Here is a 57,671-nt window from a genome sequence, read left to right as displayed (position 1 = left end):
TCTTGCCCTGGATCAGCTGGAACTCGCCGATGCTCTGGCCGAACTGCTTGCGATCGTGGATGTAGGGCACCACGAGGTCCATGCAGCTCTGCATGATGCCGGTCGGTCCGCCCGAGAGCACCACGCGCTCGTAGTCCAGGCCGCTCATCAGCACGCGCACACCGCCGTTGAGCTGGCCGAGGATGTTTTCTTCCGGCACTTCGACGCCATCGAAGAACAGCTCGCAGGTGTTGGAGCCACGCATGCCCAGCTTGTCGAACTTGTTGCTGCGCGAGAAGCCCTTCCAGTCACGTTCGACGATGAATGCGCTGATGCCGTGCGGGCCCTTGTCCAGGTCGGTCTTGGCGTAGATCACGTAGGTGTTGGCGTCGGGGCCGTTGGTGATCCAGGTCTTGCTGCCGTTGAGTACATAGCGGTCGCCGCGTTTCTCGGCGCGCAGTTTCATCGACACCACGTCGGAGCCGGCATTGGGCTCGCTCATGGCCAGGGCACCGATGTGCTCGCCGCTGATCAGCTTGGGCAGGTACTTGAGCTTCTGCTCATGGGTGCCGTTGCGGTTGATCTGATTGACGCAGAGGTTGGAATGGGCGCCGTAGGACAGTGCCACCGAGGCCGAGGCACGGCTGATCTCTTCCATCGACACCACATGGGCCAGGTAGCCCAGGCCCGCGCCGCCGTACTCCTCGGAAACAGTAATGCCCAGCAGGCCCATGTCGCCGAACTTGCGCCACATGTCGGCGGGGAACAGGTTGTCGTGGTCGATCTGCGCCGCGCGCGGGGCGAGTTCGGCGGCAGCGAAGGTGCGCACCTGGTCGCGGAGCATGTCGATGGTCTCGCCCAGGGCGAAGTTCAGGGTCGGGTAATGCATGCGTGGGCACCTTGTTGTTCTTGAAATTCGAGGTACTGCACCGACCCTGTGGGAGCGGGCTTGCCCGCGATGCCCGTCAGAACGGCCAGCGATGTTGTCTGGTCCGGCCTCATCGCGGGCAAGCCCGCTCCCACAGGATCGGTGCTTGTGGTTGACGTAAACGTAAACCTGCCTTTTCGGGCTGTCAATTGGATCATCACCTTTACGTAAACGTAAATGTGCGCCAGAGTACCCTTCGCTTGCTTCAGTCATGCCCAGAACAACCACAAGAAGGGACACTCATGAGTCAACCAAGCTACACCCGCGGCCGCCAGGACCGGCCCCTGCTGACCCAGACCATCGGTCAGGCGTTCGATGCCACCGCCACCCGCTGGCCCGAGCGCGAGGCCCTGGTGGTGCGCCACCAAGGCCTGCGCTACAGCTGGCGCGCGCTGGCCGAGCAGGTCGAGGTGCATGCCCGGGCGCTGATTGCCCTGGGCGTGGCCGGTGGAGATCGAGTCGGTATCTGGGCGCCGAACTGCGCGCAGTGGTGCATCCTGCAGATCGCCACGGCGAAGGTCGGTGCGATCCTGGTCAACATCAACCCGGCGTACCGGGTGGGCGAGCTGGAGTATGTGCTGCGCCAGTCCGGCTGCAGCTGGCTGGTGTGCGCCGATGCCTTCAAGTCGTCCGACTATCACGCGATGGTCCAGGAACTGGTGCCCGAGCTGGGTGCGCAGCCACTGGCGAGTGAACGCCTGCCGGACCTGCGTGGCGTCATCAGCCTGTCGTCCACTCCGCCCAGCGGTTTCCTGCCCTGGGATGCGCTGGCCGAACGGGCAGGGCAGGTCGATGCCCAGACGCTGCAGGCGAGGCAGCAGGGCTTGCAGTTCGACCAGGCGGTGAACATCCAGTACACCTCTGGCACCACTGGCGCGCCGAAAGGCGCCACGCTCAGCCACTACAACATCCTCAACAACGGCTTCATGGTCGGCGCAAGCCTGGGTTTGAGCGAACGGGACCGCATGGTGATCCCGGTGCCGCTGTACCACTGCTTTGGCATGGTCATGGCCAACCTGGGCTGCATCACCCACGGCAGCACCATGATCTACCCCAACGATGCCTTCGACCCCGCGTTGACGCTCCAGGCTGTGGCCGAAGAGCGCGCCAGCATCCTCTATGGCGTGCCGACCATGTTCATCGCCATGCTCGACCACCCGTCGCGCAGCACCCTGGACCTCTCGAGCCTGCGCAGCGGCATCATGGCCGGCGCTACCTGCCCGATCGAGGTGATGCGCCGGGTGATCGAGCAGATGCACATGGGTGAGGTGCAGATCGCCTACGGCATGACCGAGACCAGCCCGGTGTCGCTGCAGACCGGCCCTGGCGACGAGCTGGAGCTGCGCGTGACGACGGTCGGACGCACGCAGCCGCAGTTGGAGACCAAGCTGGTGGATGCGCACGGCGTGATCGTCCCGCGTGGCGAGATCGGCGAGTTGTGCACCCGCGGCTACAGCGTGATGCTCGGCTACTGGAATAACCCTGAAGCCACTCACCAGGCGATCGATCCGGCGCGCTGGATGCGCACGGGCGACTTGGCGGTGATGGACGAGCAGGGCTATGTGCGCATCGTCGGGCGCAACAAGGACATGATCATTCGCGGGGGCGAAAACATCTATCCGCGCGAGCTCGAGGAGTTCTTCTACACCCACCCGGCGGTAGCCGATGCTCAGGTGATCGGTATTCCGTGCAGCCGCTACGGCGAGGAAATCGTCGCCTGGATCAAGCTGCACCCCGGGCACAGCGCCACGGTCGAGGACTTGCAGGCCTGGTGCAAGGCGCGCATTGCGCATTTCAAGGTGCCGCGGCATTTCCGCTTCGTCGACGAGTTTCCGATGACGGTGACCGGGAAGGTGCAGAAGTTTCGGATGCGCGAGATCAGCGTCGAAGAACTGCAGCTGTAAGGGATAAGTGGCGGGTGCAGCTTGGCGCTTGCAACTCGCCACATGCAGCTATCCTCAAGCTTTCACCGGCGGCTCCTGGCTCGGCGGATCACCTACCGTCGGTGGCACGGTCGGCTTGATCGGCAGTTCGTCCGGATCTTCCTCGGGCACCGGCGGCGGCAGCGCCGGGTCGTCGATGTTCGGATCGGGCGTCTCCGGTGGAATGGGAATGTTCATGGCCTGACCTCGCGCGGTGGATGAAGAGGTTCTGCAGGCTTCGACCTGCCGTGCCAGCCATTCGCTCAATTTTTTTGAACCCGCCGCGCACCCACGGCTCTGAACCCTTACCGCCACCAGCTTAGGGGAGCAAGGTTCGATGTCTGGTAATGAGCCCGTCGCAAAAGCGCCTTTCGAGCAAGTGCCCAAGGCCAACGATCATCCCGACCAGGCCATCAGCCTGTCCCAGGCCTTGCTGGCGCCACGCATCGTGATCGAGGACACCACGCCCGTGCTCGACGGCGGCACCTTCGCGGTCAAGGCGGTAAGCGGGCAGGCGGTTCAGATCACCAGCAAGGTCTACAGCGACGGCCATGACCGCCTGGCGGTGGTCTTGCACTGGCGCCAGGCCCACAGCCGCCACTGGCATGGCGTGCCGATGACTTCGGCAGGCAACGACCTGTGGGTTGCCGAGTTCACCCCAGTGGAGCTGGGCTTGCACCTGTTCGGCATCGAAGCCTGGATCGATCCCTACGCCACGTACTGTCACGACCTCGAGAAGAAGTATCACGCCGGTGTCGAGGTCAAGCTGGAGCTGGAGGAGGGCAGGCTGCTGCTGGGTAAGGGCATCGAGCGCAGCGAAGGGCCGTTGCGCGAGCAGCTCGAGCAGTTGCAACAGCGCTTGCCGACGCTGGCACCGGACGATCAGGTGGCGTTGCTGCTGAGCCCCGAAAGCGCCAGCCTGATGAGCCAGGCCGAACACCGCAGTTACCTGACCCGCAGTCCCGAGCTGCCGCTGGACGTGGACCGCGAGCGCGCCCTGTTCGCCAGCTGGTACGAACTGTTCCCACGCTCTGTCACCGACGATCCGGCGCGCCACGGCACGTTCGACGATGTGCACCAGCGCCTGCCGATGATCCGCGACATGGGCTTCGACGTGTTGTACTTCCCGCCCATCCATCCCATCGGCAAGCAGCACCGCAAGGGGCGCAACAATGCCCTGCAGGCGGGCCCCGACGATCCGGGCAGCCCCTACGCCATCGGCAGCCCAGACGGCGGCCACGACGCCATCCACCCGCAACTGGGCACCCGCGAAGACTTCCGTCGGCTGGTCGCCGCTGCCGCCGAGCACGGCCTGGAAATTGCCCTCGACTTCGCCATCCAGTGTTCCCAGGACCATCCCTGGCTTACCGAACACCCGGGCTGGTTCAGCTGGCGCCCGGACGGCACCATTCGCTACGCCGAGAACCCGCCGAAAAAATACCAGGACATCGTCAACGTCGATTTCTATGCGCCCGAGGCCGTGCCCTCGTTGTGGTTGGCACTGCGCGATGTGGTGGTCGGCTGGGTCGAGGAGGGCGTGCGCACCTTCCGTGTCGACAACCCGCACACCAAGCCGCTGCCGTTCTGGCAATGGCTGATCGCCAATGTGCGCAGCCAGTACCCTGATGTGATCTTCCTGGCCGAGGCCTTTACCCGGCCGGCGATGATGGCGCGCCTGGGCAAGGTCGGGTACGCGCAGAGCTACACCTATTTCACCTGGCGCAATACCAAGCAGGAGTTGCGCGAGTACTTCGAGCAGCTCAACCAGCCGCCGTGGAGCTTGTGCTACCGGCCGAACTTTTTCGTCAATACCCCCGACATCAACCCCTTTTTCCTGCAGACCAGCGGCCGCGCCGGTTTTCTCATTCGCGCGGCGCTGGCGACCATGGGCTCGGGGCTGTGGGGCATGTACTCGGGGTTCGAGCTGTGCGAGGGCACGCCCTTGCCGGGCAAGGAGGAGTACCTGGATTCGGAGAAGTACGAGATCCGCCCGCGCGACTTCACCGCGCCTGGCAATATCGTCGCCGAGATCGCCCAGCTCAACCGCATCCGCCGACAGAACCGCGCCTTGCAGACGCACCTGGGCGTGGCCTTCTTCAACTGCTGGAACGACCAGATCCTGTATTTCGCCAAGCGCACGCCCGAGCGCGACAACTTCATCCTGATCGCCATCAGCCTCGACCCGTACAACGCCCAGGAAGCGCATTTCGAACTGCCGCTGTGGGAGCTGGGGCTCGATGACAGCGCCGATACGCAAGGTGAAGACCTGATGACCGGGCACCGCTGGACCTGGCATGGCAAGACCCAGTGGATGCGCATCGAGCCTTGGCACCAGCCGTTCGGCATCTGGCGAATCAGCAAGCTCGGCTGATCCCTGTGCCGGGGTGGGCTTTTGCGGGCGTGACCCGACAAGCCCGCCGCCACTCACAAGGCCGCTCCTGCACAGGGGCGTGCCGAACCCAGAATTGAAAGGAGTCGCACATGGCCAAGCGTTCTCGCCCGGCAGCCTTCATCGACGACCCGCTGTGGTACAAGGATGCGGTGATCTACCAGTTGCACATCAAGTCGTTCTTCGATTCCAACAACGACGGTATCGGGGATTTCGCCGGCCTGATCAGCAAGCTCGACTATATCGCCGAGCTGGGTGTCAACACGCTCTGGCTGCTGCCGTTCTACCCCTCGCCGCGCCGTGACGACGGCTATGACATCGGCGAATACAAAGCTGTGCACCCTGACTATGGCAGCATGGCCGACGCCCGGCGCTTCATCGCCGAGGCGCACAAGCGCGGGCTGCGGGTGATCACCGAGCTGGTCATCAACCACACCTCCGACCAGCACCCCTGGTTCCAGCGTGCCCGCCACGCCAAGCGCGGCAGCAAGGCCCGGGACTTCTACGTGTGGTCGGACGACGACCAGAAGTACGACGGCACGCGGATCATCTTCCTCGACACCGAGAAGTCCAACTGGACCTGGGACCCGGTCGCCGGCCAGTACTTCTGGCATCGCTTCTACTCGCACCAGCCGGACTTGAACTTCGACAACCCGCAGGTGATGAAGGCGGTGATCGGGGTCATGCGCTTCTGGCTCGACATGGGTGTCGACGGTCTGCGTCTGGACGCGATTCCGTACCTGATCGAACGCGACGGCACCAATAACGAGAACCTGCCCGAGACCCATGACGTGCTCAAGGCGATCCGCGCCGAGATCGACGCCAACTACCCTGATCGCATGCTCCTGGCCGAGGCCAATCAGTGGCCGGAAGACACCCGCCCGTACTTCGGCGAAGGCGATGGCGACGAATGCCACATGGCCTTCCATTTCCCGTTGATGCCGCGCATGTACATGGCCCTGGCCATGGAGGACCGCTTTCCGATCACCGACATCCTGCGCCAGACCCCGGAGATTCCCGCCAACTGCCAGTGGGCGATCTTCCTGCGCAACCACGATGAGCTCACCCTGGAGATGGTCACCGATCGCGAGCGCGACTATCTGTGGAACTACTACGCCGAGGACCGCCGCGCACGCATCAACCTCGGTATCCGCCGGCGCCTGGCGCCACTGTTACAACGCGACCGCAGGCGCATCGAACTGCTGACCAGCCTCCTGCTGTCGATGCCCGGTACTCCGACGCTGTACTACGGCGACGAGCTGGGCATGGGCGACAACATCTATCTCGGTGACCGTGATGGGGTGCGCACACCCATGCAGTGGTCGCCAGACCGCAACGGTGGCTTCTCCAAGGCCGACCCGCAGCGCTTGGTGCTGCCGCCGATCATGGACCCGTTGTATGGCTACCAGACGGTCAATGTCGAAGCCCAGAGCCACGACCCCCATTCGCTACTCAACTGGAACCGGCGCCTGCTCGCGGTGCGCAAGCAGCAGAAGGCCTTCGGTCGCGGCACCTTGAAGATGCTGACCCCGAGCAACCGGCGCATCCTCGCCTACGTGCGCGAGTACACCGATGCCGACGGCAACAGCGAGACCATCCTGTGCGTGGCCAACGTCTCGCGCGCGGCGCAGGCCGCCGAACTGGACCTCTCGCAATATGCCGAGCGGGTGCCGGTGGAAATGCTCGGAGGCAGCGCATTCCCGCCCATCGGCCAGTTGCCGTTCCTGCTGACCCTGCCACCGTATGCCTTCTACTGGTTCCTGCTGGCCTCCCACGACCGCATGCCCAGCTGGCACATCCAGCCTGCCGAAGGCTTGCCGGAACTGACCACGTTGGTGCTGCGCAAGCGTCTGGAGGAGTTGCTCGAAACGCCGTCGGCAGACACCTTGCAGGCGTCGATCCTGCCGCAGTACCTGCCCAAGCGGCGCTGGTTCGCCGGCAAGGAAGGGCCGATAGACGCGGTGCGCATTCGCTATGGCGTGCGTTTCGGCACGCCGTCCACCCCGGTGTTGCTCAGCGAGCTGGAGGTGCTCAGTGACGGTGTGACCAGCCATTACCAACTGCCGTTCGGGCTGCTGCCTGAAGAGCAGATCCACAGCGCCTTGCCCCAGCAGCTGGCGTTGTCGCGGGTGCGCCGAGGTCGACAGGTCGGGCTGATCACCGATGCCTTCGTGCAGGAGTCGTTCGTGCGGGCCGTGTTACGCGCCTGCCAGGATGACACCCGCCTGCCCTCGAGTGCCGGCGAGCTGCGCTTCGAGTGTACCGAGCAGCTTGCTGGCCTGGCGCTGGGTGAGGACAGTGAGGTGCGCTACCTCAGTGCCGAGCAGTCCAACAGTTCGGTGGTGATCGGTGAGCGCGTGGTGCTCAAACTGATCCGACGGGTCAATCCCGGCATTCACCCGGAACTGGAAATGAGCGCGTACCTCACCGCGGCCGGCTTTGCCAATATCTCGCCGCTGCTGGCCTGGGTCAGTCGGGTGGATGAGCAGGCGCAATCCCACCTGCTGATGATTGCCCAGGGTTACTTGAGTAACCAGGGCGATGCCTGGTCATGGACCCAGAACACCCTGGAGCGAGCGATCCGCGACGAGATGGAGCCCACGCAGGGCAGTGCCGAGGCGCACACTGATGCCTTGTCGGAACTTTCGGGTTTCGCCACCTTGTTGGGGCAGCGACTCGGTGAGATGCACCTTTTGCTGGCCGCGCCCACCGCCGACCAAGCCTTTGCACCGCGCCCCAGCGACACCCAGGACAGTGAGCGCTGGGGCCGGCAGATCAATGCCGAGCTCAGCCGCGCCCTCGAGCTGCTGGCCCAGCATCGTGAGCAACTGGACAGCGAAAGCCAGGCGTTGGTCGATGACCTGCAACAGCAACGCGAAGGCCTTGCCCAGCACATCGAGATGCTCGCACGCCAGGCCCAGGGCGGCCTGCTGATGCGCGTGCATGGCGACCTGCATCTGGGTCAGGTACTGGTGGTGCAAGGCGATGCCTACCTGATCGATTTCGAAGGCGAGCCAGCACGGCCGTTGGACGAGCGCCGGGCCAAGCACAGCCCGTACAAGGATGTCAGCGGCGTGCTGCGCTCGTTCGACTATGCTGCAGCGATGATCCTGCGCAGCGCCTCGGCGGTAGACCTCTCCGATGCTGCGCGCCAGGCTCGTCAACGGGTTGCCCGGCAGTACCTGCATCAGTCGCGTCATGCCTTCGTCGAAGCCTACGGCCTGGCCACCGCCGCCATTGCCCATGCCTGGCAGCACGCCGAGGGCGAGCGCGCGGCGCTGGAGCTGTTCTGCCTGGAGAAGGCGGCCTACGAAATCACTTATGAAGCCGACAACCGACCCGGCTGGCTGGCCGTGCCTTTGCATGGTCTGCATGGGTTGATCAGTACTTGGGGCGAAGCATGAACCCTGTAGGGAAGGCAGTGTTGCCTGGCACCGGCTGCGCCGGTGATCGCGGGACGAGCCCGCTCCCACAGGTTCTGTGGTGCAGTTGGGGGGGCGCTGACAATCCTGTGGGAGCGGGCTCGTCCCGCGATCATGGGCGCAGCCCGTGCCAGGCACTGCGTTACTTTGAAAAATATATGGAATATGGAAAGGGGCAGTGAGATGAATGCATCAACGCGTAGCAACGGCGGCCTTCGCCAACGCGATCTCGACGCCCTGGCGAGCGCCGCGCACGCAGATCCGTTCGCGGTGCTCGGCCCGCACGTCGACGAGGCGGGCGACGAAGTCATCCGCGCCTTCCTGCCCGGTGCCTTGAACGCCCGGGTGCTGGCGCGTCACGACGGGCGCATCCTCGCCGAGATGGAGCAGGGCAGCCTGCCGGGCCTGTTCAGCGCGTACCTGGACGAGCGCCAGCCCTACCTGCTGCAGATCGGCTGGGCCGGAGGCGAGCAGGTCACCGAGGATCCCTACAGCTTCGGTCCGCAGCTTGGCGACATGGACCTGTACCTGTTCGCCGAGGGCAATCATCGTGACCTGTCCGGGCGCTTCGGTGCCCAGCCGATCCAGGTCGACGGCATCGACGGCGTGTGCTTCTCGGTCTGGGCGCCCAACGCCCGGCGCGTCTCGGTAGTGGGCGACTTCAACAACTGGGACGGCCGTCGCCATCCCATGCGCCTGCGCCACGATGCCGGGGTGTGGGAGCTGTTCATCCCGCGCCTGGCCGTGGGCGAAACCTACAAGTTCGAAGTGCTGGGGGCGCACGGCGTACTGCCGCTGAAGGCCGACCCGCTGGCCCGCGCCACCGAACTGCCGCCCAGCACGGCCTCGAAGGTCGCAGGTGCGCTCAGCCACGACTGGCGCGACCAGCAGTGGATGGAGCAACGTGCCCAACGCCATGCCTATAGCGCACCGTTGTCCATCTACGAACTGCACGCTGGCTCCTGGCGCTGCGAGCTGGACGAAGCCGGTGAGGTCGCGCGTTTCTACAACTGGCGCGAGCTGGCCGAGCGTCTGGTGCCCTATGTGCAGGAACTGGGTTTCACCCATATCGAGCTGCTGCCGATCATGGAGCATCCCTTCGGTGGCTCCTGGGGCTACCAGCCGCTGTCGCTGTTCGCACCCACCTCCCGCTACGGCAGTGCGGAAGATTTTGCTGCTTTCATCGATGCCTGCCACCAGGGCGGCATTGGCGTGATCCTCGACTGGGTGCCAGCGCATTTTCCCACCGACGAACATGGCCTGGCGCGCTTCGACGGCACCGCACTTTACGAGTACGACAACCCGCTGGAAGGGTTTCACCAGGACTGGAACACGCTGATCTACAACCTCGGGCGCAACGAGGTGCGAGGCTTCATGCTCGCCTCGGCGTTGCACTGGCTCAAGCACTTCCACATCGACGGCCTGCGCGTCGATGCCGTGGCCTCCATGCTGTACCGCGACTATTCGCGCAAGGCCGGCGAGTGGGTGCCCAATCGCCATGGCGGCCGTGAGAACCTCGAGGCGATCGACTTCATTCGTCAGCTCAACGACATCGCGCTGCACGAGGCGCCCGGTGCGCTGATCATCGCCGAAGAGTCCACTGCCTGGCCGGGTGTCAGCCAACCCACGCAGCAGGGCGGCCTGGGCTTCGCCTACAAGTGGAACATGGGCTGGATGCACGACACCTTGCACTACATCCAGAACGATCCCGTGCACCGCGCCCATCACCACAACGAGATGAGCTTCGGCCTGATCTACGCCTACTCCGAGCATTTCATCCTGCCCATCTCCCACGATGAAGTGGTGCACGGCAAGCACTCGCTGATCGACAAGATGCCCGGCGATCGCTGGCAGAAATTCGCCAACCTGCGCGCCTACCTGACGTTCATGTGGATGCACCCGGGCAAGAAGCTGCTGTTCATGGGCTGCGAGTTCGGCCAGTGGCGCGAGTGGAACCACGACCAGCAACTGGATTGGTACCTGTTGCAGTATTCCGAGCACCAGGGCGTGCAGAAGCTGGTGGGCGATCTGAACCGGCTCTACCGCGAGCTGCCGGCCCTGCACGAGCAGGATTGCCAGCCCCAGGGCTTCCAGTGGCTGATCGGCGACGACGCTGCCAACAGCGTATATGCCTGGCTGCGCTGGAGCAGTGCCGGCGAGCCGCTGCTGGTGGTGGCCAACTTCACCCCGGTGCCGCGTGAGGGCTATCGCATCGGTGTGCCGTTCGGCGAGCGCTGGGTCGAGTTGCTCAACAGCGACGCAGAGCTGTATGCCGGGAGCAATGTCGGCAATCTCGGGGCGGTGGCCGGCGAGGCGGTGGCAAGCCATGGGCAGCCGCTGTCGCTGGCTTTGAACCTGCCGCCTTTAGGGGTTCTGGTCATGAAGCCCGCCTGATGTCGCGGCGCATCCTCCTGGAGGAGGATGCGCCGTACTCGTTGATCACCAGCGCATCCGCACCCCCAGACTGCCAATCAATCCGTTCAGGTCATTGTCATCCACATCACTGCTGTAGTCGGCACTGACGAACAGCGCCACCGTCGGCGTGACCCGCGCCACCAAACCCAGGCCCAGTTCCACGGTCGCTGCACTGCGCGAGCTGGAGATCTTGTCGACCTGATCCAGTTTCACCGCATCGCTGTCGTTGAAGTCGTACCAGACGTTGGTCCGCACGTAGGGTTCGATCGGCATGCCGCGCACTTCGTAGCGCCCCGACAGTTTCGCGCCCACCCGGCCACTCCAGCTCGGCTGGCTGTCGAATGCCTGCAGGGTCTCGGCCTGTGCCTGGTTACCGGGGAAGAACTGCTGGTTGATCAACTGCGCCTGCGGCTCGATCACCCAGTGGTTGCCCAGGCCGATGGGGAAACCACCCTCGACCGAGAAGGTCATCGCATGGCCGCTGTCGTCCAGGCGCTGGCCGCTCTGGCTGCGGCCGTTGACGTCGATGCGCGTGCCCATGGCCACCGCATCCACATGCCAGCCCTGGTCGTGGGTCATGCTCCAGTAAACGCCCAGGCTCTCGCCGCTGAGGTTGACCGCGTTGCGCTGCTTGTCACCGAGCAGCGGACGCATGCCGTTGAAGCTGCTCTGCAGAGTGTTGTGGCCGACGAACACCCCGGCGCGGTGCACGTTACCGCTGGCGGTCTCGCGTACGAACAGGTCCGGGCCGATCATCAGTTGCTGGCTGGGCGCCTCCAGTCGGGCCGGTGGCGCGGAGGCCGGTTGCGCAGCGCCGGGGAAGAATTGCGCCCATTGGCTGGCGACCAGGTCGATCGGCACGTTCCCGTGGCGCGCGCTCATGCGCTCGGAGAACGCCTGCAGGGTGCCCATCCCCAGACCACTGGCGCTCACCGGATTGAGCGACAGCAGCGGTACCGCCGGTGGCTGCATCAGGTTGGCAAAAGGGGTGTCTTCGTCAAGACCAAGCGCAAAGGTTTCCACCGGGGTTGCCAGAAGCAGCGACGTGGAAACCGCGCAGAACAGCCGGTCGAAGCGCAAAGGGTTCGATGCTCGTTTCATGGCGGATCTCCTGTTTCTTGTGGGTAACAGCCAAGGCCTGGCCTGTTGTCACGAGCTGTACGACACGAAACAGGGGGCGACACAAACCAGCACGCGGAAGTCTGCTGGCGCGCGTAAAGACGCGGGCCAGAGAGCTCGGCGCGAAGTTTTCGCAGTGGGCGTTATGTTCAGCTAAGGAGAGCGGAGGCATTGCGTCAAGAAAATGTTGGCGGGATGAGAAAATTGTGTTGTGACAGATAACTTGCTGAATGAAAACGTGATTATTGTTCGTTTAGCAATGGGGGTTCTTTGCCTAGGTTTGGTTATGCCGAAACATTGCTAGCCGAGGTTTTTGCTGTATCGGCGGTTCTTTTCCCGGCTGGCTACCTGTTATTTCTGTCAGTTTCGTGCGGGCGTATTTGTATCTAGCATCCAGTGACATCAACGAAAGGGCCAACGTATACACAGGCCTGCTTCGTTCGCTCACGCTAAGCACCGCCCGGGGGACGCCATGGCTAAACGCCAGAGCCGCAAACAAGTTGGTCTGCTTGAGAGACTGCTGGACACCGAGCCGGGAATCAAAGTCAAAATCGCCCCAGCGACCCTGGAACAAGACTCGATCATCGACCTGCAGTGCAAGACGACCGATGCGCTGATGGCGCATTATCCGGGCATGCACAGCGAGGAAGCCCGGCGACTCAAGGGGCGTCTGAATGTTGCAGCAGCGGCGGTGATGCGTGCTTTCCGGGAAAAGCGCCTGAGTGCCTCGGCGCGCCGCCCCTCGGATGAGCTAAGGGGCCCTCTGGACTTGTCCAGAGGCCCCACCTTCGAAAATCAGTTCTTGCCCAGTTGGGGCAATAACGCACATCCGCAAGCCGTGGATGCCACCACCTCGCCAGTGGCCTACCTCATCGATCTACTGACGTTCGTTCAGGAGCACGTCGAGGCCCAGGGCGATGCCGATATGATCCTGACGCTGAAAACTCGGCGCCCTGATCTGTTCGAGCGCCTGATCGATGAGGCGTTCATGAACCGTGAACTGCCGCAGGTCGAGGTGATCATCCATGTCCTGGAACAGCTGATCGAAGAGCATCGCCAGCAAGCGGACAGTGACCGCACAGCGACTGAAGACAAGCTGCTCAAGGTTCGCTATCCCATCAAACAGTTCCCCTATGAAGCGTATTGGGAGCAGATCCACACGGTGCTGTCGCATAACTCGCTGCTGATGGGCGATGTGGCACGCCTGTCGGATATCGACAGTCCTTACTTCATCCAGGCCGGCGCGCATTCACCCTGGTCCGATGCCGCGCTGCAGCAGGAAGCTACGCTTGGCCCGGTGCTGCGTGCCCTGCTGATCGAGGTTCCCTACTTCGGCACCGCGGCGTCGCAGGGCGGAAATGCGCAGAGTCCGGGGCCGAAGGCACAGGCCGATGAGCCCGGGGAGCGGTACAAGGCGTTCTACGAGGACAATTTCGGAGTACCGAATGCCATGCACCTGCATAAGGTGGTGAGCTTCTGTCAGGTGCTGCAGATCAGTCAGGACGAGATGGAGTCGTTGTTCGGCCTGGCGGCCTATGCGCCCACGCGTTCGGACAACGTGACCCGCAATGTGCTGGCCGAGGAGGTTTCGCCGGCCCTGTTCGTCGCGCGCTTCATCAACAGCGGCGGGGCCGCGCCGGTTGGGGTTGTCAGCGATGCGCAGGACCCACAGCGGCACACCTTCGAAAACCTGTCCGACATGCGTTTTGACCGCATCCAACGCCTGGTGCGCGTGGCCACCGCGTTGAAACTGACCTATGCCCAGGCCGACCAGGTGGTGTGTGCGGCAATCGATGCGGAAAAGCGCGCGGTCGCCGAAGTCAGGCGCATCAAGTCCGATGACTCGCCGCTATGGATGACGGTCAATACCCATCGGGCCTTGGGTGTGTTCCAGTTCTTGCGAGAGCGCTTTGCCTGCAGCGCTGAAGACTTTTCCGTTCTGCTCTCGGATATGGCCGTTCACGGCATCGGCGCGACTGCGAGCCATTTCGACCGGGTATTCAACAGCGACCCTACTTCGCGTCTGGTGCTCGACGGCAGTGACTTCAGCCTCTCGGGAGACGATGTCGCGAGCAAACGTACCGTCGACCAGTTATGCCGCGGGCTGGGCATCAACGTGCAGACGTTCCGTTACCTGTCGCGTCTGGTGATGCAGGGGCAAGGGGGCGACAAATTGCAGCGCTCTGTGCGCGTGGTCAGTGCCTTCTACCGCGTGACGATGCTGGCCCGTCTGCTTTCGATCACCACCATCGAGCTGCTGGCACTGTTGGAAACCCTGAGCCCCGAGGGGCTTTATGCCTTGCAGCTGGGGGGAGCACCGCAGAATGCCATGTACCGCAGTTTTGCCCAGACCGACACCCTTAGCGTCATCCATGCCATCAGCCACTGCGTGCTCTGGTGTCAGGAGCAGGACCTGCCGATCAGCTGGCTCGTGCAGCAGTTGCTGCCGGTCGAGACGCCCGATGTGGTGCCCCAGGAAATCTCTGCACTGTTCGGCGAACTCAAGACTCAGTTGCTACCTTTCCAGGCCTTCGAGCAGGCCTTGCTGGATGCCGGTGTTGTGGCCCTGCCCGCGGGTGAGTGGTTGAAAGCCTTGGAGCAGGTCGTCGATGAGAACGGCCTGCTGGCGGACACTGGCGACCCTGAACAGGACTTCGACCCTGAGCAGTACGAGCAATTTGCCGAGCGGGAAATCAAGACCGCGGTCGATCAGTTGGCCGGCGCCGACCATGGCCAGTTGGCGGATATGGACAGCGCTGAAAAGGAGCGCCTGACCGGCATTATTCTCGGCGTGGTCCTGCGCATTCGTTCGCAGCAATGGGGCGTCGTTCAGCAGAGTCTTTCACAGCTTCTGAGGGTCAATGCCGACATGGCGATCCCGATGGTCTACTGGGCCGAGGGCACAGTGCACCAACTGCTGGAGAGCGCGGTGGCCTTCGACCCGCAGCAATCCCAGTCCGATACCATGAAGGCCATGCTGGGGCTGGTGCAGCGGATGCAGCGCTGCGCACAAATCGCGACACGTTTCGAGTTGACGCCCACCTTGTTCTCCAGCCTGCTGATACGCGCGCATCGCGCCCGGTTCGGCATCGACGCCTTCGAATTATCCTTGCACACGCTCTACCATCTGGAACGCTACGCCCGTGGCCTGCGCCTGGCCAAGCAATCGGAAGCACAGCTGCTGGGCTATTTCTCGGCAATCGAGGAATTGAAGGATCTGAGCGCAAATGAACAGCGCCTGCTCAGGGACGCGGCGGCCCAGCGTATTGCGGCCTGGTTGGGCTGGGGGATCCGTGAGGTGCTGGACGTGGCTGCCCGGGTCTCGCCGGATGGCATCATTCGCGATCTGACTCAGTTGCGCATCGTGGTCGACACCAAGCTGCTGAGCGACACCACGGGGCTGAGTGCTGAATCACTGATGAAACTCAGCAGGCTGACCGCCTATTCGGGCACGCAGGACTATCGCGATGCCGCACAAGAGATGCTCAGCAGCCTTGAGAGCGACAGCGCGGAGCGCGGCAACGAGGCAGAGCTGCGTCAGAGCCTGGCCTCGCGCTGCACCGTGAGTGAAACACGCCTGATCGCACGCGCGCCTGATCAGGAAACCACGGTGGCCTTGAAACTGCTCGATATGAACAACGAGCCTGTTTCAGATATTCGCATCACCTGGTCCACCGATCTCGGGATTTTGCAGTCCCATTCCAGCTACACCGACGAGGAGGGGGTGGCCACGGTGCGACTGCAGGCAGGTATGAAGATGGGCAGCGCCCATGTGCAGGCCAGCTACCTGCTCGATGGCAAGGCGTTCGCGCCGCCGGTGGTGATCGACTGTGACGAAGAGACGGTGCGCGTGCGCAGTATCGAAGGGCGACCGGGTAACACGACGCCCCTGGAGCTCGCAGGCGGACAAGGCATTTATCGCCTGGCCGCCTTGCTTGTAGACCGTTATGACAATAATGGGGTGGATCGTCTGGTCAATTGGTCTACCACCATCGGCTACTTTGTGGACAACACCGGTGAAACCCTGACGGATCACACCGGCTACAGCCGGATTGCGCTAAGAAGCCGGGAGCCAGGCTCGGGCGTGATCCGTGCGTGGTACGCAGGCAAGCCCGATGACGTCACAGTGGTGCAGGTTGGCTTCGCCGACAGGCCCTACATCAATTCGCTCGTACTGCAATCTGCATTGGTCGTGGACGAGCCGATCACGGTTCAGGCCAAAGTCCTGGGGCTCGATGGTGAGCCGGTCGTTGGTCAGGCGATGTCCTGGTCGTGTGAAGGAGGCGAACTGGTCAGTGCCGACCCAACCTCTGATGCAGCCGGGCTGGGTAGAGCCGTACTGCAGGTGGGTACGGCTCGTCGGGTGAAGGTGACCGTGACCCTCAGTACTGCCGACGAAACCGCAGAGGCCTATCACAGCAAGGATCTGGAGTTCGACGTGCTTGCCGATGCGACGTTACGGCAGCACAGGAAGATCGGGAGCTGGCCGTTGGCCGATGGCATCAGCACGGTGGAGTACGAAATCCATATCGCCACGACCGATGGGATCCCCGTGGCGCGTTACCCCATCACCTGGAGCGTCAGTGAAGGTGGCACTCGTGCGGCCGAGCCCGCTGTCAGCTTGACAGGCAGCGATGGTATTGCCCGCTTCGATCTCAAAGGCACCACGACTGGCCAGCGCAGGGTAACCGCGAGCTGGGGCAAGGAGCAGTCCCATTCCTTCGAACAGGTGACTTTCATCGAGCCTCTCGGGTTGATGATCGAATTCGACGGCAAACCTTTGGAGGGGGAGATCGTCATTACGCCGCCTTCCGAAGGGGAAACGACGCACACCTTGACCTATCGCCTAGCTGCCGGCCATTCGCTGATCGGCCAGCAGATGTCTCTTCACGTCAGTGGTCGCAACTCGGCAGCTTCGTTGGGCTTGGTGATCTCGCCTGCGCCGGGTGCCGACAACGAACTGGGCAACGACGGCGTGACCTGGACCATCACCAGTCGCCCCGTGGCCCTGAAGACGGATGTAGAGCTGAAGTTCGGATTCTCCTATGACGCCGCTTATCCGTCGAACCTGACCGATGTCGTCATCAAGGGAGTACGGAAATGACTGCCGCGCCTTCGACTTTCGAGCTTTTGCAGCGAGGCCCACATGAAGACTGAATTGAGCCACCGACTCGCGGAACAATGGCGCGACGCACTGAGTGCGTATGCCATTCACCACGTACTGCCGGACAAGCTGCAAGCCGGTAGCCTGGGCATGATGACGGCCGATCACCTGGACCGCTACCTGATGACCGACACCCAGGTCAGCGCCGAGGTCACCACGTCTGCGTTGGCCGAGGCAATCGCGTGCGTCCAGACCTACGTCAATGCGATCCTCAACAATATCGAACAGGGCTACGGCAAGGATTTCGCTCCCGAGTTGACCCTTTTCTGGCAGCAGGCCATGTCGACCTACTCGTTATGGGCGGCCTACCAGATGATGGAAGACTACCCGGAAAACTATATCCGGGCCGACTTGCGCCTGGACAAGACGGAGCTGTTCAAAACCCTGGAGAACGACCTGGCGCAGGGCCGGATCGATGATGCGGGTGTTCAGAAGGCGCTGCTGAACTATCTGAAACGTTATGAGTTCCTGAACAACATCCGAGTCCAGGCCGGTTACATCGACTATCGCGAAGGGCACCGCGATGAGGGTCGGTTCCCGGGGTATGGCTACGCCAACGCGGATTACTACTTGCTGGGCAAGGACAATGCGACGCCTTGCGCCTATTACTGGCGCAAGGTCCAGGTCCGTCTGGACGAGGCCTCCACGTATATCCAGCCCGATGCGTGGACGGAATGGAAACCGGTGAGCATTCCGCCGGGCACGACAGTGTTGCAGATGTGTCCGGTGTTGTTCGGTGGTCGGTTGCATGTGATCTGGTGGTACTTCACCGCACCGACAAAGGTCCTCGGTGAGAACGGTGAAACAACCGACAAGCGTTCGTATGCACTGACCCTGGATATCATTCATCTTGGACTCGATAACCAGTGGACTACCCCGGAGCCACTGTGGAAGTACGACGTCGAAGTTACCGGCCCTGACACCCCGTCGCAGATACCGCCTGAGGTGGAGAGTTTCAGAGTGATGGCGGTTGCGGCGGGGCGAGTGAACGGCGATGACGATCAACTGTTCGTTTCTGTTCACGAGACCTCGAACGATGAAGCCTGGGCGGAGAAGTTCGTCCTTCAACGGGATGTCTTGAAACGTGGTACTGAGCGGGCTATCGACTCTGCTGCCAGCGAAGCCCTTTCTCGGCGATTCACCGGGAGTGCGGGCCGCTTGCCCTTTTCGCAGCGTATTGCAGCGGTTGATGCCGAGGTGAAAAGCATCAAGGGAAGTGGCAATCCTTACATTGCACTCGATGCTGAGTTCGAGCAGGGCTTGTCGGGGCGTTCACTACGAGTACGTGCGCGCTCCAGCGAGTTGCGCACGGTTGCTAAGGTTGTGGTCTTGTCGATTGACCGAATGATTCTTTATTACAACGGCATTCTCTTTGATTTCCAACTCCAAGCCTTTGAATCACAAGGTGTAACTTATCTTGCTTTTACTGCCGTTACGTTTGGGGCTCCGAACTTTGAGTCCGTCACACTCCAGCATGATCGAAAAGACGTGGCTGTATTGAAACGGTCCGACTTTTCTAGCCATTCTTTCGCCAGCCTTTTCAAGGCTGAGGCAAAGATCGATGTGCCGGAGTTTTCGCGTCCATTTACCAAGGAGTACATCCGTGAAGGCATGGGTTTCACGGTCATTGTCGACGAAACGGCGGGCGTGGCGCTGGTGGGGGCGGGAAACCGAAGCGTTCTTCTTAACGAGAATGTCTGTTTGCCGGAAGTGAAACTCGTACATAAGCAAGGCGAGAAATCGACAACCTGTTGGTCGGGGCTCTGGGTTCTCAATAGGCATGCCGTCAGCACCTGGAGCCGTCTGGAGAACGTTGCTGCGACTGGCTCGGCAACCTTCGAAGTTACCGCCGCTGGTGAAGCAACCGCCACCTTTACGGTTAACTGGGGGGCCATCTCGAGTCTGGCCGATACAACGATTCCGTATATTCACCAACAGTCCGACGGTAGCGACTTCCTCGTCTTCGATGCCATTGGTGGTGCCGACGCGCCCTTGGCCGTGCGGCTGAACTCCCAGCATGTTTCCGATTTGATCAATCGCGCCGAAGCCTCGCCCCAGGCCGTATTCGCCTGGGATGCGCAGAACCGACAGGAGCCGGCATACCGCAAGGAACTGGCCGGCGCGTTGTATCAAGGTTGGCATCCCAGTGCGGCGGACCCGTTGCTGCACATGTTCGCTGCCTATGGCAGCTACTTGCGTGAGCTGTTCTTCCATGTCCCTCACCTGATCGCATCACGTCTGCAGGAGGAGGAGCGCTTCGCCGATGCTCGGCGCTGGCTGGGGCTGATCTTCAACCCGTACCAGAAGCAGCCGCCCAGGGCGACCCCGGGCCCTGACTACTGGAACTGCGCCTGGTTGCTTCAGGACGACACCGAGGCGGCAGGGCTCGAACACGAATTGATCGAGCCTCATGTCATCGCGCTGCGCGCGCCGTCCCATTATCGCAAGGCGGTGTTCGTGCAGTACGTGAACATGCTGATCGGCGAAGCCGACCAGCACTATCGCTACCAGACCCGTGACGGCCTGGCCCACGCCTGGCTGTTGTACCGCATGGCCGCGGACCTCATGGGAGAGGTGCCGGATGCGCGGGCGATCAATACCTGGCAACCAAAAACGGTCCGCGACGTGCTCGCTGTCGGGCCGGCCGACATGCCGTTGGCCGCTAGTGGCCAGGACATCGTCCCGGCCAATCTGCCCAAGCAGCTGTCCACCTTCTTCTGGGCTGGGGTGGCGGCACATCCGGCTTTCCGCTTGCCGGTCAATCAGCAGTTGCTGGACATCTGGCAATTGCTGGCGGAGCGCTTCTACAACCTGCGGCACTTCCTGACCCTCGATGGACGCCCCATGGTGCTGCCACTGTATGCACCACCTGCGAACCCCTTCGATTTGCTGATGGCACGCATGGGGGGCGGTACCAACCTGTCGCATCTGATGGGCCAGCGCACGGTGGTGCCGCCGTATCGTTTCCGTACTCTGATCGCCAAGGCTCATGAGGTGGTGGCGACCCTGACCCAGTTCTCCGAGCAATTGCGTGTCCTCATGGAGCAGGAGGAGCGCACCGGGCTTGAAGCGTTGCAATACCAACATGCCGCCGAGATCGCCGGATACACCATTGCCATCCAGGAACAGTTGCTCGAGCAGCAGCAACAGCAGGAAGGGGTATTGCTCAAGCAGGCGCTCTGTGCCGAGGCTCGGCAAGCCCACTACACCAAGCTGGTCGAAGAGGACATCTCTGCTCTGGAAATCGCGACGATGGTTGTCCATAACTCAGGTGGGTTAATAAATGCCCAAGGTACCAGCACGACGAGCTCCTACTACGCGACACAGATGGTGCCCAGAATCTTTGGGACGGCGCAGGACACAGGGGACAAGACCTCCCCGATGATGAGTGTTGCTCAGCTTGCGTTCATGGCAGGGGGGCTGTTGCAGATCTCCGGTGACATCATGCGCGAGACGTCAGTCTACAAGCGTCGCCGGCAGGATTGGGAGCTGCAGGCAACCTTGGCCCGCAAGGACATCGATGTGATCGCCGAGCAGAGCAAGGCACAAGCCTGCGCAACCCAGGCCGCGAGGAGCTCGCTCGATCACAGCCGCAAGGTGTTGGACCAGGCCCAGCAGATGTACGCCTTCTACCAGAGCAAATCGACCAACGTATCGCTCTATCGCTGGCTGCGTTCGCAAGTGACCGCCTGGCATGCAACGTTGTTCGATGTCGCGGTGGGCTTGTGCAACAGTGCCGAAGCCTGCTGGCAGTACGAGACGGGCAACTATGACAAACGCATCGTACGTACCTCGGTCTGGCAGGCCGATCGGCATGGCCTCAATGCTGCAGGTGAACTGCGGCTGGACCTGCATCGCCTGGAGGCCGAAGCGTTGTTGCGCAATGAGCGTCATCTGGAACTGCGCAAGACCGTGTCGCTGCGTGCACTGATCGAAGAGGGCCTGGTCTTCGACAAGAATGGGGCTGCGCTTGGTGACTGGCCGGCGCTGCTCGAGGCGCTGGCCGAGAACGGCGAACTGGATTTCAGCCTTAGCGAAACGCTGTTCAACCAGGATTACCCCGGGCATTACCTGCGGCGCCTGCACAGCGTGGCGCTGTCGCTGCCTGCTTTGCTGGGGCCTTACCAGAACATCCGCGCCACATTGACCCAGACGCAGAGCCGGTTGTTGACCAAGGCCGATATCGAAGGGGTGAAGTACCTGTCGCCGCAGCTGGACCAGGGTGAAGGGGATGGGCGCTACGTCATGCGAAGTTTGCGACCCAGCCAACAGGTCTGCCTGTCGTCGGCCACGCAGGACATCGGGTTGGTCACGGCCCCCGAGAGCGATGACCGTTACTTGCCGTTCGAAGGCACTGGCGCCGTCTCCGACTGGAACCTGAAGTTCCCGCGAGTTGCCCGGCAAACCGAACTGCTCCAGGGGCTGAGCGATATCGTCATGGAGGTGCGCTACCTCGCACGGTATGGCGGTGCACTGTTCGAGCAACAAGTCGAGGCGTTGTTGTCGGAAGACGCGGCCGGGAGTTTTGCACGTGCCGTCCAATGGGGGGGAGAAGGATCATGAGCAATAGTGATGAGGTGCAGGGTATCCGGTCGATTTCGACGCGTGCGCAAAGCCTTACCAAAGGGCATGACTTTCTTAAGGATCCCTTCATTCAGAAGCCAATGGAAAGCGCTGGCCTCGAAGGTGTGTGGAGCTACGAAAAGAAAGACAGCTATGAGCTTCGTGAAAACGATGCCAGGGACGGCACGTACCTTTCACTTTTCCAGGAGGGTCGGCTCTACCAGGACTTCAGTTTCCCCGAGTGGGTTGCACAGGGATATGCCTTGGGCTGCCAGTACAACGTCTTGTACTTCACCGACAGTTGCTGGCTCAGGGTCTACGCACTCTCGGGCGGTTCGCAAGGCCAGATTATTCATGAGCAAGCGCTCAAGAACCCGGAGACCGCCGAGCAGGCTGACGAACAAGATCCCAGACCCGAAGCCGAACCTACCTGGCATACGTTGACGCCCAAGATCATCGATATACCCCCGGGCGTATCGACAATACGTGTGGCGTTCGAAACCCCCGTTGGCACGAGGGCGACGGAACTCAGCCTGCGCAACATCATTTCCGAAGTGCACCTGGCACCCTTCGAAGGGAGCGTGTTGCTGTCGCCGGGACCTGATCAGCCATCGCTTGCTCCGCAAGCCCAGCCACCGTTCAAACTGTGCCATGGCGCCACGTACAGCCTGCACGTCAGCGATGCCTGGCAGGGGCAGAAGCTGAGCGTGCTGTGGCCAGGGAATCCCGATACGTCACCCACGACATACGGGCTGACTACGAATCCGTCGCTGAATATCGACGACAGCGACGAGGAAAGCCGCTATCCGCAACCGGAGGCCGGGACCAGTACCTGGAGCTTGAGTGCGAGTGCGGCAAAGGAGGTGATGTCCGGCGCGCTACCGCTGGGCCTGGGTAGCTACTGGCGGGCCGAAAAGCATGAGCTCCAGGCGCAGTTGGGGGATTTTCGCTATGAAGTGAGTGAGGTGGCCTGGGATGGCGTGGTGCCGGTGCTGGAGTGGGGTAGCAGTACCCGGTTGACCGCAACGCTGCGCAACCTTGTCGCATCAGCGCGAACGATCGTTGGTCACAATGTGGATTGGTACCTCGACGATGTGCTCTACAAGACTGTCCCAACGGATGAGCAGGGCAAGTCGACACTTGAATTCATCCCTGAGCAAAAGGATGGTGTCGACTTCTACACCGCCGAGCTCAGCGCCCGATGCACTGATGGCCTTGGCGCAGAAAGCGACAAACTACAAGCTATCCCTGTGTACTCCCGCTCACCGTGGTCGGCCCAGTTCGATGTGTTGTTCGACGACAGGCCAATCACTGATTTCGATGAGGTCAACCTGGTGCTGGGCAGTGTCGGCGAGCATACGTTGACCTTGAAGCCCAAGTCTGCGGACGACTTTTTCATAGGCGAACAGGTGGCCATGGGTTGGCCAGGCGGCACAGCACAGCTGGACATCACCTTCAGCCCGAGCGAGCCGCAGGAAATGACTGCTGCTGGTGTCAGTTGGACCATCACGCCTGGTATAGAGCGGGATCATTTCACGCTCGAAGTCACCACGTCGACGCTGACGTTGCCCTTGTCACTCAAAGGCTTGCGCCTGGCGCCCGACCTTGAAAACGAGATCGACCTGACCCTTGCAGACGCTGTGCCGGCAAACCCGGCGCTGTTCTGGCGGGAGGAGGCGCAGACGCTGAAGGTCAACCTGAAGCCCGGCAGCCCCCTGGCGAAGATGAAAACACAAGCCTGGCTGACCTTCACCGACGGCAGCCTGAAACCGACCAGTGTCGTTGCCGCGCCCAATTACGGTGAGCGGCGGGCGATGTTGGAGGACGGGTTGAGCTGGACCCTGACCGGTGCGCAGGTGAGTGGCGCCTTTGGGGTGCAGGTTCACATGCAGGGCTTTGACAAACCGATGGTCGTCGACACTTGTTTGTTGATGTCCCGGGCTTTGGCGGACGAAGCCGAGCTGATCTATGACGAGGAGCGTGGCACTGACGAATCGATCTGGATATTCCGGCGCATGGTGCCGTCCTACGTCGCAGTCAAGCCAAAAACCGGGAGCCCGTTGGCTGAAAGCGGTTTGAAGGCCAAGTTGACGTTTGTGGAAGATGACCTGGCGCCAGAGCAGATGGAGGCCTATCCGCACTATGGGGCTGAGCAGGGGTTCACGGAGGGTGAGCCGCAATGGGAGATGCTGGGCAAACAGGCAAGCGGTGTGTTCGGGTTGGCCATTCATGTGGCGGGTTTTTCGAAGCCCCTGGTGACGGGCAGTTGCTTGCTGCTGTCGCTACGTATGGAGGATGAGTTCGACGCGTTGATAGACGGGGTGCCTCTGGTCGAGCCGCTGGTTATCCAATCTGAAGCAGAGCACACGTTGAGTATCGTGCCGAAAATGGGCAGTCCGCTAGAGCGAGATTTCCTGAGCGAGGCGTGGATCGAGTACGTCGAAGGAAGTTTGCCCCAGGCGCAGTTGATTACGCTTCCGACTTACAACGACAGACGACCGATATCCACTGCAGGCCTGGCCTGGAAGTTGACCGCCGAAGCGTCTGGCACCTTCGGGTTGACCCTTCATACAGGCGCGTTTCCAACACCACTGAAAGTGACCTCGGGCATCGCTTTGTCGCAAGACCTGAGAGATGAAGTGGATGTGAAGGTAGAAGGTCGCGTTGTCGAGGATCTGTTGGTGTTTCGGCGTTCGGTGGGCCAGACCGTTGTGCTCGTGCCGAAGCCGGGTAGCCCTCTGGCGGACCTTAAGCGAGAGGTATGGATGACACTCTCTGCAGACAGTGTGAAGGAAGGGGATGTAACGGCCTCTCCCGATTTTGGTGCGTCAAGAGTGATGTCTTCCGCTGGGTTGGAGTGGGAGGTGACTGGGGCCGACCTCAGTGGAACATTCGGCTTGGTTTTTCATGTCGCGAGTATTTCGACCGTTCGGACGCTGCCCAAATGTGTACTGTTATCCAGCAAATTGGCGGATGAAGCAGAGGTGACCCATACACCCCATTTCCCGCCTGATCCGGCGGTATTCTACCGCGAGGAATATCTGGCATTCACATTGAAGGCAAAGCCGGGAAGCCCGTTGGTTGCTGCCCGCCTCTCGGCCTGGATGGAATTTAATCCGCAGACGCTGAAAGAGGGCGACATGGGGTCATTACCCGCGTTCGGATCAAAAGTAATACTTTCACAGGCGGGAGTGCGTTGGAATACGCGAGGTCGCGAGGCCAGTGGTTATTTCAACTTGACAGTTCATGTCGACGGCTTCGATACGTCGATAACGCTCGTGCCGAATATGATGCTGTCCAGCACCGGTGCTAACGAGTTACTCCTTAGATTGTCGACCTCAGACTCGGATATGGTACTTGTCGCGGTCCCCGTCGAGGGTAGTCCAATTAACGATAAGGTGTATTCATTATACTTGTCGAGCAGCAAGCTATATCCAGGGTTCCTACCAGATCCTCCATTCCATATCGCCAGGGAGTTGAAAGGCCAATATGGTCTGGTGTGGAACCTGGGCCCTCTTTCGAGGACGGTCTCGATACTGACAGTTGAAGGAGACGACTTTCCGTGCCCGGCTTCCATTCCCTATGGCTTGCCGAGATAACGGTGCGTTTGAAGAGCGCTTCGCAAAAGCCCTCCTGGCCTTTTGATAAATGACGAGCGTTCGGAGCCGTACCTTTACCCTCGTTACGAGATGCTTTGTATGCATTGCCAAACAGCTCGCCGTTTGATCAAGAGCGGTCGGGTGATCTGAAGTAACTGCGCGGATCAATGCTGCGCGTCATGCATAGGTAGGTTGGAACGGGTCACAGGAGGGGTTCATGCCCGACTCATTGGATGGGTATTCACACGAAAAGCAGACTGCTGCTTCGGGTCAGGCCCCCGCTCCCGCGACGGGAGAGGGAGACGCCTCCTTCTACACCCCCCCAGCCCTCCCCAAGGGCGGCGGCACGGTCTCGGTCGGTGGCGGCATGCTTTCGGCGGGTGGCCCGGATGGTTCGGCTGGTTGGCAAATGCCCCTGCCATCGCCGGCTGGTCGTGCGCTGTCGGCGGAACTGGCATTGCACTATTCCTCCGGCGGCGGCAACAGCGCCTTTGGCGCCGGCTGGGATTGCGATTTGCCGGCGATTTTCTGCATGACCCGCTTCGGTTTCCCTAAATACGACGGCAACGACCGAATGGTGGGTCCGTCCGGGGAGGAAGTCCTCAAGGCAGGTGCACCCCATGATCGCGCAGGCTTGCCGTTCGCCGAGACCTCTGATGGTGAGCGCTACAGCGTTACCCCTTGGTGCCTGCGCAGCGGTGCGCCCTCGCAGCGTCTGGAGCACTGGGTGGTCAAAGGCGCCGTGGCTGACCCTGGTTTCTGGCTGCACTGGCAGCCCGATGGCAGTCTTTCGTTGTTTGGCTGGTCGGCCTCTGCACGTCTGCACGATCCGGCAGCCCCTGAACGTGTGGCGGGCTGGTATCTGGAAGAGCGGGTTTCGGCTCGTGGCGAGCATCTGGTGTACCGATATCGCGCCGAAGACGAAAAGGGTTGCAGCGACCAGGAGCTCAAGGCCCACCCGCATGTCGTCAACCTCTATGCCGATGCTGTCTACGCCATGAACGCCACGCCTTCGCAGGCGCTGCTGATTCCACAAGACGGCTTCGACGAGACGGACTTTCTCACCTTCACCCAATTCGACTATGGCGAGCGCGGCGCCGATCCCGAGCGCGTGCCTGGGCTTGCGCCGGAGCAGGACTGGCCAGTGCGCGACGACTGCCATTCGTTCTGGCGCTATGGGTTCAACGTGCGCATCCGCCGGCTGTGCCGCGATGTGCTGCTCTGGCACCGCACCGCACGCATGAACGGCGAGGCCGACGACACGCCAGAGCTGGTGGCACGACTACACCTGCAGTACGACAGTAGCCCGGTCAGCAGCATTCTGGTGTCGGCGCAACAACTGTCGAGCGTATCCGACTGTCGCTTGCCGCCGATGGAGTTCGAGCTGACCCGACCGGGCAGGGCTACGCCCGGTTGGGAAGCGATGCCAGCGCTCGACGGATTCTGGGCCCCTGCATGGCAGATGGCCGACTTGCTGGGCGAAGGCGTGCCAGGCCTGTTGTACCGAGATCAGGACGCCTGGCATTACCGGCCGCCGATGCGGGCGGGCAAGACCCGAGGCGCGGAGCAGGATGCGATCAGCTGGGGAGCGCCGTGGCCCTTGCCCAAGCGTCCGGCCGATAGCACTGGCAGCCTGACCGACCTGGATGGTGATGGTCGCCCCGAGTGGTTGATCACCGAGGAGGGAATGCGTGGCAGTTTCACGCTGGCGCCCGACGGTATCTGGGGGGCGTGGAAACCACTGTTGAGCTTGCCCAGCGAGTATGGTCATCAGGCTGCGCAGATGACTGATCTCACCGGCGACGGCCGCTCCGATGTGGTCATGCTGCACGCCCTCGGTCCACGTAGCGTGCGACTGTACCCCAGCGCAGGCGCCGACGGCTGGCTGGCTGCGGTTACCGCGCAGTACGCAGGACGCGAAGCGCTTCCATTACTGGATAGGGCCGACCGTCAACTGGTGGCCTTCGCCGATCCTGCCGGCAGTGGCCAGTCGCACCTGCTGCGCATCACTGGCGACGGCGTGACGCTCTGGCCGTCCCTGGGCTATGGCCGGTTCGACGAGGCCATCAGTATCCCTGGTTTCAAGGTGGACAATTTCAACGCCTCGCGGGTGTACCTCGCCGACACCGACGGTACAGGCACCACCGATATCCTTTACCTGGAACCCGCCCGTATCCGTGTGTTCATCAGCCAGTGCGGCAACCGTTTCGTCGAGGGGCCTGCGATCGAGATGCCGATGGGGGTGACGCTGGACAGTGAAACCCAGCTGCAGGTGGCCGACATCCGTGGTCAAGGTACTGCCGACTTGCTGGTGACGGCGCCGGATCATGGCCCTGAAAAAAAACGCCGCAGTTGGCTGTACCGCTTCAACGACCACCGGCCGTGGTTGCTGTCGACCATCGTCGACAACATCGGCAACCGCACCGAGTTGCAGTACCGCAGCTCGGCTCAGGCCTGGCTCGATGAAAAGGCCGAACAGCTGGCCCGCGGCCAGACCCCGGTCAGCTACTTGCCGTTCCCGGTCCATACCGTGAGCCGGGTCACGACGCTCAATGAAATCACCGGCTTGTGCATGGGCCGCGAGACCACCTATCTCGGCGGCGTATGGGATGGTCGCGAGCGTGAATTTGCCGGGTTCAGGCGCCTGATCCAGACCGACACCCATGAAGTGGCCCGGTCGATGGCTGCACATCTGTCGCCGCCCTCGCGTACCTGCACCTGGTTCTACACCGGGGTGGAGGCGCTCGATGCGGCGGCTGACGGTGCTTTTGTCGACATGGATGCCCGATTCCCTCCGGCTCCACCGCGTTTCACCCAATGGCGCGACGAGGCAGAGGAGGCGCTCGAGGTGACGGGGGCGCTGCGCGCCTGGCTGTACCGCGCGGCCCGTGGCCAGGTCATGCGCATCGAGGTGTATGGAGAAGATGGCCATCCGCGTGCAGGAAACCCCTACAGGCTCGAGCGCTCGCGCCTGCAGATCCGGGCCCTGGCCAGTGCCGATCCACAACGACCGAGTGCCCTGGTGACGCCGATCCAGCATCTGGCATTCAGTTGCGAGCGGGTACCGGAGGACCCGGTGGTCGCCCAGACACTTGTTCTCGCGCAGGACCTGTATGGCAACGTGCTGCAAAGTGCTGCCGTCAACTATCCGCGTCAGTTGAGCGAGGCGGACCTGGTCAAGGAGGAGGGGGAACGGCAGATCTATCCCGACAGCTTGCCGGCGGGCTTGATCGAGGCAAGTTGCGATGAGCAGCAGTACGACTGTTGGATCAACCTGACCCGCGCTCGCGTGCACAACCTGGCCCGTGGCGATGACTTTGTCATCGGTCTGGCCGATGGCACGCGTCGGGATGTGATCAAGTTGACGGCCAGCGACGTGCCCAAAGACGGTTTCAGCGTGGAGAACCTGGCAGTGGAGGAGCTGCTGGTGGCCGATCCGCAGAGGACGACGCTGGTCGGCTACGAGAAGGCGGTCTGGCGACAAGCCGATGGTACAGGCGCCGCGAAGGTCCCTTCGCGTCAGGCACTGCTGGCCTATACCCGCACGGCGATGCTCGACAAGGCTTCACTGGACGTCCTGCGTCCGACCTTCGAGCAGACCTTGGGCAATCTGGTGGAGCAGGCGCTGGCCAACCCGAATGCCGACCCGGCAGTGTTGCGTCGGGTGCGCGAGCGCTTGCCGGAAGTGACGGCGGTTGCGACCTCGTACCCGCTGCTGATGGCTTATCTGCAGTGCTCGCCCCACGACGCGCAGGCGCTCGGGCTTCTGCGCGCGGCGCTCAAGACAGTGATTTCGGTGGACGCCTTGCGCGAGCGGCTGTACCAGGCCGACGCTGCGGCGTTGCCGGAGGGCTTGCAGGCGGCGTTGCGCAAGCAGAGCCGTGTGGCCGATGCGGCTCTGCCAGCAGTGGTGGCATGGTTCGCCGGCCAGGCGCAAGGCAGCGCGGATCTGCAGCAGCTGCATGCCGCAGTGGCGGACGGACTGGCCGTGACTGGTGCTGACAGCGTGTTCTGGCGAGTCGTGCTGGCCAACCTTGCCACGCGCGGCGCTGATTCATCCCGGCCTGTCCAACTGCAGGCATGGTTGGAAGACGTCCAGCACTTGCTGGACACCCGGGTGCAGGCCGAATCCCTGACCGAGCTGCTCAAGCGTGGCGGCTATGTCGCCATGAGCCGAGCGGAGGACGCCGAAGAGCTGGCCGAGCCGCACGATCCCTCCGGCGCAGGCGCGCCATCGATCCCGTGGGCGCCGCCAGTCGAAGAGGCGTACTGCGGCCATCACGGCATTTCAGGGTATCGCGGCGCCGAGCATTTCTGGACGCCCGACACCGTCCAGGAAAGTACGGTGATTGGCCCCCGCCAACTGCAGTACACCACCCATGACATTGCCGTGTGCCGGGTGACCGATGCTGCCGGTCTGACCTCCACCGTGGAGGTGTATGACTGGCGCTTCATGCAGCCGGCGCAGATCAAGGACGCCAATGACAACACCCACACCAGCAGCCTCGATGCATTGGGACGGGTGATGCATACGCGCTTCTATGGCACCGAAACCCCGGCGGGCAGCGATGAAGCCGTGATGAGCGGCTTCTCCCCCGATGCTGCCTTCACGCCCCCTCGCACGGTCGAGCAAGCCGTGGCCCTCAACGAGAGCAAGGGAGTGCCGGTGGCCATGGCATTCACCAACGTGGTCGACAGCTGGATGCCATTGGCGCTGCAGGCCGATGGTCGTATCGCGGGCGCCCGCCGTTGCGGTGCATTGGCCTGGCAGCGGGATGTGCGGCGTTTGCGTCGGGATGGCATCGAGGTGTCTGGCGACCTGTTCATGGCCGGACGTACGCCACCCCATGTGATCCAGATCCAGCCCGACCGTTATGACAACGACCCCGAGCAACAGGTGCGCGTCCAGGTGTCGCTGACAGGCGGCTCGCAGTTGTTGCAGGCCGCCATCCTCAATCCGGGCGGCGAGGCGTTCGTGCGCACTGAGGAAGGAGGGCTTGCCCAGGATCAGGACGGGCACGCCGTGTTGGCCCACGCCGAGGTGCGCTGGGCGGTCACCGGCAAGACCGAGTTCGACAACAAGGGGCAGGCGGTTCGAAAGTGGTTGCCGTTCTACCTCGACGACTGGCGCTGGGTCAGCGACGACAGTGCGCGTGAAGGGATCTATGCCGACACGCATTTCTACGATGCGTTGGGCCGCGAATGCAGGATCGTGCGCGCCAATGGCGAGGATGTCGACGGCGAGTGGGCGAACTACGAGCAGCGCGTGCAGGTATATCCCTGGTTCACGGTATCGGAGGACGAAAACGATACCTGGCAGGAGGTCATCGAGCGGGCGCGGCTCAAGGCGCGCAGTACCTTGCATTGAGGCGCTGGCCTCGGGCCTTCGATGTGACTCGAGAACGTGCCGATGGGCTGCGGGGCAGTCCATCGGCAATTGTCACGCGGGCGAGGGCGGGTATCGCCGGCTGATCATTCCTCGTCGCGTTGCAGCACCATCAAAAGCATCGAGCGGCCCTGCACCTCGAACAGGCTGTCGAACGCCAGGTGCTGCGCCTTGCGCAACTGCGGCCGATCGGTATCGATCAGGCAACTCCAATGCTCGCCCTCCGGTACGCTCGGCAGCTTGAACGGCACCACGTCGTGATGCGCATTGACGATCAGCAACACTGTTGCTTCCGCTCCTGGCCGGGCGATGCCGCTGACCTGCGCACGGCCGTCGATGAGCATGCCCAGGCAACGGCCGTGGGGGTCTTCCCACTGCTCGACGCTCATTTCGTTGCCGTCAGGGGCGAGCCAGGTGACGTCCTTGACCCCGATCGCCTCGTTGTAGTCGCCGACCAGGAAGCTCGAGCGGCGCAGCACCGGGTATTGCAACCTGAGCTGGGTAAGGCGTTTGACGAACTTCAGCAGCGCCTGGCCTTCGTCGTCCAGGTCCCAGTTGACCCAGCCGATCTCGCTGTCCTGGCAGTAGGCGTTGTTGTTGCCATGCTGGGTGCGGCTGAACTCGTCACCGGCGACGATCATCGGCGTACCCTGCGACAGCAGCAGGGTGGCGAAGAAATTGCGCATCTGGCGCAGGCGCAGGGCCTTGATCTCGGGGTCGTCGGTCGGGCCTTCGACGCCGCAGTTCCAGGATAGGTTGTTGCTGGTACCGTCCTGATTGTTCTCGTCGTTGTCCTCGTTGTGCTTCTCGTTGTACGAGACCAGGTCGCGCAGGGTGAAGCCGTCATGGGCGGTGATGAAGTTGACCGAGGCGTAGGGGCGTCGGCCGCGATTGTTGAACATGTCGCCTGAGCCTGTCAGGCGGGCAGCGAAATCGGCGAGTTGGCCTTCGTCACCTTTCCAGAATGCCCGTGCCGTATCGCGGAACCGGTCGTTCCATTCCGCCCAGCCGGGGGCGAAGTTGCCCACCTGGTAGCCGCCGGGGCCGCAGTCCCAGGGCTCGGCGATCAGCTTGACGCTGCGCAGCAGCGGGTCCTGGCGGCAGGCGACGAGGAAGCTGTGACGCTCGCTGTAACCGTCGTGGTAGCGGCCCAGGATGGTCGCCAGGTCGAAGCGGAAGCCGTCCACATGCATCTCGCCCGCCCAATAGCGCAGTGAGTCGGTGACCAGTTGCAGCACACACGGGTGGCTCAGGTCGAGGGTGTTGCCGGTGCCCGAATCGTTGATGTAGAAGCGCTTGTCGTCGGGCATCAGGCGGTAGTAAGAGGCGTTGTCGATGCCGCGCATCGACAGGGTCGGGCCACGCTCGTTGCCCTCGGCGGTGTGGTTGTAGACCACATCGAGGATCACTTCCAGACCCTTCTCGTGGACGTGCGCGACCATCTCCTTGAACTCGGCGATCTTGCCACTGGCCAGGTATTTGGGATGGGGGGCGAAGAAGGCCAGGGTGTTGTAGCCCCAATAGTTGTTCAGGCCCTTGTCCAGCAGGTGCTGATCGTTGACGAAAGCGTGGATGGGCAGCAGCTCGATGCTGGAAACGCCCAGATCCTTGATGTGCCCCAGCAGCTCGTCGTTGGCAAGCCCAGCGAAGGTGCCGCGCAGATGCTCGGGGACAGCCGGGTGGCGCATGCTGATGCCACGGGCGTGGGCTTCGTAGATGACGGTCTGCTCCCAGGGAATCTGCACCCGCTGGTCGCGACCCCAGGTAAAGGCCGGGTCGACCACCTTGCACTTGGGCACGAAGGGGGCGCTGTCGCGTTCATCGAACGACAGGTCGTCGTCGGGGTGGCCCAGGGTGTAGCCGAACAGCGCCTCGGACCATTTCAGCTCGCCCACCAGTTGCTTGGCGTAGGGGTCGATCAGCAGCTTGTTGGCGTTGAAACGGTGACCGTTCTGCGGCTCGTAGGGGCCGTGCACGCGATAGCCATAGACCAGCCCCGGATGCGCATCGGGCAGGTAACCGTGATAGATCTCGTCGGTGTATTCGGGCAGCTCGATGCGCTCGAGCTCGTTTTCGCCGGTCGCATCGAAGATGCACAGCTCGACCTTGGTAGCGTTGGCGGAGAACAGCGCGAAATTCACGCCCAGCCCGTCCCAGGTTGCACCGAGCGGGAAGGGCAGGCCCTCGCGAATCCGGGTTGGCGCGACGGAACGGGTTTTCTTCGGGGTGCGTGGGGTCATGACAGTCCTCGTCTGGCCAGGTGAATTGAATTGAATTCGGCTGTGGGAGCGGCGGTTCGCCGCTGCGACTTGCCCGCGAAAAAAGACACCGCGCTGCCTGGCACGGGCTACGCCCGTGTTCGCGGGCAAGCCCGCTCCCACAGGGACAGGCTTGCCTTTGGATTTTTTACAGGACAGCTGTTCTCAAAGGGAGGGGCTGGCCTTTGGCTTTTGAACAAGGCAGCTGCTCCACAGGTCTTGGGTTGAACCGCAGGCGGGTATCAGCCGGCGGCGGGCTTGCGCGGCGCCCGTGGTTTTTTCTCGGTCACAGGCTTGCCCGCCGGCAGCGCGGCAGCCTTGGGTTCGGCAGGTGCCTTGGGCTTGGCTGCGGCCTTCTTGCGTGGTGCAGCCTTGGGCGCCAGGGCTTCGGCTTCGGCCAGCTTGCGAGCCATCTCCCAGTGGCGCTCTTCCTCGCCTACCGGTTTACCCTCCGACTCCCAGATCTGGTAGGCGAATTCGCGGATACGTTTTTCATCGACACTCATTTCGACGCTCCTGAAGTTCATGCATGTTCAATCAACAGGTTGAGCGGAAAATCCGACAGCACATCGCTCAGCATCAGCTCCCTAGAAGGGCTGACAGCGGTGTGTGCGAAAAGTCCCTTGCAAGTGGCAGGCGACAAGGCAAACGGCAAAACAAGCCGGGTATCGTCCCAGTTCTGTGCCGGGATAAGGGGTATCGGGGCTGCGCCCAGCAAGGTGCTGGCCAGCCGTGGCGCGATGACGATGGCACGCTCGCCCTCACCGAGGCGGGCAAAGGCCAGCACCTTGTCAGCGTGACGACCCTGGGTGTTGAGCGGCAGGTAGGCACCGCGCAGGAACAGCTCGGGATGCGCTCGGCGCAGGTCCAGCACGCGGGCGATCAAGGCCTGCTTGATGCGCCCGTCGCGCCAGTGTTCGAGCAGTTCGGCCTCGGGCAGGCTGTTGTCCAGGCTGGCACGTCTTGCCGGGTAGTCCACTGGGCGGCGGTTGTCCGGGTCGACCAGGCTCAAGTCCCAGTATTCGTTGCCCTGATACAGGTCCGGCACACCGGGTGTGGTCATGCGCAGCAGGCACTGGACCAGGCCGTTGAGGGCGCCCGGGCAGGCAATGCGGGCCACGGCGTCGGCGAGCGAGTGACGCAGTTGCTGGTTTTCGCTGTCGAGCAGGAGGCCATCGAGGTAGCGGGCGCAGGCCTGTTCGTAGCGCTCGTTGGGGGCGGCCCAGCTGCTGCGCAGCTTGGCTTCGCGCAGGGCTTTCTGCTGCCACTGGCGCACACGTTCGGCAAAGTGCTCCAGGCCCTGCGGGTCATCACGGCCTAGCGCCAGGGGCCAACTGGCGAGCAGGGTCTGGAACAGCAGCAACTCGTCGCCGGGGCTCGGTGCCAGGCCGTCTTCGAGGGTTTCACGCAGCGGCTCGGCCAGTTCGCGCCAGTGCTCGACGCGGCTGGCGAGCCACTGGCTGTGTTCACTGAGCACCGCCAGGCGCGCGCGACAGTCTTCGCCGCGCTTGTGGTCGTGGGTGGCAGTGGCCAGCAGGTTATCCGGGAAGTCGCGCAGGCGGCGCTGCGCTTCGTTGTGGAACTGCGCAGGTGTGGCGCTGAAACGCTCGGCCTCGAAGCCCACGTCGTTGCGCGAGAGCAGGCGTGCGCTGCGGTAGAACGCCGTGTCCTCGACCGCCTTGGCGGCGCTGGGTGCGGTCAGTTGCTGGAAGCGTACGCACGCGTGGCGCAGGTGCTTGCGCGCGCGCCCGACAGGCAACTGGCGCCAGGGCTGTCCGCCGAGCCAGCGCTCGAGGTGGTCGAGCAACGGCCAGTCGGCTTCGCTGAGCGACTGCCGGGCGCCTTCCAGGGCGCGCTGGAAGAACGCCTCATCCTGCTCAGGGCGGCCACAGGCATTGATGTAGGTGCGGTACACCGAATAGTGCTCGACCAGCGCCTGCAGGGCACGGCGGATTGCGCCGAGGGTGAGGTCGCGGGTCATCAGGTCGTCGCGGGCCACCTGCAACAGCGCCTGGGCCACCGACTCGCAGTCACCGGCCAAGCTGGCATTGAGCACCAGGCGTCTTGCGACGCGCACTTCCTCGTCGAACGCGGGGCGCTCGCTGACGTTGTGCCAGAGCTCGGTCAACGGCGCTTCGCCGGCCGGATCGTGTTGCAGCAGCGAGACCTGGTTCATGAACTCGTAGCCGGTGGTGCCGTCGGTGAGCCAATCCTGGTGCAGGTGCTCGTCGGTACCGAGGATCTTTTCCACGTAGATCGGGAAATGTTCGAGTGCCGCTTCTGGCGGACGCAGGGCCAGCAAGTGATCGACACGGCGGCGCAGGTTGCGGCAGTAGCGCCGAGGGTCGGCCAGGCCGTCGATATGGTCGATGCGCAGGCCATCGACCAGGCCGCGAGCGATCAGCTCGAACAGCTTGGCGTGGGTCGCTTCGAACACCGTGGCCCGTTCCACGCGCAGGCCGCCCAGCTCGTTGATATCGAAAAAGCGCCGCCAGTTGATGTCGTCGGCAGCGGTGCGCCAACTGGCCAGGCGGTAGGTCTGGCGTTCGAGCAGCAGATGCAGGCGCTTGAAACCAGGCTCGCTGCGGCTGTCGAAGGCGGCCAGGGCCTGCTCCAGGTGGGCGCCGGTGCGTACCAGGCGGGCCAGTTCCGCCTGTAATGGCAGGGCCTCGGAAAGTGGGTCGGTGCAGTCGCTCAGGGCGCTGAAACGTGTGGCCAGCGCCTGCAACGAAGGATCATCGCTGTGGTTGAGAATCCGTCCGTAATCCAGCGGACAGATCGGGAAACGGTGCTCGTAGTGCTCGATCTGCAGCAACCCGTGCTCAGCGTCGAAGGTCAGCGGAATCTCGCCATTCTGCAGGGCAATACCATAGTCATTGCCCAGGAACGGCAGCAGCAACTGACCGGCCAGCAGCGGGTCGCTGGAGTGCCACTGGATATCGAAGAATTCGGCGTAGGGGCTGCGCCGTCCCCAGGCCAGCAGGCTCTGCCACCAGGGGTTGTCGGCACCGCCCACGGCCATGTGGTTGGACACGGTGTCGAGGATCAGCCCCATGCCGTGCTGGCGCAGCGCGGCCACCAGCCGCTGCAGCGCCGCTTCGCCGCCCAGCTCGGGATTGACCTGAGTCGGATCGACCACGTCGTAGCCGTGCCGAGAGCCGGCGCGGGCCTTGAGTATGGGCGACGCGTACAGGTGGCTGATGCCCAATTGGGCGAAGTAGGGCACCAGTGGCACGGCATCGTCGAGGGTGAAGTCGCTGTGAAATTGCAGGCGCTGGGTGGCGGTCAAGGGTTTCATCGGTCGCGCTCCCAGGCTTGTTCGCGCGCCTGCGCCAGCAGTTCCAGGCGGCGTGCGGCATCTTCGTCGTCGAGCAGTTCGGCAACCGGCAGGGCGAAGCGTCGGCGCCAGTTGGGGTGGCCGTCGGTGGTGCCGGGCAGGTTGGGTTGTTCGTCACTGCCGAGCAGGTCTTCGAGCGGGACCAGCACGAGCGGTGCGCGGGTGTGGCCGACATAACGGATGGCGGTGTCGATCAAGGCGTCGTTATCCTTCAAAGGGCCATAGTTCGCTTCCAGGCTGCGGCGCAGGCCGTGAATCTCCTGCTCGCGCTCATGCCGCCAATGCAGTTCGGTGGCGGCGTCGATCAGTTGCAGGCGGTGGTTCCAGTCGATGTCCCGTGCTCGCAGCCACCCGGCCAGCGGGGCGAGGTCGTGGGTGCCGGTGGTGGCCAGGGCGGTATCGGGCCAGTCGAGGATCGGCTTGAAGTGGCCGGTCGAGGTCTGCTCGAACGGCAGCACGCGCATGCCCAGCACGCCCTTGTCCGCCAGTTGCTCACGCAGCCCGGACGGTACGGTGCCGAGGTCTTCGCCGAGGATCACGGCCTGATGGCGTGCCGACTCGAGTGCCAGCAGGCGCAGCAGGTCTTCGACGGGGTAGTTCAGGTACGCACCTTCGCTCGGCTTGGCACCGCGCGGGATCAGCCACAGGCGTCGCAGCCCCATAACATGATCGATGCGCAGGCCGCCGGCGTGGGCGAGGTTGGCCCGCAACATTTCGATGAAGGCTCGGTAGCCGTTGCGCTTGAGGCCCTCGGGCGAGAAGGCGCAGATGCCCCAGTCCTGGCCGGAGCGGTTGAGGATGTCGGGCGGCGCGCCGACCTTGAGTTCGGCCAGCAGTTCGTCCTGGCGGCTCCAGGCCTGGCTGCCGGCACCGTCGGCACCCACCGCCAGGTCAGCGATCAAGCCGATGCCCATGCCGTTGCTGCGCGCGGCATCCTGGGCGCGTTGCAGGCTGCGCTCGGTGAGCCATTGGCAGAAGGCATGAAACTCCACACGCGCCGGATAGGCCGCCGCCATGGCCTGCACTTCCGGCTCTTCGGGGCTGCGCCAGGCGTCTGGCCAGGCGCGCCAGTCGGCCCCCAGGCCTTGCTCCACGGCTTCGGCCTGCAGCACTTCGAAATGGCAATGGTGCTCCAGGGCTTGGCCAGCGGACTGGCGAAAACTGTCGAAGTCCGGGCGCAGGGGATGTTCGCGCTGGCTGAAATCTGCATATAGCGCCTTGAGCAGCTTGTGCCGCACATCGGCCGCGCGTGGCCAGTCGACCAGCGACGTCTGCTCCAGGTCTTCGAGGCTCTGAGTCAGGCCCGCAGCCTCGGCCGCCATGCGCACCTCGCGCTCGCCGAGCAGTACCGAGGGGCTGGCGTAGAGCGTGTTGAGCAACAGGCGGCTGGACGGTGAGTAGGGGCTGAAGTGCTGTTGGTCGTACATCGACAACGCATGGATCGGGCTGATCGCCAGCGCATCGGCGCCTCGCTCTGCCGCACTGCGCGCCAGTTGCTCCAGGGCCAGGCAGTCGCCATAGCCACCGTCGCCGGGGCGGCGCAGGCTGTAGAGTTGCACGGCCAGGCCCCAGCGACGTGGCGGGGATTGCTCGCTTATGTCCTGCAGGCTGTGGCAACGCGGCGGCGCGACAGCGATGGTGAGCTTTCGGTCATCGATTTCCAGGCGGTGGTAGCCGGTAGGCAGTTCGCCGGGCAGTTGTGCCAGTGGGTCGAGGGTCAGCGCGTGCACGCTGCCGTCTTCCTGGGTGCAACGTACCTGGCTGTTCGGGCTGAACCAGCGTGCCAGGGCCAGCGGCTGGCCGAGGTCGGCAGTGAGCAGTGGCGGCAGGTGCTCGCTGTCGTCGAGCTGCTCCAGGGCGGCCAGGCTGCGCGCGATGGCAGCGTCATCCTCGGCCGGATGGCCAAGCTCTTGCAGGACCCGGCGCAGAGCCTCGTCAGATACCTGCTGGGGACGATCGTTGGCGTCTATCCAGTCGCGGGCAAGGCCCGCGCGGGCGGCGAGACGGTGCAGGGGCATTTCGCTCATGGCGTCTCCAGGCGAGAGGGAAGCAGGCTGACCACGCAGCTGTACGCGGCCAGGGTGGAGTCCGTATGGGCGTTGTCACTGCTGTCGAACAGGCGTGTATCCATGCCTGGCAAAGTAATGGGCTGCGCAGATGCGCCAAGGTTCAAATCGATGCGCAACTCGCAGCCGTCGCCCAGTCGCCAGCGGGCGCTGAGGGCTTTGTCGCCGAGCACTTCGACGCCCAGTGCGCGGCTGCCCACCAGGCGCGGGACGATCTCGCGATGGCGGATGTGCAGCAGTTGGTGATAGAGGCCGTGCCAGCCAGCGAGGACTTGTGTGTTGATCGGGCGTGAGGCTTCGAAGGTTTGCAGGGCGTTGGGGTCAGGTATGTGCGCGCGCTTCTCGGGGTCGGCGAAGGCTGCAAAGTGAGCGAACTCGCCGCGCCGACCTTCGCGCACGGCATCGGCCAGCTCATCGTGGAAATCGGTGAAGAACAGGAACGGCTGGCAACTGCCTTCTTCGTCCCCCATGAACAGTAGCGGGATCATTGGCGCCAACAGCAGCAGGCCGGTGGCGGCCCGCAGCGCCGTGGGAGGGCACAGGCGATTGAGGCGCTCGCCCAAGGCGCGGTTGCCGATCTGGTCGTGGTTCTGCAAGAACAGTACGAAGGCACTCGGTGGCAAGTGAGCGCTGGGCTCGCCACGGGGTGTGCCATGGCGGTTGGGCTCGCCCTGAAACACGAAGCCTTCGCTCAGGCACCGGGCCAGTTGCTCGATCGGGCGGTCCTTGTAGTCGGCGTAGTAGCCTTCGGTCTCGCCCGTCAGCAGCACGTGCAGGGCGTTGTGGCCGTCATCGTTCCACTGCGCGTCGAAGCCTTGCTCGAGCAGCGCCGCTTGGTTGTGTTCGTTCTCCAGCACCAGCCACACTTCGCGGCCCGGCTCGACAGCGGCGCGTACGCGGCGGGCCAGTTCGATGAGGAAGTCCGGTTGGTCGATGGCGTGCACGGCATCCAGGCGCAGCCCATCGAAGCGGTAGTCGCACAGCCACATCAGGGCGTTCTGGATGAAGAACTCGCGCACTTCTGCGCGGCGAAAGTCGATGGCGGCGCCCCAAGGCGTCTGGCGGTCTTCGCGGAAGAACCCGCTGGCGTACTTCGGCAAGTAATTGCCGTCAGGGCCAAAGTGGTTGTAGACCACATCAAGCATCACCATCAGCCCATGGCCATGGGCCTGATCGATGAGTGCGCACAATTGCTCCGGGCTGCCGTAAGCATTATGTGGGGCGAAGGGCTGGGCGCCGTCGTAGCCCCAGTTACGCTCGCCGGGGAACTGGTTGATCGGCATCAGCTCGATGGCGGTGATGCCCAGTTCTGCCAGGCGTGGCAGGTGCTGGGAAACGCCTGCATAGCCGCCGAGCAGGCCCACGTGCAGTTCCTGGATCACCGCCTCGTGCCATGGGCGGCCTCGCCAGAGGTGCTTCCAGCCGTAACGCTGGGGATCGACGACTTCACTGGGGCCGTGCACGCCGTCAGGCTGGTAGCGCGACGCCGGGTCGGCCACCTGCAGGTGGCCGTCGATCCTGAAATGGTAGCGATCACCCGCCTGGCAGGGGGCGATGCCGATAAACCAGCCATCCTCTTCGGGCAGCAGCTCGACAGACGGCTGCCGCTCGATTTCCACGCTCACGTTGCGCGCATCCGGCGCCCAGAGGGCGAAGCGCGTCGACGTGGCGTCCAGTTGCTGTGCGCCATGCCTGTGCATCTTCGTAGCCCTCGTTCAGTAGTGGCGGCTATGTGCCTGGCAGACCAGTTCCTCATAAAGGCGAGCGTAGGGTTCCACCGCCTGGCACCAGTTGAACGGTTGAGTCATCGACAGGCACCGCATGGCGTTGAGCAGATCTTTCTTGCCGTGTACGTAGAAGGCGCGGTTCAGGGCTTCGCGGTAGCTCTCGGGGCTCGATTCGTTGAACAGGAAACCCGTGACGCCATCTTCGATGGTGTCGGCCAGACCGCCGGTATTGCGCGCCACCGGCAGTGAGCCGAAACGCTGTGCGTACATCTGGCTCAAGCCGCACGGCTCGTAGCGCGAGGGCATCAGCAGAAAATCGCTGCCGGCGAACATGCGTCGGGCATCGGTTTCGTTGAAGCCGATGCGCACGCCGATGCGGCCCGGATGGCGCAGGGCCAGATCGCGCATGGCCTGTTCTTCCTCCGGCTCGCCACGGCCGATGATCGCGATTTGTCCGCCCTGGCGGACGATGTCGTCGGCCACGCTCAGCGTCAGGTCCAGGCCTTTCTGGTAGACCAGGCGCGAGACCACGGCGAACAGAGGCCCTTGGCACGGCTCCAGGCCGAACAGCTCGCGGACCTGCTCGGCATTGCGGGCCTTGCCTTCCCAGTCGTTGATGCTGAAGTTGTGCACCAGGTGCGAGTCGGTGGCCGAATCCCAGCTCTCGTCAATGCCATTGGGGATGCCGCCTAGCAGGCCTTGCTGGGCCTTGCTTGCAAGAAAACCGTCGAGGCCGCAGCCGAACTCGGGCGTGGTGATCTCCCGGGCGTAGGTGGCACTGACCGTGGTGATGTGGCTCGAGTAGGCAAGCCCGGCCTTGAGGAACGACAGCTTGCCGTAGAACTCCATGCCTTCCTGCTGCATGGCATGGTCGGGAATGGCCAGCTCCGGGCTGCAGCCTCGGCTGTAGACACCCTGGTACGCGAGGTTGTGGATGGTGAACAAGGTCGGTGTGTTCAGGCCGCGCCAGTGCATGTAGGCAGGCGCCAGACCGGCTGGCCAGTCATGGGCGTGCACCAGATCGGGGCGCCAGTGCGCCATTGCATCGCCTGCGGCGATCTCTGCGGCGGCCAGGCCCAGGCGGGCGAAACGGATATGGTTGTCGGGCCAGTCACGGCCATTGTTGGCACCATACGGGGTGCCTTCGCGCTCGTACAACTCGGGGCAGATCAGCACGTAGATGACCAGGCCATCCGCCAGGTCCATGCGTCCGATCTTGCACGGCGGAAGCGCAGCATGGCCACCGAGTTCGCCGACGATGTGAATGGGGTTGTCGCTGTCGACCACCTGCGGATAACCCGGAATCAAGACCCGCACATCGTGCAGGTGTGACAGCGCCCTGGGCAGGGCTGCGGAGACATCGCCCAGGCCGCCTGTCTTGACCAGGTCGGCGATTTCGGAGGTGACGAACAGCACCTTGCGCTTGTGCGGATTGTTGCGGCGCGTGGTAGCGGGTGCCTTGCCTGCCGTGGCGAAGCCAGGTGCAACAGGCTCGCGATTTTCCAGGTTGAATGATTCTGCGTGAGGCTCGACAGCGGCACTGATCATACTTCTCTCCGTCCCTTGTTCATGCGGGTGCTGGCACCCGTTGCGTTTATCTCGTGTCTGTTCTCGCTTTGACTTTCAGCATCTTCGTAGTGCATTCCTTGCCCCATGGTCGTGCGCGCAGGCACAGCGCGAGCGGCATTCCGGCCGAACAGGCGCCTGGACAGTGTGGGGTGGGCGGGCTGACGCGTGAGGAAGTCCCTTTGCGCGGCCTACTTACTTCCTGACCTACCCGTGTTTTGGAAAGTTCGACTTGATTGCGTCACTGGTTTCGGAGCAAAACACGGGCCGAATCCTCAGTGTAGGGGACGAAAGGTAGGTGGGGTGACCCATTGGTCACTATTTGCGCGACCGTTGATCTGCGCAAACGTTGGCGCGCTGGAGCCGCGGCAACGCAGTGTTGCTGCGGCGGATCAGGCACCCGCTGAACGAGGAGGGCGGGCCGTGTCAGGTGGTTGGCAGCAGCGAAGAATGATGGTGGTTGATCAGCCACTGCTGGCCGTCCCAGCGGTAGGTAAAGGTGTAGCGCGCAGCGACCTGTTGCCCGGTCTTGGCGAAGTTGAAGGTATATAACCCGGTCAGTGTGGCTTTGTTGCAGGTCTGGCTCAGGTGATGGGTATCGAGCTTGCCGGAGGGCTGGTCGGCGAGGAAATGCTTGAAGTAGTCGAGGCGCTCGGCGGTAGTCAGGCGTGGGATTTTCGATACGGTCGGCAGCAGGACTGCATCGTTTTCGTACAAGTTGGCCACCTGCTCTGGATCGCCGCTGCGCAGGCTGTCGTTCCAGCGCTCGAATAGCGCCACGGCTTGTTTCTCGTCGAGTGGTTGGCACGGCTGGGGCGCAGCGTGGGCGTGCAGGCTGAGGCTCCCCAGCAACGCGAGCGGGAGCCAGTGGATCATTTTATTCATGGGCGTCTTCTACGCGGAGCAGGCACCGGAATGGGCCTGCGGCGTCGCTCAATCTAGGTAGTCTTGGATCGAGCCCATATAGGCACACGCGTCTACCTTTGAAGGTGTTTTCGCTATGCAGCAGACGGGTAGGTCAGGGCGCCGCGCACGCAGGGGCTGCGCGGCGCGGCGAAAGGTCAGAGGCCGGCAGCCTTGCTGCCCAGGCGCGCCTGTTCGAGCAACAGGTTCAGCTCTGCCACCTGCTGGCGCAGTTGATCGCGCTCGTCCTTCAATTGGCGCAATTCGTCGCGGCGCACAGTGACATAGAGGGTCTGGGGGGGAGTGGCAGGCATGTAGGTACCCAAGAGAACACCTCGCAGTTTGGCTGGTGACAGTAACAAGCGTAGACGCTTCGTGCGGCGCGCATTCTGAATTCTTTCCCTGTCCTTGGGAACTTTTTTGTTTATGGTGGTCACGCCGTTCGTCGGTGAACCCTCGTGCGGTACGCTGGACTAACCTGAACACCTGAATCGCGTTCGTCATCCATTTTCGCAAGGGGAGCATCGGCACATGCAACTGGGAATCGTCGGGCTGGGCCGCATGGGCGGCAATATCGCAAGACGGCTGATGCGCGCAGGCCACCAGACCGTGGTACACGATCGCAACCGTGATGCCGTCAGCGCTCTGAGCAGCGAGGGCGCCCTGGGCGCCCATGACCTCGGCGCGCTGGTACAGAAACTCAAGGCGCCACGGGCGGTGTGGGTCATGCTGCCGGCGGGCGAGCCTACCGAGCAGACCATCACCCAGCTCGCCGAGCTGCTCGAGCCAGGCGATGCGATCATCGATGGCGGCAACACCTTCTACAAAGATGACATGCGCCGCGCCGCCCATCTGTCAACGCGTGGCCTGCACTATCTGGACGTAGGCACGTCCGGTGGTGTCTGGGGCCTGGAGCGGGGCTATTGCATGATGATCGGCGGCGAAAAGGACGTGTTCGAACGGCTGGAGCCGCTGTTCAAGGCGCTGGCGCCGGGCGTGGGTGACATTGCGCGCACCCAGGGTCGCACGGGTGAGCATGGGCGTGCCGAGCATGGCTACATTCACGCCGGCCCGCCCGGTGCCGGGCACTATGTGAAGATGGTGCACAACGGTATCGAGTACGGCTTGATGCAGGCTTATGCCGAAGGTTTCGACCTGCTGCGCAGCAAGGGCGGCACCGAGTTGCCCGAGGACCAGCGTTTCGACCTGAACGTGGCGGAGATCGCCGAAGTCTGGCGGCGCGGCAGTGTGGTCACTTCGTGGCTGCTCGACCTCACCGCCGATGCGCTGGTCGCCGATCCGCAACTGGCCCAGTTCAGCGGTTCGGTGTCCGACAGTGGTGAAGGGCGCTGGACCATCGATGCTGCAGTCGAGCAGGCAGTACCGGTGCCGGTGTTGTCCAGCGCGTTGTTTGCCCGTTTCCGCTCACGCCAGCAGCAAGGCACCTTCGGCGACAAGGTGTTGTCTGCCATGCGCCTGGGCTTCGGTGGCCATGTCGAGAAGAAGGGTTCATGAGCAAACAGACGATTCCCGCCGCGCCGCCCTGCACGCTGTTCCTGTTCGGCGCCAATGGCGACCTGGTCAAGCGTCTGCTGATGCCGGCGTTGTACAACCTCAGCCGTGACGGTTTGCTGGACCGCAACCTGCGTATTGTCGGAGTCGACCATAACCAGGCCAGCGCCGAGCAGTTCGCCGAGCGCCTGCACGACTTCATGATCGAGCGCGACAAGGGCGGCGAGGGCGCAGGCAAGTGCCTGGACGAAGGGCTGTGGTCGCGCCTGGCCAAGCGTCTGGACTACCAGACCGGCGACTTCCTGGACCCTGCGACCTATTCGGAGATCGGCAAGCGCATCGCCAAGACCCGTCACGGCAACGCCATCTTCTACCTGGCCACTTCGCCGCGTTTCTTTCCCGAGGTGGCCCAGCGCCTGGGCGAGGCGGGCCTGCTCGACGAGTCTGCGGGCGGCTTTCGCCGGGTGGTGGTGGAAAAGCCATTCGGTACCGATCTTGCCAGCGCCGAGGCGCTCAACGCTTGCCTGCTCAAGGTGATGAGCGAGCGGCAGATCTATCGCATCGACCATTACCTGGGCAAGGAAACGGTGCAGAACATTCTGGTCAGCCGCTTCTCGAATGGCCTGTTCGAATCGTTCTGGAACAACCACTACATCGATCACGTGCAGATTACTGCCGCCGAGACCGTCGGGGTCGAGACGCGTGGCGCGTTCTACGACAATACCGGTGCCTTGCGTGACATGGTGCCCAACCACCTGTTCCAGTTGCTGGCGATGGTCGCCATGGAGCCACCGGCGGCCTTCGGTGCTGACGCTGTCAGGGGCGAGAAAGCCAAGGTGATCGGTGCCATCCGCCCATGGTCGCAGAAAATGGCGCTGAAGAACTCGGTGCGGGGGCAGTACGTGGCGGGCAAGCAGGGCCGCAAACGGATGGCCGGTTATCGCCAGGAGCACAATGTCGACACGCGCAGCCGCACCGAAACCTACGTCGCGCTCAAGGTGATGATCGACAACTGGCGCTGGGCGGGCGTGCCGTTCTACCTGCGCACCGGCAAGCGCATGAGCGTGCGCGACACCGAAATCGCCATCTGCTTCAAGCCTGCACCTTACGCGCAGTTTCGCGAGTCGGAGCTGGAGCGGCCCAAGCCCAACTACCTGAAGATTCAGATTCAGCCCAATGAAGGCATGTGGTTCGATCTACAGGCCAAACGCCCCGGGCCTGAACTGGTGATGGAGAACGTCGAGCTGGGTTTTGCCTACAAGGACTTCTTCAAGATGACCCCGGCGACCGGTTACGAAACCTTGATCTACGATTGTCTGACCGGTGACCAGACGTTGTTCCAGCGGGCCGACAATATCGAGAATGGTTGGCGTGCGGTACAGCCTTTCCTCGACGCCTGGGCCAGTGGTGGCGAAGTGCATGAGTACGAGGCGGGGGAGGATGGGCCCGAAGCCGGCTATGAATTGCTGAGCCGGGACAAGCGCGAGTGGCACCGCCTGGGCTGAAAGACGGCTGAGTAGAGGCCAGCCCAATCCCTGTGGGAGCGGGCTGGCCTTTAGATTTTGAGCAAGACAGTTGCTCCTAAAAAAGCAGCGCGGGTCCCTGTGGGAGCGGGTTTACCCGCGAAAAAGACACCGCGCTGCCTGGCACGGGCTATGCCCGTGTTCGCGGGACAAGTCGGGGCGCCGAACCGCCGCTCCCACAGGATACTTTGCAGCCAGTAGATAGGGCTGGCCTTTAGATTTTGAACAAGACAGTTGCTCCTGCAGGGCAGTTGCTCCTGCAGGAGTGCGTCAATCAGTGGCGACGGTGCTTCTTGTTCTTGTCGCCCAGGTGGTTGCCGATCGCACCACCGGCCGCGCCGCCAAGGCCTGCGCCGATGGTCGAGCCATTGCTGCCGCCAAGTTTGGCACCCACCAGCGAGCCGCCGGCTGAACCCAGGCCACCGCCGATGGCCGCTTCGGTGCGGTTGCCCTTGCGTGCGCCAACGGCGCTGCCGGCTGCGCCACCCAGGCCTGCGCCGATGGCGGCGCCCGTGCTGCCGCCGATCTGCTTGCCGACGACGTTGCCCAAGGCGCCACCCAGGCCGCCACCAATGGCTGCGGTGCCGTCACCGGCGAACGCTCCCTGGCACAGCAGCAGGCCCAGGGCGAGGGAAGGCAGAGTCAGACGCATGATTTCATGAACCTCGAAGGAATCATCAGGATTGGATGCCGCAGGCGTGCGGCGGACAGGGATTGGAGAGACGCTTCAGCGGTAATAACGGTCACGGTAGCGGCGATCGTCGTCATCGCGATCATCGCGGTGATGATGACGGTGACGATCGCGGTCGCCGTCACGCCAGCCATCGTCATCATGGTGACGATGGCTGTGGCAACCGGCGAGCAGCACGACAGCGGCGATCAGCGAAAAACTGGCAAGGCGTGGCATGGCGATGGAAATCCTTGATCCGCAACGGTTTACGGGACAACTGCTGAGACCGGTGAGGATTCATTTGGTTTCAAAGTGGCACAAAATATTACCGCGCCAGGGATAGGCGGCGTGTCTGCGGGCTGCTGTTCTGTCCCGTTGGGTCATGGTCGCGGGCCTGCACGGCTCCTAGACTGTCAGGCAGGCCGCGATCAAGACGGCCATCTGCCACACGGTGAATCATGATGATCGCCCATACTCCTACGCTGTTCGCTGCGGTCGCGCTGGTGGCGACGATCCTGGCTTTCTGTCTGTTGCTGGTCGGGCAGTTCAATCGAGGCGACAACCTGCTGCTGACCGGCTGTGGACTGTTGGCCCATGCCTTGGCCTATGTCTGTTACACGTTGTTCGGCCATGCGCCTCTGTGGGTAAGCTATGTCTTGGCCAACAGCCTGCTGTCATTGGCGTTGGCGTTCTATTCGGCGAGCCTGTTCCGGGTGCGCGAGCGCCCCGTGCCGTGGCGGCCGATCTTCGCCATTCCGCTGTTGATGCTGCTGGGCTTGATCTCGCTGCTCGAGACGGTGGAGCCGCGCATGCTGCTGGCGGCCCTGGTGCTGATGTTGCAATGCGTGTTGATTCTCTACTGGGCCCGTCAACGGGCCCTGCACAAGGGCAGGGCACACCTGCTGCTGGTGATCGGTGCCGGCATCAGCCTGGTGGGGCTGGGCATGCGGGTGGTTGCCGTGCTGGCGGGCACGGCGCAGGAGATGCGCTACGACACCAGCAACCTCAAGCAGACGGTGTCGGTGGCGATCGGCACGGCCACGGTGATGATGTATTCCATTGGCCTGGTGTTGATGGCCAAGGAGCGCAGCGAATCGCGCTTGCAGCACCTTGCCGGACACGATGTGCTGACCGGCACGGGCAATCGGCGCGCCATCCTCGAACGTTTCGAGTTCGAGCTGGAGCAGGCGCGCGCGGCGCAGTACAGCTTGGCCGTGGCGATGATCGATATCGACCATTTCAAGCGTATCAACGATGTGCACGGCCATCTGGCGGGGGACGAAGTGCTGTGCCACTGCGTGCGTCAATTACAGCAGCGGCTGCGCGAAGGCGATAGCCTGGGGCGCTATGGCGGTGAGGAATTCCTGCTGTTGTTGCCGCGAACCGAGGGCGAGGGTGCCCTGGCGGCGTTGAACGGTCTGCGCGAAGCCATCGCGAGGAATCCGGCACGCTTCGCCGGGCTGGAGATCGAGCTGTGCTTCAGCGTCGGGCTCTGGTGCGGTGTGCCGGGGGAGGATGACACCCCGGCACGGCTGATCGCCAAGGCCGACGCCGCCTTGTACCTGGCCAAGGCTGGCGGGCGCAATGCGGTGCGGCTGGCGGCTTGATCCTTCGTGCGCCCGGCAGCTTACTGGCTGAACGCGCCGTCGAACGACGTGTCGATGATCGCGCGGGTGTCCAGGGGCTTGGGCAGCGTGCCGGTCTGCACAAGGAAGTCGGCAGTATCCTGGTAGTCCTTCGCCGCCTGCGCATCGACCGGGCCCACGCTCATGTCGGCCTGACCAATCCAGTGACGCGAGACACTTTGGTCGAGGTTGGCTTTCTTGGCCCAGAGGTCGGCATAAGCTTCCTTGTGCTCACCGACCCAGGCCCGGGCTTTTTGCAGGCGGCCCAGGAAGTCTTCGATGGCGGCGTGCTTGCTATCGATCGAATCGTTGCGCGCAGCGATGCTGCTCAAGCCAGGCATCAGGCCCTGGGCGGTGACCAGCTTGCGCGCGCCGGAGAACACGATCTGTTGCGAGATGTAGGGTTCCCACACCGGGAAGGCATCGATGCTGCCCTGCGGCAGCGCGGCGGCGGCATCGATTGGCATCAGTTTGACGAACTCGACGTAGTCATGCGGCAGGCCGGCCTTGTCCAGTGCGCGCAAGGTCAACTGTTGGCTCCAGGCGCCGGGCCAGTAGGCGACCTTCTTGCCCTTGAGGTCGGCAATGGTCTTGGCGGGGGAGTCCTTGGGCACCAGCAGGGCGATGGTGTCGAGGTTCTGCCGTGAGACGCCGATCAGCTTGACGGGCGCCCCTTTGGCAGCCAGGAACAGAAAGCCCGAGTCGCCGAGAAAGCCGATGTCCAGGCCACCGGCCTCCAGCCCTTCGGCCACCGGTGCGGCCGACTGGAAGTGCTTGAACTCGACCTTGTAGGGTGCATCCTTGAGTGCCCCGGAGGCTTCCAGCGATGCGCGCACGTTGTAGTAGTTCTGGTCGCCGATGCGCAGGGTGACCTGCTCGGCGGCGATGGCCTGCGCCAGCGGGGTACCAAGGAACAGGCCGGCGAGGGTGACTCGGATCAGGTGTGACAGTTTCATGGGGTTTCCTCAGCTGGCCTGGCGTGTATCCAGGCGTTCGATCTGGTGATGGATGGCGGGGATCAGGGTCTTGCCGTATTCGATGGTGTCGTTCAATGGGTCGAAGCCGCGGATCAGGAAAGTCGACACGCCGAGCTTGTAGTACTCGCCCAACGCCTGGGCGACCTGCTCGGGGGTGCCGACCAGCGCGGTGGAGTTCCAGCGCGCCCCAGTCAGACGGGCAACGCCCATCCACAGGCGTTGATCGAGCACTTCGCCCTGTTGCGCGGCGGCCAGCAGACGCTGCGACCCGACGTTCTCGGGCTGGTGGTCGTGCAGCGGCAAACCGAGTTTCTGGCGTGCATCGCGGACCTGCTCGAGGATCTCGGCGGCGCGCTTCCAGGCGGCCTCCTCGGTATCGGCGACGATGGGGCGGAACGACACCGAGAAGCGCGGGGCGCGCTGTTGCACAGCGGCGGCCTGGCGGACCTTGGCGATATGCTCGGCGACGGCGGCCAGGGGTTCGCCCCAGAGCATGTAGGTGTCGGCATGTTGCGCTGCGACCCGCACCGCGGCATCCGATGAACCACTGAAGTAGATCGGGATATGCGGGCGCTGCACGGTCCTTATGGCGGGCGAGGCGGCGTTGAAACGGTAGAAGTCGCCGGCGAAGTCCACCGGATGTTCGGCGGTCCAGATTGCCTTCAGGGCATCGAGGTATTCGCCGGTGCGCGCATAGCGGTGATCGTGGTCGAGAAAATCGCCATCGCGCTGCAGGTCCTGGTCATTGCCACCGCTGACCACGTTCAGCGCCAGGCGGCCCTTGCTGAATTGATCGAGGGTCGCCAGTTGCCGCGCTGCCAGGGGCGGGCTGATCACCCCTGGGCGGTAGGCCAGCAGGATGCCCAGGCGTTCGGTGGCAGCGACGGCGAACGAACTGACCACTGCGCCTTCCGGCCCGTTGGAAAAATAGCCGACCAGGATGCGGTCGAAACCGGCCGCTTCATGGGCTTGGGCGAAGCGACGCACGTAGTCCGGATCGACCGCATCTCCCGTGGGTTGGTCGACCTCCGAACCGGGCGAGGCGGTGATCATGCCGAGGATTTCGACGCTCATTGCTGGGTTCCTTTGCTGGGACAAGGTTGCCTGGCGTTGAGCGGTTTAGAAGAAAACGAGCTGGCCGGGCTTCTTCTTAGAATCTAACGGCCAGCTGTAAATGATGGAAATTCATTTTTTGCATATTATAATATGCAAAATAATGTTATTGCCCTGTTCAGGGCGTTCCGTTTCTGCCGTGCAGCCGATAGCCTTCCCGCTCGCTCAGGCGCGCGTAGTAGTCAGCCACTGCAGGCAGGTTCGGGTGCTCGAACGGTGTCTCGAACCAGCGGTTTACCGATAACCCGATCGGAATGTCTGCCAGGGAGAACGCCTTGCCGGCAACGTAGGCGCCAGTCTTTGCCAACTGTTGGTCGAGGATCTGCATATGTCGCGACCATTCGCTGATGCTGGCATTGAGCGCCTGTTCATCCCGGTGCGCAGCTGACTGCCTGACCAGCGCCATGAAGGCGTAGCTCCAGGAGCGATTGAGATCGCTGGCCTGCCAGTCGATCCATTGATCGACACGCGCCCTGGCCACGGCGTCGGCCGGGTAAATCCCTGCCGCTTGCCCATAGCGGTTGGCGAGATAGCGAATGATGGTATTGGACTCCCACAGCGTAAGGTCGCCGTCTTGGATTACCGGGACCATGGCATTGGGGTTCAGGGCCAGGAATTCAGCGGTTTGGGTGGGCTGGAAACCTGAACCCCAGTCTTCGCGGTGGAATGGAAGGTCGATTTCGGCGCAGGTCCACAGCACCTTGCGCACGTTGATGGAACTCGCCTTACCCAATATTCGCAGCATGTCATCATCCTTTTTGCTGAGCAGCCGAAACAGCGGTGTGCTGTAGCGTCCAAGCGTATCTGTAAAAGCCCTGCCTGAGGTCATGGAACTGAAACCTTTCTCCCTGCCGATAGTGGTTTTTTGCTAGCATTCGGTTCCTATAGCACAATCGAATAAAAATCTTTTGCGATTGTTGTTAAAGTAATAACGCGTGACGTTCAAACGTATCGAAACTCGGCCCTCGCGTTCAGCGAGAGGCCTATAAGAAAAGCTAGAAAGGAGCACACATGTACAAATGCACACTGCCAGTGGCCGTTGCACTGGCCAGCTTGTCGCTGGGGGCGCAGGCGGCAGGTTTCGTGGAAGACAGCAAGGCTTCGGTCACTGCGCGCAACTTCTACATCAACTCTGACAACCGCAATGGCACTGCCAACCCGTCGAAGCAGGAAGAATGGGGCCAAGGCTTCATCTTCAACTTCACATCCGGCTACACCCAGGGCACCGTTGGCTTCGGCGTAGACGCCATCGGCCTGACCGGTTTCCGTCTGGATTCGGGCAAGGGTACCCACTACAACCCGACTAGCACCGCCAAGGGCGGTACTGTGTTCCCGACCGATTCCGATGGCCGCGCCGTTGACGACTTCAGCAGCCTGGGCGTAACCGGCAAGGTCAAGATCTCCAAGACCGAAGCCAAGCTCGGTGTACTGCAGCCCAAGCTGCCAGTAGTCACCTACAACGACGGTCGTCTGTTGCCGCAAACGTTTGAAGGTGGCCAGATCACCTCCAACGAGATCGACAACCTGACCCTGATCGGCGGCAAGCTCGAGCATGCCAAGGGCCGTAACAGCACCAACATGGAATCGCTGACCATTGCCGGCTCCAACGGCAACCCGGCCACCGCCACCTCCAACCGTCGCAGCAACGCCTTCTACTACGCCGGTGCCGACTACAAGCTGAGCAAGGACCTGCTGCTGCAGTACTACTACGGCAACCTGGACGACTTCTACAAACAGCACTTCCTGGGTCTGACCCACAACCTGGCGCTGCCAGTGGGTTCGTTGAAGTCCGACCTGCGTTACTTCTACAGCGATTCCGATGGCAAGAACGCCAGCACCGAAGGCCGCCTGGCTGGCTATCGCGCATCGGGCTACCAGAACAACGGTGAAGTGGACAACCGCACCTGGAGCGCCAAGTTCACCTACTCGCTGGGCAGCCACGCGCTGAGCGCCGGTTACCAGCGTGTCAACGGCACCAGCGACTTCCCATTCCTGAACCAGGGCGACGGTGCAAGTGCCTACCTGATCACCGACGTGCAGATCGGCAAGTTCCTGCGTGCCGGCGAGCGCACCTGGCTGGCGCAGTACGCCTACGACTTCGCCGCTCTCGGCGTACCCGGCCTGACCGCCAACGCCATCTACCTGAAGGGCACCAACGTCAACTCGGCGGGCTCGGACCGTTCGGAGTGGGAGCGTGACTTCAGCCTGGCCTACGTCGTTCAGGAAGGTACCTTCAAGGGCCTGGGCCTGCAGTGGCGTAACGCTGCGCTGCGCACCGACGTATCGGGCCAGCGTGACCAGGACGAAAACCGCCTGATCGTGAGCTACACCTACAACTTCTTCTGACATCGGGTCAGCCCGGCTACGGGTAGTTGTAGTAAAACAAACCCCACCAGGGACCGCCCTGGTGGGGTTTGTTTTTCAAGGTGCGCTGCGATTGAAGCGTCAGGCCTACAGCACCGCGGAAAACACCGAGCCGGTGATCCGCTCGCTGAGCAGCTCCAGTGCCCGCAGCCCCGCCAGTGAGTTACCCGAGGCGTTCAGTGCAGGCGACCACACGCAGATGCTGTAGCGCCCCGGCACTACCGCGACAATGCCGCCGCCCACTCCGCTTTTGCCCGGCAGGCCCACGCGATAGGCGAAGTTACCCGCCTCGTCGTACAGCCCGCTGGTGGCCATGATCGCATTCACCTGTTGCGCCTGGCGCGGGCTGAGCACGTGCTCGCCGCTGTGCGGGCAGTAGCCGCTGTTGGCCAGGAAGGCAAAGCCACGGGCGACATCGACGCAATTCATCGATAGCGCACAATGATGGAAGTAGCTGCGCAGCACGGCGTCGACATCGTTGTGGAAGTTGCCGAACGCTTGCATCAGGTAGGCCATGGCGGCGTTGCGGGCGCGATGCTGGTATTCGGAGTCGGCCACGACCGGGTCGCTGACGATGCGTGGGTTGGCTGCCAGGCGGCGGACGAAGTCGCGCATCGACAAGGGCGGGGTGGCATAGCGCGACTGGTTGATGTCGCAGATCACCAGCGCGCCGGCATTGATGAAAGGATTGCGTGGGCGACCTTTCTCCACTTCCAGCTGTACCAGCGAGTTGAACGCCTGCCCGGAGGGCTCGTAGCCCAGGCGCGACCAGATATCCTCACCACTGTGGTTGATCGCCTGGACCAGGCTGAAGACCTTGGAGATGCTCTGGATCGAGAAGGGCGTATAGGCATCCCCGGCGCAATGCAGCTGGCCGTCCAGGCTCTGTACGGCGATGCCGAGTTGTTGCGGGTCGACCTGGGCGAGGGCGGGGATGTACTGGGCGACCTGGCCCTGGCTGAGCAGCGGGCGGACCTGATCGAGGATTTCTTGCAGTAATGCTTGCATGGGGGCCTGCGCGGAGCGGGTTCAGGGTTTGTATGCTGTACAAGACGAGCGTTGGCGAGGCGGCGACACACCCCAGGATGTGATCGTCAGCTGGACTTCCCCGCAGGCCGTCTTGGAGATTTGCTTGCACGAGGTGCGGCTTTGCTGCCGGCGGTTTTGCCCTTACCGCTGCTGCGGCGTTTTTTCTTCCAGGGTGCACCTTTGCCACCGGCAGCGAGGGGCGGGCCGCTGATGGTCAGGCGCATTCCCGCGCAGCGTTGCACCAGCTTGCCCATCCAGGCCGACTGCCGGGTGACGAACTCTTCCAGGCTCATTTCGCCACTTTGAACCATGTCCAGTGCCTGTTCCCAGATCGCAGTGGTGCCGGGGTCGGCGATGGCCCGTGGCACGGCGTCGATCAGGCTGAAGGCCGCGGGGGTGGCGGACAGTGCCTTGCCGTGCTTGACCAGGTAGCCGCGGTCGAGCAGGCCCTGGATGATGCTGGCCCGGGTCGCTTCGGTACCGATGCCGGTGGTTTCCTTGAGCTTCTGCTTGAGCTGCGGGTCGTCGACCAGTTTGGCGACGTTCTTCATCGCCTTGATCAGGTCGCCCTCGGTGAAAGGCTTCGGTGGCTGGGTCCACAGGTCTTTCAATTGCAGGTCCTGGACCCTGCAGTCGTCGCCTTCGCGCAGTTGCGGCAGGACTTGCGCGGGTGGCGCTTCGCGTCCCTTGGTTGGGGTCAGTGCCTCGGGCAGGGCGCGGCGCCAGCCGGGTTCGACGATCTGCTTGCCCACTGCACGCAGGGCGTGCCCGGCACAGTCCAGTTCGGCCTGGGTGCGGTCGTACTCGTGATTGGGCAGGAACTGCGCCAGGTATCGCGCCCGGATCAGGGTATAGACCGCTTTGTACTTGGGTGGCAGGCGCGCAGGATCGCTGGCGGCGGCGGTGGGGATGATGCCGTGGTGGGCGCTGACCTTGGCGTCGTTCCAGGCACGGGAGCGGCGGTGTGGCTCCAGATGCGCCTGCAAGGGGGCGAGGCTCGTGTCGGCGCGTTGCAGGGCGGCGAGAACGGCGGGCGCCTCGGCGTGCTGGCTGAGCGGCAGGTAACCACAGTCGCTGCGCGGGTAGGTGATCAGCTTGTGGGTTTCGTAGAGCGCCTGGGCGATGTCGAGGGTTTCCTGGGCGCCGAGGCCGAACTTCTTCGAGCACAGTTCCTGCAAGGTGCCGAGGTCAAAAGGCAAGGGTGCGGCCTCGCGCACACGCTCGGTCTGTACCTTGAGCACTTGTGCGCTACCTGCGCCCTGCATCTGGGTGGCGGCCTGCTGGGCGATTGCCTGGTTCAGGCAACGGCCCTGATCGTCGCAGGTGTCTTGTGGTGCACGCCATTGGGCGTTGAAGACCTGGTCCGAATGCGCTAGCTGCACCTCGATCGCCCAGTAGGGAACTGGTACGAAGTCGGCGATGCTGCGGTCGCGGTCGACCACCAGGCGCAGTGTCGGTGTCTGTACCCTTCCTACCGGCAGCACGCCTTGATAACCGGACTGGCGACCAAGCAGGGTGAACAGGCGGCTCATGTTCATGCCGATCAACCAGTCGGCCCGCGAGCGACCAAGGGCCGAGTGATAGAGGCTGAAGGTTTCGCTGCCGGGGAGCAGGCGGGCCAGCGCCTTGCGGATCGAGGCGTCATCGAGCGCGGAGAGCCACAGCCGCTGGATCGGCCCGCGGTAGCGGCAATGCTCGACCAGTTCGCGAGCGATCATCTCGCCTTCACGGTCGGCATCGGTGGCGATCACCAGCTCCCGGGCTTCGCTGAGCAGACGCTTGACCGCCTTGAACTGGCTGGCGGTCTTGGGTTTGACCAGCATTTTCCATTTTTCCGGAATGATCGGCAGATCATCGAGCGACCAGCGTTTGTAGCGTGCGTCATAACTGTCGGGCGGTGCGGTTTCGAGCAGGTGGCCGATACACCAGGTGACGCAGACATCAGTGCCTTGCCAGCAGCCGTCGGCCTTGCGGTTGGCACCCAGTACCTTGGCGATGTCTTTTGCCTGAGAGGGCTTTTCACAGAGAAAAAGGCGCATGGCCGTGAACGCTTCATCGAGGTTGATGGCGACTAGGATGCGCAAGACAGCGCGTGCAGGCAAGATTTATCTGTATGCATGTACAGGTTATTGCCAGGAAATATGTCCGCAGGTTTGGCATGAATGCCCCGACATCGGGCTTGGATGACCGGCCGGTACCGTGCCAGCGTTGTCGTTCGCCTGCCAGATGTGTCAATGGACGATGTCGCTTGTGGGCCTTCACTCCAATCACAACAAGGAAGTCGGATCATGCCTTTGTTCGATTACCGTCAGCTCGACGGTGCTGCCTCCTACGCGCTCTACAAGGATGCCATGGCCCTGGCGGTCTATGCCTATCATGGTATCGACGACGGTTTCTCTGCTGGCTACCAGAAGCACGGCTTCGGCCTCGGGTTGCCGGCAACCTTGGTCAAGGCTCTGATCGGTGGCACCGACAGCCAGGGCGTGATTCCCGGCATCCCCTGGAATCCCGACTCCGAGGCCAAGGCCCTGGCGCAGGTCAAGGCGGCTGGCTGGACGCCAATCAGCGCCGCACAGTTGGGTTACCAGGGCAAAACCGATGCGCGTGGCACCTTCCATGGCGAGGCACCGGGCTACACCTCGGCGCAGGTCGAGGTGCTCGGCCGTTATGCCGGCGATGGCCAGCTTATTGGCCTCGGTATCGCCTTTCGTGGCACCAGCGGCCCGCGGGAGAATCTGATTGGCGACACCCTCGGCGATGCCATCAACGACCTGCTGGCAGCGCTGGGGCCAGCCGACTACTCACGCAACTACGCCGGCAATGCTTTCGACCGCCTGCTGGGCGATGTCGCGACGTTCGCCAGGGCCCACGGCTTGTCAGGTGCCGATATCACCGTCAGCGGCCACAGCCTTGGCGGGCTGGCGGTCAACAGCCTGGCCGACCTCAGTGCTTCGCGCTGGGGCGGCTTCTACCAGGATGCCCGCTATGTTGCCTTCGCCTCGCCCACGCAGGCTGCCGACCCCGACAAGGTGCTCAATATCGGTTACGAGAACGATCCTGTGTTCCGTGTGCTCGACGGCACGGCGCTGACCTGGGCGACCCTGGGCGTGCACGATGCCGCCAAGCCCTCGACCACTGACAACATCGTCAATTTCAATGACCACTACGCCTCCGACGCGTGGAACCTGCTGCCGTTTTCCATCGGCAATATCGCCACCTGGCTCTCGCACCTGCCGGCAGCCTACGCCGATGGCCTGGGTCGGGTAGTGGATTCGCCGTTCTACCCCTGGACCAGCCGGGACTCGACCGTGGTGGTCAGCAACCTGTCCGACGCCACCCGTGGCTCGACCTGGGTACAGGACCTCAATCGCAACGCCGAGCCGCACTCTGGCAGTACCTTCATTGTCGGTTCGGCCCAGGACGACCTGATCCGGGGCGGGCGCGGCAACGACTACCTGTATGGCGGCGCAGGCAATGACACCTTCCGCGACGACGGCGGTTTCAACCTGATAGACGGCGGCGCCGGACATGACACCCTGCATCTGGGGGATGCGCTGGCGCGCTTCTCGATAGCCCGGGATGGCGAGGGCACGCTGTATGTGCGTGATAGCGAGGGTGGGATCAGCCAGGTGCGCAATGTCGAGTCGCTGGTGAGCAAGGAAAGCAGCCTGGTGTTCTTCAGCAAGGACGTCAGTCACGCAGTGACCGTCAATGGGCTGCTCAGCAGCGGCAAGCTGGATCCCTACGCCCTGTCGGTCAGCGGCGGACAAGGCAATGATCAGTTGGTGGCCGGCAACCAGGGCCAGTGGCTGTTCGGCCTGGGTGGCGATGATCGTCTGGTGGGTGGGGCAGGCGACGATGTGCTGGTGGGCGGTGCCGGGAATGATGTGCTCAGTGGCGGCGGTGGACGAGACACCTTTCTGTTCAGCGGGCACTTCGGGCAGGACCGGGTGCTGGACTTCACCGGGCAGGACCGGTTGGTGTTCATGGGCGTCGAAGGCGGGACGGCAGCGCCGGATTGGCGTGACCACCTGAGTCGGGCGGGGGATGACCTGGTGCTGTCGTTCGGGCGCGATAGCGTGACGTTGGTGGGGATTGCGGGGCAGGGGCTTGGG

31 protein-coding genes (1 of these 31 running past the window's edge) are annotated in these 57,671 nt (G+C 63.0%); 13 read left to right on the top strand and 18 right to left on the bottom strand.

The features are described from left to right. Positions 1 to 868 carry the 5' portion of an isovaleryl-CoA dehydrogenase gene (locus IAE40_RS21635; RefSeq protein ID WP_197890264.1) on the bottom strand. The gene continues 296 nt to the left of window position 1, outside the view, so 868 of the gene's 1,164 nt are visible here — the first part of the coding sequence; it begins with the start codon at positions 866 to 868; its stop codon lies beyond the left edge, outside the window. Between the two features lie 281 nt (positions 869 to 1,149). On the opposite strand from IAE40_RS21635, the gene IAE40_RS21630 reads away from it, so the two are divergent. Further along, entirely contained in the window at positions 1,150 to 2,811 is a 1,662-nt protein-coding gene (locus tag IAE40_RS21630; protein WP_200603845.1) for an AMP-binding protein, read from the top strand. Between the two features lie 54 nt (positions 2,812 to 2,865). On the opposite strand, the gene IAE40_RS21625 is transcribed toward IAE40_RS21630, so the two are convergent. Next, positions 2,866 to 3,027 (bottom strand): hypothetical protein, encoded by a 162-nt coding sequence (locus tag IAE40_RS21625; protein WP_172964780.1) that lies wholly within the window; start codon positions 3,025 to 3,027, stop codon positions 2,866 to 2,868. A gap of 139 nt (positions 3,028 to 3,166) precedes the next feature. Here IAE40_RS21625 and IAE40_RS21620 point away from each other — a divergent pair, with 139 nt between their 5' ends. The 3 genes from IAE40_RS21620 (at position 3,167) to glgB (ending at position 11,034) form a co-directional block, all read left to right on the top strand. Beyond that, complete coding sequence (locus IAE40_RS21620) at positions 3,167 to 5,200, top strand: alpha-1,4-glucan--maltose-1-phosphate maltosyltransferase (RefSeq protein ID WP_200603844.1); 2,034 nt, start codon at positions 3,167 to 3,169, stop codon at positions 5,198 to 5,200. A 110-nt stretch (positions 5,201 to 5,310) separates the two neighbouring features. Then, a complete protein-coding gene (gene treS, locus IAE40_RS21615) occupies positions 5,311 to 8,622 on the top strand; it encodes a maltose alpha-D-glucosyltransferase (protein ID WP_200603843.1) in 3,312 nt (1,103 codons plus the stop codon). Between the two features lie 201 nt (positions 8,623 to 8,823). Continuing rightward, positions 8,824 to 11,034: a 1,4-alpha-glucan branching protein GlgB gene (gene glgB / locus IAE40_RS21610; RefSeq protein ID WP_200603842.1), complete on the top strand. Its 2,211-nt coding sequence runs from the start codon at positions 8,824 to 8,826 to the stop codon at positions 11,032 to 11,034. A gap of 45 nt (positions 11,035 to 11,079) precedes the next feature. Here glgB and IAE40_RS21605 read toward each other — a convergent pair whose 3' ends face one another. Then, a complete protein-coding gene (locus IAE40_RS21605) occupies positions 11,080 to 12,156 on the bottom strand; it encodes an autotransporter domain-containing protein (protein ID WP_200603841.1) in 1,077 nt (358 codons plus the stop codon). 490 nt (positions 12,157 to 12,646) lie between these two features. Here IAE40_RS21605 and IAE40_RS21600 point away from each other — a divergent pair, with 490 nt between their 5' ends. From IAE40_RS21600 to IAE40_RS21585, 4 genes are all read left to right on the top strand, one after another. After that, positions 12,647 to 17,278, top strand: a complete 4,632-nt coding sequence (locus IAE40_RS21600; RefSeq protein ID WP_200603840.1) for an Ig-like domain-containing protein — start codon at positions 12,647 to 12,649, stop codon at positions 17,276 to 17,278. Positions 17,279 to 17,320: 42 nt separating this feature from the next. Continuing rightward, positions 17,321 to 21,901 carry a neuraminidase-like domain-containing protein gene (locus tag IAE40_RS21595; protein ID WP_200603839.1) on the top strand — a complete coding sequence of 1,527 codons (4,581 nt, stop codon included), beginning with the start codon at positions 17,321 to 17,323 and terminating at the stop codon, positions 21,899 to 21,901. Next, positions 21,898 to 25,500, top strand: a complete 3,603-nt coding sequence (locus IAE40_RS21590) for a hypothetical protein (protein WP_200603838.1) — start codon at positions 21,898 to 21,900, stop codon at positions 25,498 to 25,500. The genes IAE40_RS21595 and IAE40_RS21590 overlap by 4 nt, the downstream gene beginning before the upstream one ends. 217 nt (positions 25,501 to 25,717) lie before the next feature. Further along, positions 25,718 to 30,868, top strand: a complete 5,151-nt coding sequence (locus tag IAE40_RS21585; protein WP_325167290.1) for a SpvB/TcaC N-terminal domain-containing protein — start codon at positions 25,718 to 25,720, stop codon at positions 30,866 to 30,868. 104 nt (positions 30,869 to 30,972) lie between these two features. Here the strand turns inward: IAE40_RS21585 and glgX are convergent, their stop codons facing one another. The 8 genes from glgX to IAE40_RS21545 all read right to left on the bottom strand — a co-directional run bounded on the left by glgX (position 30,973) and on the right by IAE40_RS21545 (position 43,069). Further along, positions 30,973 to 33,126, bottom strand: a complete 2,154-nt coding sequence (glgX, locus tag IAE40_RS21580; protein ID WP_153772997.1) for a glycogen debranching protein GlgX — start codon at positions 33,124 to 33,126, stop codon at positions 30,973 to 30,975. Positions 33,127 to 33,386: 260 nt separating this feature from the next. Next, positions 33,387 to 33,650: a DUF2934 domain-containing protein gene (locus IAE40_RS21575; RefSeq protein ID WP_151924021.1), complete on the bottom strand. Its 264-nt coding sequence runs from the start codon at positions 33,648 to 33,650 to the stop codon at positions 33,387 to 33,389. Positions 33,651 to 33,667: 17 nt separating this feature from the next. Beyond that, positions 33,668 to 36,442: a malto-oligosyltrehalose synthase gene (locus IAE40_RS21570; protein ID WP_200603836.1), complete on the bottom strand. Its 2,775-nt coding sequence runs from the start codon at positions 36,440 to 36,442 to the stop codon at positions 33,668 to 33,670. After that, complete coding sequence (gene malQ, locus IAE40_RS21565) at positions 36,439 to 38,508, bottom strand: 4-alpha-glucanotransferase (RefSeq protein ID WP_200603835.1); 2,070 nt, start codon at positions 38,506 to 38,508, stop codon at positions 36,439 to 36,441. Before malQ ends, IAE40_RS21570 begins: the two co-directional genes overlap by 4 nt. Continuing rightward, positions 38,505 to 40,247, bottom strand: coding sequence for a malto-oligosyltrehalose trehalohydrolase (treZ, locus tag IAE40_RS21560; RefSeq protein ID WP_200603834.1), 1,743 nt, complete (start codon positions 40,245 to 40,247; stop codon positions 38,505 to 38,507). Before treZ ends, malQ begins: the two co-directional genes overlap by 4 nt. A 15-nt stretch (positions 40,248 to 40,262) precedes the next feature. Beyond that, positions 40,263 to 41,822, bottom strand: a complete 1,560-nt coding sequence (gene glgA / locus IAE40_RS21555; protein ID WP_200603833.1) for a glycogen synthase GlgA — start codon at positions 41,820 to 41,822, stop codon at positions 40,263 to 40,265. A gap of 444 nt (positions 41,823 to 42,266) precedes the next feature. Beyond that, a complete protein-coding gene (locus tag IAE40_RS21550) occupies positions 42,267 to 42,725 on the bottom strand; it encodes an SgcJ/EcaC family oxidoreductase (RefSeq protein ID WP_153773002.1) in 459 nt (152 codons plus the stop codon). Between the two features lie 176 nt (positions 42,726 to 42,901). After that, complete coding sequence (locus IAE40_RS21545) at positions 42,902 to 43,069, bottom strand: DUF6026 family protein (RefSeq protein WP_226938273.1); 168 nt, start codon at positions 43,067 to 43,069, stop codon at positions 42,902 to 42,904. 160 nt (positions 43,070 to 43,229) lie between these two features. Between IAE40_RS21545 and gnd the strand changes: the two genes are divergently transcribed. Next, the gene (gene gnd, locus IAE40_RS21540; RefSeq protein ID WP_256673967.1) at positions 43,230 to 44,258 is read left to right on the top strand and encodes a phosphogluconate dehydrogenase (NAD(+)-dependent, decarboxylating); all 1,029 of its coding nucleotides are present in this window, start codon (positions 43,230 to 43,232) and stop codon (positions 44,256 to 44,258) included. After that, positions 44,255 to 45,760, top strand: coding sequence for a glucose-6-phosphate dehydrogenase (gene zwf / locus IAE40_RS21535; RefSeq protein ID WP_200603832.1), 1,506 nt, complete (start codon positions 44,255 to 44,257; stop codon positions 45,758 to 45,760). Before gnd ends, zwf begins: the two co-directional genes overlap by 4 nt. A 292-nt stretch (positions 45,761 to 46,052) precedes the next feature. On the opposite strand, the gene IAE40_RS21530 is transcribed toward zwf, so the two are convergent. Next, entirely contained in the window at positions 46,053 to 46,430 is a 378-nt protein-coding gene (locus IAE40_RS21530) for a glycine zipper domain-containing protein (RefSeq protein WP_054892351.1), read from the bottom strand. A 75-nt stretch (positions 46,431 to 46,505) separates the two neighbouring features. Next, positions 46,506 to 46,685 (bottom strand): hypothetical protein, encoded by a 180-nt coding sequence (locus IAE40_RS21525; RefSeq protein WP_054892350.1) that lies wholly within the window; start codon positions 46,683 to 46,685, stop codon positions 46,506 to 46,508. 224 nt (positions 46,686 to 46,909) lie between these two features. Between IAE40_RS21525 and IAE40_RS21520 the strand changes: the two genes are divergently transcribed. Next, complete coding sequence (locus tag IAE40_RS21520) at positions 46,910 to 48,055, top strand: GGDEF domain-containing protein (protein WP_197891541.1); 1,146 nt, start codon at positions 46,910 to 46,912, stop codon at positions 48,053 to 48,055. A gap of 20 nt (positions 48,056 to 48,075) precedes the next feature. Here the strand turns inward: IAE40_RS21520 and IAE40_RS21515 are convergent, their stop codons facing one another. The 3 genes from IAE40_RS21515 to IAE40_RS21505 form a co-directional block, all read right to left on the bottom strand. Next, positions 48,076 to 49,029: an ABC transporter substrate-binding protein gene (locus IAE40_RS21515; protein WP_197891382.1), complete on the bottom strand. Its 954-nt coding sequence runs from the start codon at positions 49,027 to 49,029 to the stop codon at positions 48,076 to 48,078. A 9-nt stretch (positions 49,030 to 49,038) separates the two neighbouring features. Continuing rightward, positions 49,039 to 50,103 (bottom strand): LLM class flavin-dependent oxidoreductase, encoded by a 1,065-nt coding sequence (locus IAE40_RS21510; protein ID WP_200603848.1) that lies wholly within the window; start codon positions 50,101 to 50,103, stop codon positions 49,039 to 49,041. 178 nt (positions 50,104 to 50,281) lie between these two features. Next, a complete protein-coding gene (locus IAE40_RS21505) occupies positions 50,282 to 50,908 on the bottom strand; it encodes a glutathione S-transferase family protein (RefSeq protein WP_200603847.1) in 627 nt (208 codons plus the stop codon). Positions 50,909 to 51,174: 266 nt separating this feature from the next. Between IAE40_RS21505 and IAE40_RS21500 the strand changes: the two genes are divergently transcribed. Beyond that, complete coding sequence (locus IAE40_RS21500; protein WP_063544244.1) at positions 51,175 to 52,509, top strand: OprD family porin; 1,335 nt, start codon at positions 51,175 to 51,177, stop codon at positions 52,507 to 52,509. Positions 52,510 to 52,614: 105 nt separating this feature from the next. Here the strand turns inward: IAE40_RS21500 and glsB are convergent, their stop codons facing one another. Together glsB and IAE40_RS21490 are read right to left on the bottom strand one after the other, a co-directional pair. Next, positions 52,615 to 53,535 (bottom strand): glutaminase B, encoded by a 921-nt coding sequence (glsB, locus tag IAE40_RS21495; protein WP_153773007.1) that lies wholly within the window; start codon positions 53,533 to 53,535, stop codon positions 52,615 to 52,617. Between the two features lie 86 nt (positions 53,536 to 53,621). Then, the gene (locus tag IAE40_RS21490; protein WP_153773094.1) at positions 53,622 to 55,595 is read right to left on the bottom strand and encodes a DNA topoisomerase III; all 1,974 of its coding nucleotides are present in this window, start codon (positions 55,593 to 55,595) and stop codon (positions 53,622 to 53,624) included. 249 nt (positions 55,596 to 55,844) lie between these two features. Between IAE40_RS21490 and IAE40_RS21485 the strand changes: the two genes are divergently transcribed. Continuing rightward, on the top strand, positions 55,845 to 57,671 hold a 1,827-nt coding region (locus IAE40_RS21485), incomplete at its 3' end, for a polyurethane esterase (RefSeq protein ID WP_200603831.1).

Source organism: Pseudomonas sp. S44, assembly GCF_016624805.1.
Classification (GTDB): domain Bacteria; phylum Pseudomonadota; class Gammaproteobacteria; order Pseudomonadales; family Pseudomonadaceae; genus Aquipseudomonas; species Aquipseudomonas machongensis.
This window is presented reverse-complemented; position numbering and strand designations above follow the sequence as displayed.

Bases quoted from the DNA above. Each gene is read 5' to 3' on its own strand.
- IAE40_RS21630 (WP_200603845.1), top strand. From the start codon at position 1,150: ATGAGTCAACCAAGCTACACCCGCGGCCGCCAGGACCGGCCCCTGCTG.
- IAE40_RS21625 (WP_172964780.1), bottom strand. From the start codon at position 3,027: ATGAACATTCCCATTCCACCGGAGACGCCCGATCCGAACATCGACGAC.
- IAE40_RS21620 (WP_200603844.1), top strand. From the start codon at position 3,167: ATGTCTGGTAATGAGCCCGTCGCAAAAGCGCCTTTCGAGCAAGTGCCC.
- treS (WP_200603843.1), top strand. From the start codon at position 5,311: ATGGCCAAGCGTTCTCGCCCGGCAGCCTTCATCGACGACCCGCTGTGG.
- glgB (WP_200603842.1), top strand. From the start codon at position 8,824: ATGAATGCATCAACGCGTAGCAACGGCGGCCTTCGCCAACGCGATCTC.
- IAE40_RS21605 (WP_200603841.1), bottom strand. From the start codon at position 12,156: ATGAAACGAGCATCGAACCCTTTGCGCTTCGACCGGCTGTTCTGCGCG.
- IAE40_RS21600 (WP_200603840.1), top strand. From the start codon at position 12,647: ATGGCTAAACGCCAGAGCCGCAAACAAGTTGGTCTGCTTGAGAGACTG.
- IAE40_RS21595 (WP_200603839.1), top strand. From the start codon at position 17,321: ATGAAGACTGAATTGAGCCACCGACTCGCGGAACAATGGCGCGACGCA.
- IAE40_RS21590 (WP_200603838.1), top strand. From the start codon at position 21,898: ATGAGCAATAGTGATGAGGTGCAGGGTATCCGGTCGATTTCGACGCGT.
- IAE40_RS21585 (WP_325167290.1), top strand. From the start codon at position 25,718: ATGCCCGACTCATTGGATGGGTATTCACACGAAAAGCAGACTGCTGCT.
- glgX (WP_153772997.1), bottom strand. From the start codon at position 33,126: ATGACCCCACGCACCCCGAAGAAAACCCGTTCCGTCGCGCCAACCCGG.
- IAE40_RS21575 (WP_151924021.1), bottom strand. From the start codon at position 33,650: ATGAGTGTCGATGAAAAACGTATCCGCGAATTCGCCTACCAGATCTGG.
- IAE40_RS21570 (WP_200603836.1), bottom strand. From the start codon at position 36,442: ATGAAACCCTTGACCGCCACCCAGCGCCTGCAATTTCACAGCGACTTC.
- malQ (WP_200603835.1), bottom strand. From the start codon at position 38,508: ATGAGCGAAATGCCCCTGCACCGTCTCGCCGCCCGCGCGGGCCTTGCC.
- treZ (WP_200603834.1), bottom strand. From the start codon at position 40,247: ATGCACAGGCATGGCGCACAGCAACTGGACGCCACGTCGACGCGCTTC.
- glgA (WP_200603833.1), bottom strand. From the start codon at position 41,822: ATGATCAGTGCCGCTGTCGAGCCTCACGCAGAATCATTCAACCTGGAA.
- IAE40_RS21550 (WP_153773002.1), bottom strand. From the start codon at position 42,725: ATGAATAAAATGATCCACTGGCTCCCGCTCGCGTTGCTGGGGAGCCTC.
- zwf (WP_200603832.1), top strand. From the start codon at position 44,255: ATGAGCAAACAGACGATTCCCGCCGCGCCGCCCTGCACGCTGTTCCTG.
- IAE40_RS21530 (WP_054892351.1), bottom strand. From the start codon at position 46,430: ATGCGTCTGACTCTGCCTTCCCTCGCCCTGGGCCTGCTGCTGTGCCAG.
- IAE40_RS21525 (WP_054892350.1), bottom strand. From the start codon at position 46,685: ATGCCACGCCTTGCCAGTTTTTCGCTGATCGCCGCTGTCGTGCTGCTC.
- IAE40_RS21520 (WP_197891541.1), top strand. From the start codon at position 46,910: ATGATCGCCCATACTCCTACGCTGTTCGCTGCGGTCGCGCTGGTGGCG.
- IAE40_RS21515 (WP_197891382.1), bottom strand. From the start codon at position 49,029: ATGAAACTGTCACACCTGATCCGAGTCACCCTCGCCGGCCTGTTCCTT.
- IAE40_RS21510 (WP_200603848.1), bottom strand. From the start codon at position 50,103: ATGATCACCGCCTCGCCCGGTTCGGAGGTCGACCAACCCACGGGAGAT.
- IAE40_RS21505 (WP_200603847.1), bottom strand. From the start codon at position 50,908: ATGCTGCGAATATTGGGTAAGGCGAGTTCCATCAACGTGCGCAAGGTG.
- IAE40_RS21500 (WP_063544244.1), top strand. From the start codon at position 51,175: ATGTACAAATGCACACTGCCAGTGGCCGTTGCACTGGCCAGCTTGTCG.
- glsB (WP_153773007.1), bottom strand. From the start codon at position 53,535: ATGCAAGCATTACTGCAAGAAATCCTCGATCAGGTCCGCCCGCTGCTC.
- IAE40_RS21490 (WP_153773094.1), bottom strand. From the start codon at position 55,595: ATGCGCCTTTTTCTCTGTGAAAAGCCCTCTCAGGCAAAAGACATCGCC.